Source organism: Thauera sp. 28 (assembly GCF_000310145.2).
Taxonomy (GTDB): Bacteria; Pseudomonadota; Gammaproteobacteria; order Burkholderiales; family Rhodocyclaceae; genus Thauera; species Thauera mechernichensis.
Map to the genome: position 1 here is coordinate 1 of NZ_AMXA01000030.1, position 47,007 is coordinate 47,007.

The window sequence follows — 47,007 nt, forward strand, 5'->3', positions numbered from 1 at the left end:
TTCAGCCCCTCGCGGCTGGCGCCGCTCCTACGACGGGAGCTGCCTCTGTAGGAGCGGCGCCAGCCGCGAGCCTTTCGTCGCCCCGTGTGCTTCAACGTGCATGCCGGCTCACGTTTGATTGCCCGGGGCTGTAACGCTTACACGAACTGCACGACCTGGGCTGCACCGCGGGCCTTGGCGGCCTGCGGGTTGTCGAAGTCGGCCAGCAGTTGCGCCTGCTTGGCCTTGGCCAGCGCGATGTGACGCTCCTTGACGTGGCCGTAGCCGCGGACCTCGTCGGGCATGCTGGCGAGCTTGACCGCGATGGCGAGGTTGTCGCGGTTGAGTTTGTCGCACAGCGTGTCGAGCAAGCGGTCGTAGTCCTCGATCGCCTGGCGCTCCATGCGACGCTCCTCGGTCTTGCCGAAGATGTCCCACTTGCCGCCGCGCAGGTGCTTGAGCCTGGCCAGGTGGCGGAAGGCCTTCAGCACCCACGGGCCGTACTTCTGCTTGACCGGCTCGCCCGTCTCCGGGTCACGCTTGGAGAGCAGCGGCGGGGCGAGGTTGTACTCGACCGTGTAGCCGTGCGGGAACTGCGCGTCGAGCTCGGCCAGGAAGGCCGGGTCGGAGTGCAGGCGGGCGACTTCGTACTCGTCCTTGTAGGCCATCAGCTTGTGGAAGTAGCGTGCGGCGGCCTCGGCGAGCGCCGAGGCTTCCGGCGCGACGCGCCGTTCGGCCTCCATCACGCGCTTCACCTTGGCCGCGTAGCGGCGGGCATAGGCGGCGTCCTGGTAGCCGATCAGGTCGGGCACGCGGATCTCGAGCAGGCGGCGCACTTCACCGCTGGCACCGACCGAATCCACGATCTGGCGCGCCTCGGCGGTCAGCTCGGGCAGCTTGGGCGCCTTGGCTTCGTACTTGTGGATCTCGGCGTGGACGTAGTCGAGGTCGACCACCGCCATGCGGCCCCACTTGAACGCCAGCAGGCTCATGTCCACCCCGACGCCGGCCTGGCGGATCGCAGTCTCGAAGGCGGCGGCGCTGATCGGCAGCGCACCGGCCTGGTAGGCCACGCCGACCATGAACATGTTGGTCGCCATGCTGTCGGCAAAGAGGCCCTCGGCCAGCGTCTGCGCGTCGAGATAGACGTTGTCGTTGCGGCGGCTGACGCGGTCGATGCCCTGGGTCAGGCGGTCGACGTTGGGGAACTGCACCGACTTGTCCGACACCATGTAGCCGGTCGGCGCCTGGCCGGTCGACACGATGGCGATCGTGCGCTCGGGGTGGCACTTGTCCAGGTTCTTGTTGTCGGTGGCGTTGAGGATGTCGAAACCCAGGTACAGGTCGGTGCTGCCGTCGGAGATCTTGTTCGCGCCGTCGAAGGGGGTGGCGGTGACCTTGATGTCCGAGATCACCGCGCCGCCCTTCTGCGCCAGGCCGGTCTGGTCCAGACCCACCGCCCACTTGCCGTCGATGCGCGCGGCGTTGGCGATGGTCGCCGCCACGGTCACCGAGCCGGTGCCGCCGATGCCCATGACGTGGGCGCCGAAGTTGTCCGGGTCGACCTTGAACACGGGGTCGGGCAGTTCGCGTTCGAGCGCGGGCAGGCGGCCCTTCTTCTTTTTCTTCGCCTCGCCGGCCTTGGGGTCAGCCTTGGGCGTGATGGTGAGGAAGGACGGGCAGAAGCCCTTCACGCAGGAGTAGTCCTTGTTGCACGAGGGCTGGTGGATGCGCGTCTTGCGGCCGAACTCGGTCTGCACCGGCTCGACCGACATGCAGTTGGACTTCTCGCCGCAGTCGCCGCAGCCTTCGCACACGCGCTCGTTGATCACCATGACCGCCTCCGGCTCCCAGGCCTTGCCGCGGCCACGCTGGCGGCGCAGCTCGGCGGCGCACTCCTGGTCGTGGATGAGTACGGTGGTGCCTTCGGTCTCGGCGAGCAGCTTCTGCGCTTCCATGATGCGGTCGCGGTGCCAGACCTCGGTGTTGCCGATGAGACTGACCGCGTTGTAGCGCGACAGGTCCTCGGTGGTGACGATGATGCGCTTGACGCCGTTGGCAACGAGCTCGGCCACCAGGTTGCGCACCGGCTCGGCGCCCATGATCTCCTGGCCGCCGGTCATCGAGGTGTGGCTGTTGACCAGGATCTTGAAGGTGATGTTGGTGTTGGTCGCCGCGCAGTAGCGCACCGCCAGGCTGCCCGAGTGGGCGTAGGTGCCGTCGCCCATGTTCTGGAAGATGTGCTGCGTGTCGGTGAAGGGCTGCATGCCGATCCACTGCGCGCCCTCGGCGCCCATGTGGGTGCCCATGACCACGCCGCGCTTCATCCACATCGCCATCGTGTGGCAGCCGATGCCGGCCGACACGATGCTGCCGTCGGGGGCCTTGGTGGAGGTGTTGTGCGGACAGCCCGAGCAGTACCAGGCCGAGCGCGTCAGCGTGGTCAGCGCGTTGCGGCTGTGGATCTCGTCCAGGCGCTTGATCCAGCCCTCGGCGGATTCCAGCTTGGTCTTGCGCGACAGGCGGGCGTGCAGCGCACGGGCGATGATGTCGGACTCGAACTCGCCGTGGAAGGGCAGCAGGTCGCGGCCTTCCTCGTCGCGCTTGCCGACGATGCGTGGCGCGTTGGCCGTGCCGTAGAGGATTTCCTTGGCGAACAGCTCGATGAAGGGGCGCTTTTCCTCGACGACGAGGATCTCCTCGAGCCCGCGCGCGAAGTCGCGGATGTCGTCCGGCTGCAGCGGGTTGAGCATGCCGATCTTGAGGATGCGCACGCCGGCGCGACGCAGCGCGTCGTCGTCCAGGCCCATCTCCATGAAGGCCTGGCGCAGGTCGTGGTAGGTCTTGCCGGCGGTGATGATGCCCAGCCAGGCGTCGGCGTTGGGGAGCGTGACCTTGTTGAGGCCGTTCTCGCGCGCATACAGGCGGGCGAGCTCCTGGCGCGCGTAGTACAGCGTGCGCTCCATGTCGAGCGCGTCCTTGCGCACGTTCATGCCGAGGTTGACCTCGGGCGTGTAGGGGCGGCCGTCGAGCTCGACCACCGGGGTGACGAACTTCAGGCGGTCGGGGTCGACGATGGCGCTGCCGCTGCCGTCGGCGACGTTGGTGACGATCTTGAGGCCCGCCCACAGGCCCGAGATGCGCGACAGGTAGTAGCCGTGCAGGCCGAAGTCGAGGATGTCCTGCACGTTGCCCGGGTAGAGCGAGGGGATGCCGACGTGGTAGAACATGGCCTCCGACTGACTCGGCAGCGAGGACGACTTGCAGCTCGGGTCGTCGCCGAAGATGGCGAGCACGCCACCATTGCGCAGGGTGCCGGTGTAGTTGGCGTGCTTGAGCGCGTCGCCCGAGCGGTCTACGCCCGGCGCCTTGCCGTACCAGGTGCCGACCACGCCGTCGAACTTCTGCTTGCCCACCGTGTGCATCATCTGGGTGCCCCAGACGGCGGTGGCGGCGAGGTCCTCGTTGAGGCCGTCGACGAACTGGATGTTGTGTTGCAGCAGCAGCTTTTGCTGCTTGATGAAGTTGGCGTCCAGCATGCCCACGGGCGAGCCGCGGTAGCCGGAGATGAACATGGCGTTGTTCAGACCGCGGCGGCGGTCGAAGCGGATCTGGTCCATCGTCAGGCGCACCAGCGCCTCGATGCCCCCGATGTGGATGATCCCCTCTTCTGCCGTGAATTGCCGCGTCAGGTCCTGTTTGGACGACATCGGTGTTGCCCCTCTTGAATGTGGTGTGCGCCCCGGATGTGCAACGGGCTGGCGCGCGCTCGAAATGGCGCGCTGCCAGCCCGTGTCAGCAGCGCTTGGATGCGATCAGGCGAAGCGGAACGAGACGTTGCCGAGGTCCTGGAAGCGGACGTTGACGTTGTCGCCCTTCTTGACCGGGATGGCTTCGGTGACGCCGCCGGTCATGATGAAGGTGCCGGCCGGGATCTCCTGGCCGCGCTTGCCGAGCTCGTTGGCCATCATCGCGATCGCCACCAGCGGGTTGCCGAGCACGGCCGCGCCGGCGGCCATGGAGACGATCTCGCCATTGATCTCGAGCACCACGCCCAGCGTCGGCAGGTCGAGTTCGTCGAGGTTGCGCATGTTGCCGCCGATCACGAAGCGGGCCGACGAGGTGTTGTCGGCGATCACGCTCTTGAGGTCGAACTTGAAGTCGCGATAGCGCGAGTCGATCACCTCGACCGCCGGCAGCACGAAGTCGATCGCCGCCATGACGTTGCCGATGTGGCAGCCGGGGCCGCGCAGCGGGGCCTTGGTGACGACGCAGATCTCGGCTTCGACCTTGGGGTGGATCAGCTCGTCGAACTTCACTTCGCCGCCGTCCGGCACCGACATGTAGTCGGCGATGAAGCCGAACACCGGGGTCTCGACGCCCATCTGCTTCATCTTGGCGCGCGAGGTCAGGCCCGCCTTGAGGCCGGCGATCCTGGTGCCACGCGCTTCCTTGCGGCGACGGATCTCGTCCTGGATGGCATAGGCGTCATCCCAGTCCATGTCGGGGTAGTCGTCGGTGATCTTGGTGACATCAAAAGCCTGCAGCTCGGCGTTTTCGAGGTGTTCTGCGAGCTTGGCGATGGTGGCCTGGTCGAGGGTGATTGCCATGGGTGCGGTTTCCTTGTCAGATGAAGCGGACCGACGTGCCACCGAGGCCGCCGACGTTGCAGATGAGGCTGTCGCCGGCGACGACCGGGACGAGCGGGGATTGCGAACCGGAGAGGATGATCTCGCCGGCCTTGAGGCCGATCCCCAGGCGCCCCAGGGTGTTGGCCAGCCAGGCGATGGCGTTGACCGGCGAGCCCTGCACGGCGGCGCCGGTGGAGGTGCTGATGATGTCGCCGTTCTTGGACAGCACCATGCCGGCGAGCGCGAGGTCGAGCTGGCGCGGGCTCTTGCGCACGCCGCCGAGCACCAGCACGCCGCAGGAGGCGTTGTCGGCCACGGTGTCCTGGATCTTGATCTTCCAGTCCTTGATGCGCGAATCGACGATCTCGAAGCAGGGCACCACGCAGTCGGTGGCGCGCAGCACGTCGGCCGCAGTCACGCCCGGGCCCATGAGGTCGTTCTTGAGGATGAAGGCCACCTCGGCCTCGGCCTTGGGGGCGATCATCGACGAGGCGACGATCGGCTCGCCCTCGTTGTAGACCATGTTCGACAGCAGCTGGCCGAAGTCGGGCTGGTTCACCTTCAGTATGTCCATGACGACCTTGCTGGTGACGCCGATCTTCTTGCCGACCACGCTGTGGCCGTCGTCGAGCTGGCGCTGGATCATGCGCAGCTGGATGTTGTAGGCGTCCTCGATGGTGATGTCGGGCTCGCGGTCGGTGAGCGGTGCGACCGGGGTGAGGGTCTTGAGTGCGGTGTACAGCTCGTCGCCGTAGTGATTGATCTTGCTCTGGTCCATGTCGTGTTCCCGGTGAGGTGTTTGGTTGATGAGCCGGTGATCAGTACTTGATCATCACGTTGCGCAGTTCGGTGTAGAACTCGAGCGAGTGCACCCCGCCCTCACGGCCGATGCCCGATTGCTTGGAGCCGCCGAAGGGGGTGCGCAGGTCGCGCAGGAACCAGCTGTTGATCCAGCACAGGCCGACCTCGATGGCGTTGGCCATGCGCATGGCGCGGCTGATGTCCTGGGTGTGCACCGAGGTGGCCAGGCCGTAGCGGTTGGCGTTGACCATGTTCAGCACTTCCTCTTCGGTGTCGAAGGGCTGGATGTGGCAGCACGGCCCGAAGATCTCCTCGGTGACCACGGTCGCGGTCTCGGGCAGGCCGGTCCAGATCGTGGGCTGTACCCAGCAGCCGTCCTTGAGGTCTTCCGGCATGTCGGGGATGCCGCCGCCGCAGACGATGTTGGCGCCTTCTTCCTTGGCCTTGGCGTACATGCCCAGCACCTTGGCCTGGTGCTTCTTGCTCACCAGCGGGCCGATCTTGGTGTCGGGGTCGAAGGGGCGACCCGGCTTCATGGTCTCGGCGGTGTGCTTCATCGCGGCGACCAGCTTGTCGAAGATCGGGCGCTCGACATACACGCGCTCGGTGCCGAGGCAGACCTGGCCAGCGTTCTCGAAGCAGGAGCGGGTGAGGGTGGCGATGGTGTTGTCGAAGTCGCAGTCGGCGAACACCACGGCGGCGTTCTTGCCGCCCAGTTCCAGCGACACCGGGCGGATACCGTCGGCCGCGGCCTTCATGATCGCGGTGCCGGTGCGGGTCTCGCCGGTGAAGGTGACGCCGTTGACGTCCGGGTGCGCGGTCAGGAAGGCGCCGGCCGAATCCACGCCGAAGCCGTTGACCACGTTGTACACGCCCTTGGGCAGGCCGACCTTGTTCATCACCTCGCCGAGCAGGGTAGCGGTGCTGGGGGTGTCTTCCGAGGGCTTGACGACCACGGTGTTGCCGCAGGCGAGCGCCGGGCCGGCCTTCCAGGTCATCAGCAGCAGCGGCAGGTTCCACGGGCAGATGATCGCGATCACGCCGCGCGGGGTGCGTACGCCGTAGCTGCGTGCGGTCTTGCCGTCCGGGGTGCGCATCTCGAAGGACTCGGTCGACACGTTCTTGATGGTGTCGGTGAAGATCTTGAAGTTGGCTGCACCGCGCGGGATGTCGATGTGCGAGGCGAGGTGGGCGGGCTTGCCGGTGTCGGCGATTTCGGCCTGCAGGAAGTCGTCGAAGCGGCGGTTGATCTCATTGACGACCTCGTCGAGCAGGTTGCAGCGCTCGACCACGGAGAGCTTGCCCCAGGGGCCTTTGAGTGCGGCCTTGGCGGCAGCGACGGCAGCATCGACCTCCGGCTTGCCGGCTTCGTACACCATGCCGATCAGCGCGTTGTCGACCGGGTTGCGGTTCTCGTAGGTCTTGCCGCTGGCGTTGGTGACGTACTCGCCGTTGATGAAGTTCTTGATCTCTTTCATGTTCGAAGGGTCCTCGAGTGATGTGTCGTTCGTTGTGGTCGCGGTGCGGGTGCCGTGGCCTTTTGCGCGACCCTTGAGCATGAGTCGCGAGATAAATTGTGAATCTCGAGATTTTATACGCGAGATTTTCCGTGGCTGCAAGCCCGACAGGAAAAATCAGCGTGTCGCGCTCGCCCGTGCCTCGCGTTCCCCGTGCGCACCTTCATGGTGCGGGCGGAGTCGTGTGCACCGCCGTGGTGCGCGCATGAGGTCGAAAGCCGTGCGGTGACGTCACGCCGGCCCTGCCTGGCCGTCGTTGCTCGATCGCGAGCCTTGTCCTTTCAATGGCTTGTGGCACTTCGTCGCAAGCTGGTCCGCAGCTTGCTAGGCAGCTGCCATGAATGCGCCCGCCCTCGCCTCGGCCCTTGCTATTGCACCCACGCCTGCTGGCGCAGGCTGGCAGGCCCGGCTGCGTCTTGGTTTCGAGCGCCGTGGGGCACGCACGGTGCTTGTCGCGCGTGAGCACTGCGGGCCGCTGGTGGTGCAACGGCCGCTGTATCCCGAGGGTGAGGCGGTGTGCCACACCATCCTGGTGCATCCGCCGGCCGGGATCGCCGGTGGTGACCGCCTGGCACTTACGCTGGCCCTGGGGGCCGGTGCGCATGTGCTGTTGACGACGCCGGGTGCGGGCAAGTGGTACCGCAGTGCGGGTCTGCATGGCGAGCTGGTGCAGCGCATCGAGATCGCAGAGGGGGGCGTGTGCGAGTTCCTGCCGCAGGAGAGCATCGTCTATGACGGTGCTCTCGGCGCCGTGACGACGGAAGTGGAACTGGGCGGATCGGCAGTGTTCATCGGTGCCGAGATGCTGTGCCTTGGGCGTACGGGTTCGGGCGAACGCTTCGGCCGGGGCGAGCTTGCGCTGCGCACGCGTATCCGCCGCGACGGCAGGCCGGTGTGGCTCGAGCGCGGCGTGCTCAAGGGCGGCGGTGCGCTGCTCGATAGTGCAGTGGGCCTGGGTGGCGAGCCGGTGAGCGCCTGCCTGCTGATTGCGGCACCCGCCTGCGATGCGGCCTTGCTGGAAGCCTGGCGGGCGGTGGAGCCCGTCGCCGGGCAGGGGGCGGTGACCCTGCTGCCCGGCCTGCTCGTCGCGCGCTGGTTGGGCCCGGCTTGCGAGCCCGGTCGGCAATGGCTGACGCGTCTGTGGAGCGTGGCGCGTCCGGCGGTGGCGGGGCGCGCAGCGCAGGTGCCGCGCATCTGGAGAACTTGAGACAAGCGTGCGCCGCCGGCCCAGGTGCCGGCCGGCGCCTGAGGAGGAAGGATGGAACTGACACCCCGCGAGAAGGACAAGCTGCTGATCTTTACCGCCGGCCTGCTGGCCGAGCGCCGGCGCGCGCGCGGCCTGAAGCTGAACTACCCCGAGGCGGTGGCACTGATCACCTGCGCCATCTTCGAAGGCGCGCGCGACGGGCGCACGGTGGCCGAGCTGATGAGCTACGGCGCAACCTTGCTCACCCGCGATGACGTGATGGAAGGCGTGGCCGAGATGATCCCCGATATCCAGGTCGAGGCCACCTTTCCCGACGGGACCAAGCTGGTGACCGTGCACAACCCCATCCTGTGAGGCCCTTGCGATGATTCCGGGTGAATACTTCGTCGCCGATGGCGACATCGAACTCAATGTCGGCCGCACCACCTTGACGCTGGTGGTGACCAACACGGGCGATCGCCCGATCCAGGTCGGTTCGCACTATCACTTTGCCGAAACCAATACCGCGCTCCACTTCGACCGTGCTGCGGCGCGCGGCTTCCGGCTGAACATTGCAGCGGGTACCGCGGTGCGTTTCGAGCCTGGTCAGTCGCGTACCGTGGAACTGGTGGCGCTCGATGGCGAGCGCGAGGTGTATGGATTCAACGGCCTGGTCATGGGAGCACTGTGATGGCGGAGATCTCGCGCCGCGCCTATGCGGAAATGTTTGGCCCGACCGTGGGTGATCGCCTGCGCCTCGCCGACACCGAACTGGTGATCGAAGTCGAGCACGACTTCACGATCTACGGCGAGGAGGTGAAGTTCGGTGGCGGCAAGGTGATCCGCGACGGCATGGGCCAGGGCCAGGGCGTCTCGGCCGACGTGGCGGACACGATCATCACCAACGCGCTCATCGTCGATGCGGTCGCTGGCATCGTGAAGGCCGACGTCGCCCTCAAGGACGGACGTATCTGGCGGATCGGCAAGGGCGGCAATCCGGACATCCAGCCCGGGGTGACGATCCCCATCGGTGCCGGTACCGAGGTCATCGCCGGCGAGGGCATGATCCTGACCGCCGGCGGCATCGACAGCCACATCCACTGGATCTGCCCGCAGCAGATCGAAGAGGCGCTGATGTCGGGCGTCACCACCATGCTCGGTGGTGGCACCGGACCCGCGACCGGCACCTACGCCACCACGTGCACGCCGGGGCCGTGGCATGTCCACCGCATGCTCGAGGCGGCCGAAGCCTTCCCGATGAACATGGGCTTCTTCGGCAAGGGCAACGCCAGCCTGCCGGCGCCGTTGAAGGAGCAGGTGGCAGCCGGTGTGATCGGGCTCAAGCTGCACGAGGACTGGGGTACGACGCCGGCGGCGATCGACAACTGCCTGACGGTGGCCGACGAGATGGACATCCAGGTTGCCATCCATTCCGACACGCTCAACGAGTCCGGTTTCGTCGAGGCGACACTGGCGGCATTCAAGGGCCGCACCATCCACACCTTCCATACCGAAGGTGCGGGCGGTGGTCATGCACCGGACATCATCAAGGCGATCAGCCGGCCCAATGTGCTGCCGTCGTCGACCAACCCGACACGGCCCTACACGGTCAACACCATCGATGAGCACCTCGACATGCTGATGGTGTGCCATCACCTCGATCCGTCGATTGCCGAGGACGTGGCGTTTGCCGAGTCGCGCATCCGCCGCGAGACCATTGCCGCCGAGGACATCCTGCACGACAGCGGCGCGTTCTCGATGATGTCGTCGGACTCCCAGGCCATGGGCCGGGTGGGCGAGGTGGTGATCCGCACCTGGCAGACCGCGCACAAGATGAAGCTGCAACGCGGCTGGCTGGCGCCCCGGCGCGGCCCCGCCGCAGCGGTGCCGGAGGCGGTCGCGGCCATCGAGGGCAGCGACCGCAACGACAATTTCCGCGTCAAGCGCTACATCGCCAAGTACACCATCAACCCGGCCATCACGCACGGCGTCGCCCACGAGGTGGGTTCGATCGAGCCCGGCAAGCTCGCCGATCTGGTGTTGTGGCGGCCAGCATTCTTCGGCGTCAAGCCCAGCCTGATCCTGAAGGGCGGCATGATTGCCGCCGCGGCGATGGGCGATCCCAACGCCTCGATCCCGACCCCGCAGCCGGTGCATTACCGACCGATGTTCGGCAGTTTCGGCAAGGCGCTGAAGACCTCGGTGACCTTCGTTTCGGCGGCCGCCCTGGCGAATCCCGAGATCGCCGCGCTCGGGCTGCACAAGCCGCTGGTGGCGGTGCGGGGCTGCCGCAAGGTGAGCAAGGCCGACATGGTGTTGAACGATGCTACGCCCTCCATCGAGGTCGACCCCGAAACCTACGTCGTGCGTGCCGACGGCGAGCACCTGAGCTGCGAGCCGGCTGCGGCCTTGCCTATGGCACAGCGCTACTTCCTGTTCTGAGACGACATCATGCAAGCAGATTCCACTACCGTCGCACCGGTCGCCACGGTGTCGGCGCCCCCCGCTTCTTCCGCGCTGTGCCTGATCGAGGCTCGCTACAGCGGCGATGCGCCGGTGAGCGACCATCTGGAGCTCGATTTCAACACCCGCAGCAAGAGCCGCCTGCGCGCACGCCTGGCCTCCGGCGCCGAGGTTGGCCTGTTCCTGCCGCGTGGCACCATCCTGCGCGGTGGCGACCGGCTGCTGGCGAACGATGGCCGGGTGGTCGCCGTGGTGTCCGCAGCCGAAGACCTGCTCGAGGTGCGCTGCGCCACCGCGACCGAACTCGCGCGCGCAGCCTTTCATCTTGGCAACCGCCATGTCGCGGTGGAGGTCGGGCGCGATGGCGGTGGCGACTGGTTGCGCCTGCAGGCCGACCATGTACTCGAGGACATGCTCGTCGGCCTGGGAGCATTGGTAAGCACGCTGCGGGCACCCTTCGAACCCGAGGCTGGCGCCTATGCGCCCGGCCACCAGCATCCGGGCGATGGCAGCGGTGCGCGCATCCATCTGATGGCAGGGCGGTGAGCATGCACGCGGCGACGCCCCTGCTGCCCCTGTTGCGCCTGCTGCAACTGGCCAGCCCTGCGCTGCCGGTGGGCGCCTATACCTACTCGCAAGGCCTGGAGTGGGCGGTGGAGAGTGGCGTGGTCGCCAGAGAGGCGGACGCCGCGGCGTGGATCGGCGATCTGCTCGAGTGGAGCGTGGCACGCTTCGAGGCGCCGTTGCTGGCGAGCCAGCTTGCTGCCTGGGCCTGTGGCGCGGACGGCGAGGTGGCGCGGCTCAACGACGACTTTCTCGCCAGCCGGGAGACGGCCGAGCTGCGTGCCGAGACGCTGCAGATGGGCTGGTCGCTGGTCAGGCTGCTCACCGAACTGGATGCCTTCGCCGCGCTGCCGGGCTGGCGTGCGCGCCTGCTGGCGCTCGATACGCCCTGCTTTCCGACCGCCTGGTCGGCCGCTGCCGCAGCCTGGCAGGTGCCGGCCGATCAGGCCCTGGCCGCCTACCTCTGGGCCTGGGCCGAGAACCAGGTGATGGCGGCGCTAAAGGCGGTGCCGCTCGGTCAGAGCGCAGGCCAGCGCCTGCTGGCCATGCTTGGCGAGCGTATTCCGGCGCTGGTCGGGCAGGCGCTGGAGCTGCCCGAAGCGCGCTGGAGCAACTACACCCCCGGCCTGGCCATTGCCAGCAGCCGGCATGAAACCCAATACACGAGGCTGTTCAGATCATGAGCATGAATCTCTCAGAAGGCTGCGGTCGCGATCGCGGGCATCATCGCGGTCCGCTCCGAGTCGGCATCGGAGGTCCCGTCGGCTCCGGCAAGACGGCGCTCACGCTTGCGCTGTGCCTGGCGCTGCGCGACAAGTACAACATCGCTGTGGTCACCAACGACATCTACACCGCCGAGGATGCCCAGTTCCTCGTGCGCAACGAAGCGCTCGCACCCGAGCGCATCATCGGCGTCGAGACCGGTGGCTGCCCACATACGGCGATTCGCGAGGACGCCTCGATCAACCTCGAGGCAGTCGATCGGCTCAACGCGCGCTTTCCGGGGCTGGACATCATCTTCGTCGAGTCCGGCGGTGACAACCTGGCGGCGACCTTCTCGCCCGAGCTGTCGGACCTGACGATCTATGTCATCGACGTGTCGGCCGGCGACAAGATCCCGCGCAAGGGGGGGCCGGGCATTACCCGCAGCGACCTGCTGGTGATCAACAAGATCGACCTTGCACCGCTGGTCGGCGCCTCGCTCGAGGTCATGGACCGCGATGCGCGCAAGATGCGTGGTACGCGCCCCTTCGTGTTCTCCAACCAGAAGACGGGCCAGGGACTCGCCGATATCATCGACTTCATCGAGCGTCAGGGCTTGCTGGTGGCGGCCTGAAAGGCGCCTGACGGCCTGGCTGCTTCGCAATCCCGGTAGCTTCATCTGATGTTCATTTCTTGAAAGTGCAGGAGTCTCCATCATGAACACCCATCCCGTTCGCGCGGCGCTCGTCGCCGTGGCGCTGGCCACCGTCTCCGGTGCCGCGCTCGCCCACCCCGGTCACGAAGGTGCGAGCTTCTTCAGCGGCTTCGCCCACCCGTTCGGCGGTGTCGACCATTTGCTTGCGATGCTGGCCGTCGGCCTGTACGCGGCGCGCCAGCCCGGCGCCACGCGCTGGATGCTGCCTGCAGGCTTCGTACTGGCGATGCTGGCGGGCGCGGGGTTGGGCGCCCTCGATTTCGCGCTGCCCGCGGTAGAGGCCGGCATTGCTGCCTCGGTGCTGGTGCTGGGGCTGTTGATCGCGCTTGCCGCGCGTCTGCCCGTGGCGGCGAGCTTGCCCCTCGTTGCCGCCTTCGCGCTCTTCCATGGCCATGCCCACCATGCCGAGATGGAGGGCGCCAGCCTGGCGACCTACGCCCTGGGCTTTGCGCTCGCGACCGCGCTGTTGCACGGCGCCGGCTATGCACTGACGCGGTGGACGCCGCAGACGCTGCTCGGCGACCGTGTCCACCGCGCGGCCGGCGCAGCCATCGCCGGCACCGGGGCTTTGCTGCTCGGCGCCTGAGCCTGACTCCGGGGCGGCTGCGCTGGGCGCGTACGCACCCGGCGCAGCCGCTGACGCGCTCGAGCTGTTGCAGGCGTAGCTGCCCGATTGGGACTAGCATGCAGGTATCAGCACGGAGGGCATCATGGACCTGGAACATTTCGTTTGCAGCCTGCCCAAGGCCGAGTTGCACGTACACATCGAAGGCACGCTGGAGCCGGAGATGATGTTCGAGCTTGCCCGCCGCAACGGTGTGGCCCTGCCGTGGAAGAGCGTGGAAGAGACTCGCGCGGCTTATGCCTTTACCGACCTGCAGAGCTTTCTCGATCTCTACTACGCCGGCGCGGCCGCGCTGATCCATGAGCGCGACTTCTTCGAACTCGCATTGGCCTACTTCGAGCGCGCCCATGCCGACGGCGTGGTGCATGCCGAACTGTTCTTCGACCCGCAGACCCATACCGCACGCGGTGTCGCCTTTGCCACCGTCGTGGATGGCCTGGAGCGTGCCTGCGCCGAGGCCCAGGTGCGCTGGGGGATCAGTTCGCGGCTCATCCTCTGCTTCCTGCGTCATCTGAGCGAGGACGAGGGCTTCGCAACCCTCGAGCAGGCCTTGCCGCAGCTCGCCCGCATCCACGGCGTCGGCCTCGATTCGTCAGAGCGCGGACACCCTCCGGCCAAGTTCGCGCGCCTGTTCGCACGCTGCCGTGAGTTGGGCCTGCACATCGTGGCGCACGCGGGTGAGGAGGGACCGCCGGCCTACATCGTGGACGCGCTCGACGTGCTGAAGGTCGAGCGCATCGACCATGGCGTGCGTTGTGCCGAAGACCCCGCACTGGTCGAACGCCTGGCGCGCGAGCAGGTTGCGCTGACGGTATGCCCGCTGTCGAACGTCAAGCTGTGCGTGTTTCCCGATCTCGCGCAGCACAACCTGAAGCGGCTTCTTGAGGCCGGCTTGAAGGTGACGATCAACTCCGACGACCCGGCCTATTTCGGCGGCTACATCGCGCGCAACTTCATCGACACCGCGCGTGCGCTGGGCCTGAGCCGCACGCAGCTCAAGCGCATCGCCCGCAACAGCCTGGAAGCGAGCTTCGTGCCGGAGTCCTTGCGTACGCCCTGGCTGCTGCGGCTGGACGCAATGCCGGCTTGAAAGCGTATCGGCTCTTCAGTTCCTGGGGTTTTTTGCTTTGTTAGATAATTATCAAAAACTGAAATAGGGGTGCGCGTTAGACTGATGGCTCGATGACCCGGATCACGGAGTGCTGACATGAGCGTCCGACCCAACCGAGCTGCCAGCCTGCTGGCGGGCTTCTGCTTGCTGCTGCTTGCCACGCTGGCCATCGCGTCCACCGGCACCGCCGATCACAGCAAGTTCAAGGAGTTGCAGGGGCCCTTCAAGTCGGGTGAGGAGGTCACCGCGGCCTGTCTCGCCTGTCACACCGAAGCCGCAAAGCAGGTCATGGCCACACGCCACTGGACCTGGGAGTACGTCAATCCCGACACCGGCCAGAAGCTGGGCAAGAAGACCATGCTCAACGGTTTCTGCATCGGCGACCGTTCGAACGAGGCCTTCTGCCAGTCCTGTCATATCGGCTATGGCTGGAAGGACGAGACCTTTGACTTCACGGCCGAGAACAAGGTCGATTGCCTGGCGTGTCACAACACCGGCGCCTACCGCAAGCTGGCCGGCTTCGCGGGTCATCCACCGTACGAGCGCATCGAGTTCCCGCCCAAGTCCGGCAAGTTCGTCGAGGCCACCGATCTTGCCAGCGTGGCACAGAGCATCGGTGCCACCTCGCGGCGCACCTGCGGCGCCTGCCATTACTTCGGCGGTGGTGGCGACGGCGTCAAGCATGGCGACCTTGACTCCTCGCTCAACAAGCCCGACAAGGCGCTCGACGTGCACATGGCGGCGGACGGGCTCAACTTCACCTGTGCGAGCTGTCACAAGACGGACAAGCATGCCGTCGCCGGCAGCCGCATCAGCATGACCGGCGCCGACCCGCACGGCGCGATCATGCGAGGCGAGAAGACCGACCGCAATCCCGCGACCTGCCAGGCCTGCCATGGCGACCGACCGCACAAGGGTAACTTCCAGCACTCGGAGCGCCTCAACGACCATACCCGCACGCTGGCCTGCCAGACCTGCCACATCCCCGAGTTTGCGCGCGGTGGCGTGCCCACCAAGATGGGCTGGGACTGGTCCACTGCCGGCAAGCTGACACCTGAGGGCAAGCCCTTCCAGCTCAAGGACGACAGGGGACACGTCATCTACGACAGCAAGAAGGGCGATTTCGTGCTCGGCGAGAACGTGCAGCCCGATTACCTGTGGTTCAACGGCCAGGTGAGCTACACCCAGCCCGATACCCGCATCGACCCTGCTACCCGGGTGGCGATCAACACCTTCCATGGCACCCCCGGGGCGTCCGATGCACGCATCTGGCCGGTCAAGACCTTCCACGGCAAGCAACCTTATGACACCGAGCACCTGACTCTGCTCGTGCCGCACACCGCGACGCCGGACGACACCGCCTTCTGGTACAACTTCGACTGGCCCAAGGCGCTTCAGGCCGGTGCGGACGCCACCGGCCAGCCCTACAGCGGCAAGTTCGACTTCGTGGAGACCTCCATGCTGTGGCCGATCACCCACATGGTCGCGCCCAAGGACAAGGCGCTCGACTGCGCCCAGTGCCACGCCGACGACGGGCGGCTCGCCGGGGTGCCCGGAGTGTGGATGCCGGGCCGCGACCGCAACGCGATGCTGGACACTTTCGGTTTCGGCCTTGCTGGCTTGATGCTGCTTGGTGCGATCGGCCACGGTGGACTGCGCTTCCTGACCCGCAACAAGCGCAAGGAGCACTGACATGAGCGAGCGCATCTACCTGTTCACGCGCTTCGAGCGCTTCTGGCACTGGATGCAGGCGGCGCTGATCATCACGCTGCTGGTCACCGGTTTCGCCATCCACGGCAGCCATGGGCTGCTCGATTTCCGCACTGCGGTGGAGGTGCATGAGGTTGCGGCCTGGTTGCTGATAGGGCTCTGGGTCCTGGCGATCTTCTGGCACTTCACCACCGGGCAGTGGAAGCACTACGTCCCCACGCTGAGCAATATCGACCGCATGGTGAAGTACTACGCCTACGGCATCTTCACCGGCGCGCCGCACCCCTACAAGGTGACGGTCGAGCGCAAGCACAACCCGCTGCAGCGCATCGCCTACCTCGGTGTGAAGCTGCTCATCAATCCGCTGGTGTGGGTCTCAGGGCTGGTCTACCTGTTCTGGGGGCGGCTGCAGCCGCTGATGCCCGATGGCCTCGGCCTGCAGCAGGTGGCGCAGCTGCACACCCTGGGGGCCTTCCTGATGCTGGCCTTCCTGATCATCCACGTGTATCTGGCCACCGCCGGACACACACCGCTCGCCCACATCAAGGCGATGATCACCGGCTGGGAGGACGTGCACGACGAGGGCGGCGCCACCGCCAAGCCGGCCGCACCCGCCCGCCACTGAGGCGGTGAAGGCGGTTTGAGCAGGCCAACTTTTGCCTTGGATGAGGTCTAATGGTCTCCCCAAGCCCAGAGGAGTGTCCGCTGATGAAGCCCCCCCGCATCGTCGTGATGGCCGGCAGCCGCCGTGCCGAGGCCCTGTCCCGTCGTGTCGCCTTCGCCTGCGTACAGGCCTTGCAGGCGGCCGGTGCCGAAGTCGAGCATGTCGAGCTCGCCGACTATCCGGCGCCGCTCTACGATGGCGACCTCGAGGCGGCACAAGGGCTGCCGGACTGTATCGTGCGTCTTCAGCACATCCTGCATGCGAGCGATGGCCTGCTGGTGGTGAATCCCGAGTACAACGGCTCGGTCACGCCGCTGCTGAAGAACACGCTCGACTGGTGCTCGCGCCCCAATCCTGCGGACCGCGCGCGCTCGGGCGGCGCGGTGTACGCAGGACGAGCGGCCGCGGTGGTGGGCAGCTCGCCGGGCGCGCTGGGCGGGATGCGCGTGCTCTTCCATGTGCGCGACATCCTCGGCTATCTCGGCATGCAGGTGATCCCGCAGCAGCTCGCGGTCGCCAAGGCGGGCGATGCGGTGGGCGAGGACGGACGGCTGAAGGATGGCGCGCAACAGGCGATGCTCGAGGCGCTGGCGGTTGCGCTGGCCGACTGCGCGCGCCGGCTACGCGCCTGAACGCATGTCCGCTTCCCGCAGCGCCTGCAGCAGCTGTCGAGCCTGCTGCAAAACGCGCTCGGCTTCGTCCGCATCGAAATCGCTGGCGTAACGTTTCTTGACACCCTGTTCATTGAGCAGCATGTGGCGAGCGGGTTGCACGCCACGCTGGGCCAGACTGCTGCGGGTGCATTCGAGTGCACAGCCGTCGATGGCGAGGATGGGGCGGCCGGACTGAGCGATCCGCACCAGGTGCGGTACGTTGCCGCCGACCCCGGCGATGCAGGACATCTCGGCCTCGCCTTCGCGGTCCAGGCGCAGCGCGACGTGGTTCGCCATCTGCGCGGCACTGGAGCAGCCGGAGCAGGAGTAGACGAGGGGCAGGTCCTTCTTGCGCCCGGCCATGGCGGAGCCTCGCAGGTGCTGGTGACGGAAGCTGCCAGTTTACCCCGCTTCGGCCCGATGGGCGCGGCGTCAGCGCCGAGCCACTGCGGGCGCTCTCCGCTCAGCCGTTAGAATGCGCCGTCCCGCAACGCATTGAGCCGAGTCCACACGTGTCCTGCAGACGCCGCTTCCACCATGGCACCAACCCCGCCCGCGCTCAGAGCATCGCCGAGTTGCGCGCAATGGCTGCACGCCGGCTGCCGAACTTCTGCCTCGAGTATCTCGAGGGCGGTGCCGATGACGAGATCACGCTGTCGCGCAACCGCAAGGCGTTGGATGAGGTGCTGTGGTTGCCGCGCACCCTGGTCGATGTGTCGCAGCGTGAGCTTGCCGTGCCCTTGTTCGGCCAGGACAGTGCGCTGCCGATGGTGATCGCGCCAACCGGTTTCAACGGTTTGCTTGCGGATGGTGGCGACCGGGTGCTGGCCGAGGTTGCGCATGCGGCCGGGATCCCCTTCTGTCAGAGCATGGTGTCGACCGTCGCCCTCGAGGACATCGTTGCCACCGGGGTGCGGCACTGGATGCAGATCTACCCGTTCAAGGACCGCGACAACGTTGCTGCGGTGGTGAAGCGCGCCGAACTTGCGGGCTCGGAGGCGATCGTGCTTACCACCGACGCTTCGGTGTTCGGCAACCGCGAGTGGGACCGGCGCAATTACCGCGCACCGATGAAGCTGAACCTGTGCAACCTCATCGATGTGGCCTGGCATCCGCGCTGGGTGTGGGACGTGCTGGTGCCGCGCGGCATGCCGCGCTTTCGCAACCTGGGCAACTTGCCTGCGGGCATGGACAGTGCGCGCAACGCGGCGACCTGGCTTGCGGCGCAGATGGATACCTCGCTGACCTGGGACGATGTGCGCTGGCTGCGTGCACTGTGGCCGCGCAAGCTGTTGGTGAAGGGCGTCCTGATGCCCGAGGACGCATTGCACGCGCGCGACGCCGGGGCGGATGGCGTGGTGGTGAGCAACCACGGCGGGCGCCAGCTCGATACCGTGCCGGCCCCGATCGAGATGCTGGCCGCGGTGCGCGAGGCGGTGGGGCCCGACATGACGGTGATCGTCGACAGCGGCTTTCGCCGCGGCAGCGATTTCGTCAAGGCACGCGCACTGGGTGCGGATGCCGCGATGTCGGGCAGGGCGACGCTCTACGGCCTGGCGGCGGCCGGCCATGGCGGCGCTGCACGGGCGGTGGAGATCCTGCGCAGCGAAATGGCGCGCACCCTCGGCCTGATCGGCTGCGCACGCATGTGTGAGGTGGACGGGCGCTACGTCGGACGCGGCTGAAGCCGCCAGCTTTTATGCCGATTGCCCCGACAGTCCGTGGTTTACACGCCCCACACCACCGGGGTGCCCTCGCGCTGCGATTCTTCCAGCATGTTGAGCAGGGGCCAGGCGCGTTGGGCAAGGCCGACCGGGGCGTTCATGCCGCTGCGGCCGGCTTCCTTGTCGGCTTCGTCATCGTCTTCGGTGCGTCGGCGCTCGAGTTCGGCCTGGCGCTGGCGGTCCTCTTCGATCGCGGCCTTGAGGCGCGCGATGGCTTCGGGGATCTGCTCGACGGTGACGATGCCCTTGCCGTCGTCGGGGTCCTTGCCGAGGAGGGTGATGAGCCGCTTGGCGATGTCGCCGAACATGATCACGTCGGCACTGGCATTGGACTTGAAGGTGACCAGCATGGAATCCGTTCTCCTGATGTTTTACAGACCCTTGACCGCGTAGATGCCGGGCGCGTTGCGCCAGTAACCCTTGTAGTCCATGCCGCAGCCGAACAGGAAGCGGTCGGCGATGTCGAGGCCGGTGAAGTCGGCGCGCATGCCGGGCGTAGCCTTGCGGTCGTGGAGCTTGTGCACCAGCACGGCGGAAAGCACCTCGGCGGCGCCTTCTTCCTGCAGGTGCTCGATGATGGCCTTGAGCGTGTGGCCTTCGTCGAGGATGTCGTCGAGTACCAGCACGGTGCGGCCACGCAGGTCCTGGGTGGGGCGTACGCGCCAGTCGAGCAGCGTGCCCTGCAGTGCGTGGCCGTAGCGGGTGGCGTGGAGGTAGGCGACTTCGAGCGGGAAGGGCAGGCGCGGCAGGATGCGACCGGCGAGAATCAGGCCGCCATTCATCACCGCGTAAACGAGTGGGTTGCGCTCCCCCAGGCGGGCGGTGATCTCCGCTGCCATGCGGTCGAGTGCAGCTTCGACGGTGGCGTCGTCGGCCAGGCAGTCGGCTTCTTCGCGGGCGCGCTTGATTTGTTCGAGGTCGAGAGACATGTTCGGGGTCCTGGTGGGCGGTGACCGATCGGCTGGCCGGTCGCGCATTTTAGCGCCGACCACGCGTGGACGCTTGTGCGCGCTCCTGCGCCGCGGTAAAAGGTGCGGGTCTCCGCCCTTGCCTGGAATGCTGCCATGCCCATCCACGAAATCCGCCATCCCCTCGTGCGCCACAAGATCGGCCTGATGCGCGAGGCGGACATCAGCACCAAGAAGTTTCGCGAACTGACTGCCGAGATCGCACGCTTGCTCGCCTACGAGGCGTGCAAGGACTTCCCGCTCGAGGACGTGGAGATTCAGGGCTGGGCCGGGCCGGTGAAGATCGAGCAGATCAAGGGCAAGAAGGTCACTGTGGTGCCCATCCTGCGCGCCGGCCTGGGCATGCTCGACGGCGTGCTCGACATGGTGCCGAGTGCCAAGGTGAGCGTGGTCGGCATCGCGCGCAACGAGGAGACGCTGCAGCCAGCGCCCTACTTCGAGAAGTTCGTCGGCCAGCTCGATGAGCGCATGGCGTTGATCATCGACCCGATGCTCGCCACCGGCGGCTCGATGGTGGCGACCGTCGACATGCTCAAGCGCAATGGCTGTGCCCATGTACGTGCGCTCGTGCTGGTGGCTGCGCCCGAGGGGATTGCGCTGATGAACGCGCAGCATCCGGATGTGGATATATACACCGCGAGCATCGACAGCCACCTCAACGAGCACGGCTACATCATCCCCGGGCTGGGCGATGCCGGTGACAAGATCTTCGGCACCCGGCACAACTGAACGCCCGGCGGCGCTCCGGTGCCGTCCGTCATCGCCGTTTCATCCATAACGACAACCATGCCGGCGGTGCGGCGCGTTTGCTGCGAACGTCCGGCGGAGAACCTCCATGCGTGAAATTCCCATCCAGTCGGCCGATCCGCTGTGGCGGCAGGCCATCTCAGGCGCCCAGATCCTGTTCGTCGCCTTCGGCGCGCTCGTGCTCGTGCCACTGCTCACCGGGCTCAACCCGGCGCTTGCGTTGCTAGGCGCCGGGGTCGGTACCCTGCTGTTCCAGCTCATCACCGGGCGCCAGGTGCCGATTTTCCTGGGTTCGAGCTTTGCCTTCATCGCGCCGATCATCTTCAGCATCCAGACCTGGGGGCTGCCGGCGACCATGGGTGCGCTCGCCTGCGTGTCGCTGATGTACTTCCTCTTCGCCGGGGTGGTGTGGAGGCACGGCGCCGAGATCGTGCACCGCTACATGCCGCCGGTGGTGGTGGGGCCGATCATCATGATCATCGGCCTGTCGCTGGCGGCGGTGGGCGTGAACATGGCAATGGGGCGTTCGGGCGACGGCAAGATCGAACTCGTACCCTACGCGACGGCAATGACGGTGGCGGCGATCGCCTTCGGGGTGACGGTCATCGCCGCCGTGTTCGCGCGCGGCTTCCTCAAGCTGGTGCCCATCCTGTGCGGCGTCGGCGCCGGCTATGTGGCGGCGATCCTGTTCGGGCTGGTGGATTTCGGCGTGGTGGCGGCAGCCCCCTGGTTTGCGATGCCGCAGTTCGTGGCGCCGAGCTTCGAGCTGGCGGCCATCCTCTTCATGCTGCCGGTTGCGCTGGCACCGGCGATCGAGCACGTTGGCGACGTGCTCGCGATCGGCGGCGTGACCGGCAAGGACTACACCGAGAAGCCCGGCCTGCATCGCACGCTGGCCGGTGACGGCGTCGGCGTGTTGTTCTCCGGCCTGATCGGCGGGCCGCCGATCACCACCTACTCCGAGGTGACCGGCGCGGTCACGCTGACCAAGAACTACAACCCGGCGATCATGACCTGGGCTGCGGTGCTGGCCATCATCCTGGCCTTCTTCGGCAAGTTCAATGCGCTGCTGGCCTCGATTCCGGTGCCGGTGATGGGCGGCATCATGATGCTGATGTTCGGCTCGGTGGCGAGCGTGGGCCTGAACACCCTGATCAAGGCGCGCACCGACCTCGACGAGCCGCGCAACCTGGTGATCGTCTCTGCGGTGCTGGTGATGGGGATCGGTGGCCTGGCGCTGAACTTCGACGGCCTCACGCTGCAGGGCGTCAGCCTGTGCGGCGTTGTCGCCGTGGTGTTGAACCTGATCCTGCCGAATCGCCAAGGGCGCGCTTGAGCGCACGAAGCGCCAGCCGAAGCGCCGGCGCAAGCACCGGTAGCAGCGCGGCCGGTGTGCCGCGCAGGCGCTTGTAGAGCAGCCAGCCCAGCCAGGCGCGCTTGGCAATGCGCAGGCTGAGGCGGGGGCGGGCGGCGAGCAGGGCGAGGGCGCCGAGCGACAGCAGCGGGGCCTGTTCCTTGGCCCATGCGAAGTGTTCGCGCACACCGTCGACGCGGTCGAGGGTGGCGTCGACACCTTCCAGCCGCCAGGACAGGTCTGCGCGCTGGCTGGCGGCGCGCAACTGCAGGCGTTGCTTGCGCAGTGCGAGTTCGAGCGTGCGTGGATCCGTCCTCATGACAAGATCAGGCGTCCTCGTCGCGCCGCTGGACTGCCTGGCGGTCGCGCTTGAGTTCAGCCAGGCTGGCGGCAAACAGCTGGCTGCCGCGGCGCAGTTCGCGTGCGGCGTTGGTGGCGGCGAGCAGGCCGCCGCCCAGGCATGCCGCAGTGGCCACGCCGAGCGCCAGCAGGCGGTGTTCCTCCCAGAACAGCACGGTGAGGAAGATGAGCAGGAAAACCAGGCCGAAGCCGAGCAACAGGCCGCATAGCACGATGTTGAGCGCCACTGCGCTCAGTCGCAGCTTTTCTTCCTGCAGCTCGACCGTCAGTAGTTCGAGCCGGGTCTGCACCGTCTGCAGCCCGGCATCGATTGCGCCGCGCAGGGTTTCGGCCAGGCGCGGTCGACGTGGCTCGGCCATGGCGCCGTGCCTTAGCGCCGGCTCGAAAGCAGGCCGAGCAGGAAGGCGACGCCTGCGGCAATGCCCACCGCCTGCCAGGGCTTCTCATGTACGTAGTCGTCAGTGGCACGCGCCGCCTTGCGCCCGGTGTCGACGATGGCGTCTTCGGCATCCTTGAGGCGCTCTTTGGCGAGCGTCAGTCGTGCGCCGAGGCGGCCATGGACATCGGCTGCCTTGCCCTTGGCGTCATCTGCGGTCAGTTCGAGGAGCTCTTCGGCGTCGTTGATGAGGGTTCTGAGGTCCTCGATCAGCTTGTCCTTGGATGTGTCTGTGGTCGTGCTCATGATGGCCTCCTGAAGTTGAGTGACTACGACAATGGCGGACGATCGAAGGTTTCGTCGTCAAGGCTAGACCGATTGCGGGGTAATGGCAATTTCCCTAGCCCGTGGCGCTATTGCCATGTCGAATGCAGCGGTGTTGCGTCGCAGCAATTCGTGTAGCATCAGGTCAGACGCCGGCTTGCGATTCAGGGCCGTCGCTGCAGTGGAGGGACTGGCGGACCCTTGCAGCGCCGAGCGCCCCTACCCGGCTGCCATCACAGACCAAGATCGATATGCCTCCTTCGTCCGACATTGCCACTCAGCCCGTCGAGGTGCTGCCCGACTATCTCAGCCGGACGTACTCCTGGGCTTATCTCGATCCGCGCACCGTGCCCTGGCTCGATCGCTCGCCGGTCGTGTCTGCGATCCTGTGGGGTAACGCGGCCCGCCTCATGCGGTGGGCGGTTGCGCAGTTTGTGCCCGGCGAAACGGTGCTACAGGCCGCGTGCGTGTATGGAGGCTTCTCGCCGATGCTGGCGCGTCGGGTGGGGGAGCAAGGCCGTCTCACGGTCCTCGATGTAGCGCCGATCCAGGTTGATAACGTGCGCCGCAAGCTGGTCGGCTTGCCGCAGGCCGAGGCACGCGTGGCCGATCTCACCCGGCGGCAGGATGCGTGCTTCGACGCGGCGTGCTGCTTCTTCCTGCTGCATGAGGTGCCGGCGCGCGAGCGCCGGCTGATCGTGGCCAATCTGTTGGCTGCGGTTAGGCCGGGCGGGCGGGTCGTATTCGTGGACTACCATCGCGCCAGTGCTTGGCACCCCCTGCGGCCGCTCATGGGCCTGGTGTTCCGCTGGCTCGAACCGTTTGCGCAGTCGCTGCTCGACACACCCATCGAATCCCTGGCTGAGACGGCATCCGACTTTGAATGGCGCAAGCAAACCTGCTTCGGCGGGCTGTATCAGCTCGTCGTCGCCACCCGGCGCCAGGTTTCTGCGTGACGGTCGCGGTCTCTACAGAGACCAGTCGTAGTCGATCGTCAGCGGGGCGTGGTCGGAGAAGCGCTGTGCTTTGTAGACCGAGGCGTTCAGCGCTGCGGCGGCCAACTCCGGAGTGGCGATCTGGTAGTCGAGGCGCCAGCCCACGTTCTTCGCCCACGCCTGGCCGCGATTCGACCACCAGGTGTAGCAGTCGTCGGTGGCCTCGGGGTACAGACGGCGATAGACGTCCACCCAACCCTGCTCGTCGAACAGGCGGCTGAGCCAGGCGCGTTCCTCGGGTAGAAAGCCGGAGTTCTTCTGGTTCGATTTCCAGTTCCTGAGGTCGGTCTCGCGGTGGGCGATGTTCCAGTCCCCGCACACCACCACCTCCTGGCCGCTGGCGAACAGCGTCGCCATATGGGGAAGGAAGCGTTCCATGAAGGCGAACTTGATCTGCAGGCGTTCCTCCGAACTCGAGCCTGATGGCAGGTAGAGCGACACCACGGAGAGTTTGCCGAAGTCCAGCTGCAGGAAGCGACCCTCGGCGTCGATGTCGGCGATGCCCAGGCCTTCGATGACACGGTCTGGTGCGTGGCGGCTGTAGATGCCGACGCCGCTGTAGCCCTTCTTTTCGGCGTGGTGGAACCAGCCCTTGAGCCCCGCCGGCGCCCGCATTGCGTCGCTCAGGTCGCCCGCCTGAGCCTTGAGCTCCTGCAGGCAGACGAGGTCCGCCTGCTGGTCCGGGAGCCAGTCGAAGAGCCCCTTGGTCGCTGCCGAGCGGATGCCGTTGAGGTTGAGTGAGATGATGCGTAACATGGGCGGTTCTATGAATGACGCTGCGTGGCAGCCAGAAGAACGTGGATTTTAGCCGGGATTTCATCGAACTCGCCTGCCGCAAGGGGGTGTTGCGCTTCGGCGCCTTCGTCACCAAGGCGGGGCGCAACTCTCCTTACTTCTTCAACGCCGGCCTGTTCGACGACGGTGTGTCCTTTCGCGAGCTGTGCGGATTCTATGCGCGTACGATTCGCGCCTCGGGCGTCGCCTGCGACATGCTGTTCGGCCCTGCCTACAAGGGCATCCCGCTCGTGGCCGGCACGGCGATCCGGCTCGCCGAGGAGGGTGTCGACCTGCCGTTCGCGTTCAACCGCAAGGAGGCGAAGGATCACGGCGAGGGCGGAACGCTCATCGGCGCGCCGCTCAAGGGCCGCGTGCTGATCCTCGATGACGTCATTTCTGCGGGGACGTCGGTGCGTGAGTCGGTGGAGCTGATCCGTGCTGCTGGTGCGACGCCGGCTGGCGTCGTCATTGCGCTCGACCGCATGGAGCGTGGCAAGACTGCGCTGTCCGCCGTCGAGGAAGTGCGCGAAACCTTCGGCATTCCTGTCATTGCGGTGGCGACACTCGAGGACCTGATCGGCTACCTTGCCGGCAGCCCCGAACTGGCCGCGAACCTGGATGCGGTCAAGGCCTATCGGGATTTGTATGGAATCGCGTCGCGCTGAGACAGGTCTCGTCTTGCTCGCTTGCGCGCTCGTCCTCGCCGGAGTGCCGGGAGAGTCCGTAGCGCAGGCGGGCGGGCGTACGATCTACTGCTGCGACGTCGGTGGCCAACCGGTGTGCGGCGATATCCTGCCTGCAGCCTGCTATGGCCGGGCGTATCGCGAGATGAGCCCTTCGGGCGTGGTACGGCGCGTGGTAGCCGCGCCCTTGACGCCGGAGGAGATCGCCCGCCGTGCCGAGGTCGAGCGCCAGCACCGTGCTGCAGAGGCCGATCGCCAGCGCCAGTTGCGCCTGGATCAGGCGCTGCTCGAAACCTATCGCAGTCTGGACGACCTCGATAGCCGGCGCGACCGCGAACTGCGCGATCTCGACCGCAGCATCCGGGAACTGCGCGAGCGCGAGTCGGAACTCGTCAAGCGCCAGAGCGCACTGATCTCGGATGCGACCCAGACCGACGACAGCGCGGTTGCCGCCAGCCTCGAGGAAGACATCCGCACGCTGGATAGCGAGATCATTACGCAGTCGCGCGTGATCGCCGCGAAGTTGCGCGAGCGCAGCGCCGTGCTCGACCGCTTCGAGGAGCATCGGCAGCGCTACGTTGAGTTGATGGGGGCGCCCTCTGCCAATGGTGTGTCCCGCAATGGCAGGGGCGTGGTGCCAGGCTCGAACGACTGAGGGTTGGCGCGGCCTGTTGTCGCAAAACGAGGTCCAGCATGCTTCCTGGTGGTGCCACCGAAACACGCGTGCGTGCGGCTTGCCCGCATGACTGTCCCGATACCTGTGCGATGGAGGTCACCGTGTCGGGGGCTCGCGCCATCAAGGTGCGTGGTGCTGCCGACATGCCGTTCACCGATGGTGTGCTATGCACGAAGGTGGCGCACTACCTCGAGCGTGTGTACTCCGATCAACGCTTGCTGCATCCGATGAAGCGGGTCGGGCGCAAGGGGGAGGGGCGTTTCGAGCGCATCTCCTGGGATGAGGCGCTCGACACCATCGCCGCACGCTTTCGCGCCATCGCTGCGGACGATCCACGCTCGATCCTGCCTTACAGCTATGCCGGCACCATGGGCCTGGTGCAGGGGGAAAGCCTCGATCGCCGCTTCTTCCATCGCCTTGGCGCGTCGCTGCTCGACCGTACGATCTGCGCCTCCGCGGGGGCATTGGGCTGGAAGGCGACGGTGGGGGCCTCGATCGGGACGGACCCGGAAGCGGTCGCCGACGCAAGGCTGATCCTGATCTGGGGCGGCAATCCGGTGGTGTCCAACCTGCATGGCTGGCGCCATATCCAGGAGGCGCGGCGGCGTGGCGCCAAACTGGTGTGCATCGATCCACGGCGCTCGGAGACTGCCGCCAAGTGCGATGTCCATCTCGCACCCTGGCCCGGCACCGATGGTGCGCTCGCGCTGGCGATGATGCAGGTGCTGATCGCGGAGGACCGGCTCGATCACGACTACATCGCCCGTCATACCCTGGGCTTCGATGCGCTTGCCGAGCGCGTGCGTGCATTCACACCTGAATGGGCGGCGCCGCTGACCGGGCTGGACGCCAGCGTGATCCGCGACCTCGCACGCGAGTATGGTTCGACCACACCGACCCTGATCCGGCTGAACTACGGCCTGAACCGCTGCGCCGGCGGCGGCATGGCGGTGCGCAATATCGCCTGCCTGCCTGCGCTCACAGGGGCCTGGCGTCATGCAGCGGGTGGTGCCCTGCTGTCGACCTCGGGCAACTATCCCGTCGATGGCCATGCGTTGGCGCGCCCCGACCTTTATCCCCATGCCGCTGGGCGGCCGCCGCGCACCGTCAATATGGCCTTCATCGGCGAGGCGCTGCTCGAGGCCACCGATCCACCGATCCGGGCGCTGTATGTCTACAACGCCAACCCGGTGGCAGTGGCGCCCGACAGTAACCGGGTGAAGGCCGGCTTCGCGCGCGAGGACCTGTTCTGCGTCGTTCACGAGCTGTTCCAGACTGATACTGCCGACTATGCCGATATCCTGCTGCCGGCGACGAGCCAGCTGGAGCATCGCGATGTCCATACCAGCTACGGCCATCTCAACGTGGTGGCGAACATGCCGGCGATTGCACCTCTGGGCGAGGCTAAGCCCAACACCGAGGTCTTCCGCCTGTTGGCGGCGCGCCTCGGGCTTGCCCATCCCGCCCTGTTCGAGTCCGACGACAGCATCGCCGCCAGGGCTTTCCGGCAAGACGATGAGCGTGCCCGCGGCCTCGCACCCGAACAGCTCGCCGAACACGGCTGGGCGAGACTGAACCTTGCGAGCCCCTTCGTGCCGTTCGCCAATGGCGGCTTTCGTACGCCGTCGGGGCGCTGCGAGTTCCATTCCGGCTTGCTTGCCGGCCTCGGGCTCGACCCCTTGCCGGCCTGGCATCCGCCTGCCGAATCAGTGGTCAGCAATCCCGCGCTGGCGGCGCGCTACCCGCTGGCCCTGATCACGCCACCGGCACGCAACTTTCTCAACAGCAGCTTCGCCAACCTGCCGCGCTTCCGCGACGAGCAGGGCGGTCCCGTCCTCCAGATCCACCCCGATGATGCTGCTGGGCGCGGAATCGGCGACGGTCAGCGCGTACGCATCCATAATGACCGCGGCGAATTCCATGCGCGCGCCGTGGTGACGACCGGGGTCAGGCCGGGGGTCGTGGTCAGTCCCTCGGTGTGGTGGCACAAGCTGTCCGGCGACGGCAACAACGCCAACGCGGTGACGGCGTCCACGGCCACCGACATGGGCGGCGGGCCGATCTTCTACGATTGCCTGGTGGAGGTGTCTTGCGCATGAGCTCACATGAGGACGCGCTCGATGCCGTCGCCGGCTGCCTTGCCGAAGCGCAGCGCGTGCTCTTCATCACCGGTGCCGGGATCTCGGCAGATTCGGGGCTGCCGACCTATCGCGGCATCGGCGGTCTCTACCACGAGCGCCTTACCGAGGATGGCCTGAGCATCGAGCAGGCGCTGTCGGGCCAGATGATGGCTGCCCGACCGGCGCTGACCTGGAAATACCTGGCCGAGATCGAGGCCAGTTGCCGTGGCGCGCGGCCCAACGTCGCCCATGACATCATTGCCGCGCTCGAGCGCGAGCGTGGCGGGGTATGGGTGCTGACCCAGAACGTCGATGGCTTTCATCGCCTGGCGGGTTCGCGCAACCTGATCGAGATCCACGGCAACCTGCACCGCCTGCGCTGCACCGAGTGCCCGCACGCGCGCAGCCTGCCTGATTTCGAGGGCATGCAGATTCCACCCGCCTGCCCGGTTTGTGGCGGCGTGATGCGGCCCGATGTCGTGCTCTTCGGCGAGGCGCTGCCGACAGGCGCGGTGCAGCGGCTGGAGGCCCTGGTGATGCATGGGCTCGATCTGGTGGTGTCGATCGGTACGACCAGCGTCTTCCCCTACATCGCGGGGCCGGTGGTGCACGCCTGGCGCATGGGTGTGCCTACGGTGGAGATCAATCCGGGCGACACCGAGGTCAGCGCCATCGTTACCCATCGCCTGCGCATGCGGGCCGCGGAAGCCCTGCCGGAACTGTGGCGGCGCATGCGCCCGTGCGAGCCCGCCGAGGGCTGAGCCAGGACGCGAAACGGGCCGGGAGGCTCGCGCCCACCCGGCCCGCCCCTTCCTTTCCTGGTTTGTCCTAGAGCAGCACGCGCTCGATCCCGCCGTTGTTGGCCTTGGCGACGTAGTCGGGCAACCAGTTCTCGCCCAGCAAGTGTTTGGCCAACTCCACCACGATGTAGTCGGGTTCGATGCCGCCCGCATCGTTGGCGTAGCGGTGCATGCCCTGCAGGCAGCTCGGGCAGGAGGTCAGCATCTTCACCTTGGCGTTCGGGTCGTCACCACGCAGCTTGGCGGCGCCCTTCTCGATCTCCTCCTGCTTGCGGAAGCGCACCTGGGTCGAAATGTCCGGCCGTGCCACCGCCAGGGTGCCGGATTCACCGCAGCAGCGGTCGGACAGGTCGACACGCGTGCCCATCAGTTCGTTGGCGACCTTGATGCCGGAATGCACCTTCATCGGCGTGTGGCAGGGCTCGTGGTACATGTACTTCACGCCACTCACGCCTTCGAGCCTGACGCCCTTTTCCATCAGGTACTCGTGGATGTCGAGCAGGCGGCAGCCGGGGAAGATCTTCTCGAATTCGTATTTCTGCAGCTGGTCCATGCAGGTGCCGCAGGACACGATCACGGTCTTGATGTCGAGGTAGTTCAGCGTGTTGGCGACGCGGTGGAAGAGCACGCGGTTGTCGGTGGTGATCTTCTGGCCCTTGTCCTCTTCGCCGGCCGCGGTCTGCGGATACCCGCAGCACAGGTAGCCCGGCGGCAGCACGGTGTGCGCGCCGACGTGGTAGAGCATGGCCTGGGTCGCGAGACCCACCTGGCTGAACAGGCGCTCCGAGCCACAGCCCGGGAAGTAGAACACGGCCTCGGAGTCGCCATTGGCCTTCTGCGGGTCGCGGATCACCGGGATGACCTTGTCGTCCTCGATGTCGAGCAGCGCGCGGCTGGTCTTCTTGGGCAGGTTGCCGGGCATCGGCTTGTTGATGAAATGGATCACCTGGGCCTTGATCGGCGCCTTGCCGAGCGTGGCCGGCGGCGTCTTCACCTGCGGCTGGATGAGGCCGAACTTCTTGCCCATCTCATGCGCCCAGCGCTGCGCCTTGTAGCCCCAGTCCATCATGCCGACGCGCATCGCCTTGATGGTCGCCGGATCCTTGATGGTGAGGAAGGCCATCGCCGCGGCCTTGCCCGGGTTGAAGGACTTCTTGCCCTGCTTGCGCAGCAGGTTGCGCATCTTGATCGACACGTCGCCGAAGTCGATGTCCACCGGACAGGGTTTCTCGCACTTGTGGCAGATCGTGCAATGGTCGGCCACGTCCTCGAACTCGGCCCAGTGCGCGAGCGATACGCCACGGCGGGTCTGTTCCTCGTAAAGGAAGGCTTCGATCAGCAGCGAGGTGGACAGGATCTTGTTGCGCGGGGAGTAAAGCAGGTTGGCCCGCGGCACGTGGGTCGAGCACACCGGCTTGCACTTGCCGCAGCGCAGACAGTCCTTGATGTCGTGGGCGATGTCGCCAACGTCGGTCTGCTCCATGATGATGGACTCATGGCCCATCAGGTTGAAGCTGGGGGTGTAGGCGTTGTCGAGGTTGCCCTTGATCGGGCCCTTGCGCATGAGCTTGCCGCGGTTGAATCGACCGTCCGGGTCGACCTTGGCCTTGTAGTCCCAGAAGCTCGCCATCTCCTCGTCGGTGAGGTAGTCGAGCTTGGTGATGCCGATGCCGTGCTCGCCGGAGATCACGCCGTCCAGGCTGCGTGCCAGCGCCATGATGCGGTCGACCGCGCGGTTGGCGGTCTGCAGCATCTCGTAGTGGTCGGAGTTGACCGGCAGGTTGGTATGCACGTTGCCGTCGCCGGCATGCATGTGCAGGGCGACGAAGACGCGACCGCGCAGGATTTCGCGGTGGATCTCGGTGATGCGCGCGAGGATACGGGCGAACAGGGCGCCGTCGAAGATCTGCTCGAGCAGCGGGCGCAGTTCGGTCTTCCACGACACGCGAATCGAGTAGTCCTGGAGGCGGTGGAACAGCACAGGGTTGGCGGCGCGATTCGATAGCTCGGCGGCTTCGATGCCATAGGCCTCGAAGTGGCGCTCGGCCTCGGCCAGCGGCATGTCGAGGTTGTCGAGCAGCCACTGCCAGCGTTGGCGCACCTTGGCGACCTGTTCCAGCGCCTGGGCGCGGTGGTCGGCGATCAGGGTGTCGCTGTCGACCTCCGCGTCCTTCACGTCAAGCGGCAGTTCGCCGCCGAGGAACTCGGTGAGAGCGTCGCAGAGCTGGATCTTGTTCTGCGTCGACAGTTCGATGTTGATGCGCTCGATGCCGTCGCAGTACTCGCCCATGCGCGGCAGCGGGATCACCACGTCTTCGTTGATCTTGAACGCGTTGGTGTGGCGCGAGATGGCCGCGGTACGGCTGCGTTCCAGCCAGAAACGCTTGCGCTGCTCGGGGCTGACGGCGATGAAGCCTTCGGCGCCGCGGCTGTTGGTCATGCGCACGACCTCGGAGGCGGCGCTCATCACCGCGTTCTCGTCGAAGCCGACGATGTCGCCGATCAGCACCATCTTCGGACGGCCATGGCGCTTGGCCTTGGTGGCGTAACCGACGGCCTTGACGTAGCGTTCGTCGAGGTGCTCGAGGCCGGCCAGCAGCACGCCGGCAGCGTTGCCGGCGCCGCCCGGCTTGAAGTAGTCGGTGATTTCGACGATGGCCGGCACCGCCTCGCGCACCTGGCCGAAGAACTCCAGGCACACGGTGCGGGTGACAGGTGGCATCTTGTGCAGTACCCAGCGGGCGGCGACGATCAGACCGTCCGTGCCTTCCTTCTGCACCCCGGGAATGCCGCCCAGGAACTTGTCGGTGACGTCCTTGCCCAGGCCGTCCTTGCGGCAGTGCGCGCCTGGCATCGAAAGCAGCTCTTCGCCCAGCGGCCTGTAGCTGAGACCGTCGAAGCGGCGCAGGCGAAAGCGCGCGGTGTGCTGCTCGTGGATCTTGCCGAAATTGTGATCGAGGCGTTCGACTTCAAGCCAGTTGCCGTCGGGCGTGACCATCTTCCACCACGCCAGGTTGTCGAGCGCAGTGCCCCACAGCACGGCCTTCTTGCCGCCGGCGTTCATGGCGATGTTGCCGCCCACACAGGACGCGCTGGCCGAGGTCGGGTCGACCGCGAACACGCGGCCCGCCAGCCCCGCGGCTTCGGAGACGCGCTCGGTGACCACGCCGGCGCCGGTACGGATGGTGGCGTAGGGCGTGGCCATCGGCTGACCGTCGGCATCGGGAAGGGTCAGCTCCTCGACCGTGCCGATGGAGATCAGCTTCTCGGTGTTGATGACCACCGAGTTGGCGTCGAGCGGCACTGCGCCGCCGGTGTAGCCGGTGCCGCCCCCGCGCGGGATGATGGTCAGGCCCTGGGCGATGCATTCGCGCACTAGCGGCGCCATTTCCTCTTCGGTGTCGGGGTAGAGCACCACAAAGGGGTACTCGACGCGCCAGTCGGTGGCATCGGTGACATGCGAGACACGGGCGTGGCCGTCGAAGCAGATGTTGTCGCGCCGGGTGTGCCTGGACAGCGCCTTGAGCACGGCCTTGCGCCGGCGTGCGGTGTCGTCGAACCAGCGCTCGAAGTCGGCCACGGCTTCACGGCCGCGCGCGATCAGCATCGCCACGCGGTCGTTGCCCTGGCGGCGCTTGTCGACCTCGGTCAGGCGATGGTTGAGCGCGCCGATGAGTGCCTCGCGCCGCTCCCGGCTGGTGAGCAGGTCGTCTTCGAGATAGGGGTTGCGACGAACGACCCAGATGTCACCCAGGACCTCGTAGAGCATTCGCGCCGAGCGGCCCGTGACGCGCTCGGCGCGCAGTTCGTCGAGCACGGCCCAGGCATCGGTGCCGAGCAGCCGGATGATGATCTCGCGGTCGGAGAACGAGGTGTAGTTATAGGGGATTTCGCGCAGGCGTTGGGTCATGGGGCTACCGGAGGGGCTGCTGCAGGGGACCTTAGATTCTAGCGAACCGCAGTGCACCATGCAGCAAAAAACAAGACCTTATCGCCGAAGTGGCTTAGCGGCACGCGGGTGGACAAGCCCGTCGCGCCCCGCGGCTCGGGATCGTGGTGGCTGTTTCAAGGCTTGCGCGCAGCACTGAGTGCGATCTCGATGCGCCAGCCCGGATCGACCAGGCCCGCGACCCTGACGCATGCGCGCGAGGGTGCTGAGCCCGCTGGAAGCCAGGCCTCCCACACCGCGTTCATGCCTGCTACGTCCGCAAGGTCGGTGATGTAGATCGTTGCCGTCAGGATGCGCGAGCGGTCGCTGCCATGCGCGCTGAGCTGGCGCTCCAGACTGTCGAGGATCTCCCGGGTCTGCTGTTCGATCGGCCCGGTACTGCTCGGGACCTCGACGAGGTGGATCACGTCGCCGTAGATGACGGCGTCGGCATAGCGGGCGGTGACGCCGTGGCGTTCGATGTCGGACATGGGGCTCCCGGCTGAGTTGGCCAAACTCAAAGTATATGCGAGCCCGGGTGAGGGTGCTCGCTGAGCGCCGATATTGACATGGGCATATGACAAACGCAGAATCGTGGAACGCATTTCGCGTACAACTATGGAGCGTTGTCCATGAAGACTCTTCTCTCTGCCGGCCTGGTTGCCCTGGCCCTGACGTCCCTGAGTGTCGGTGAGGCAATGGCCAATCCGCAGCACGAACGCATGAAACGGTGCAATGCCGAGGCCAAGGAGCAGGCGCTCAAGGGTGATGAGCGCAAGGCGTTCATGAGCACTTGCCTGAAGGGTCGGCACGGTCCGGCCGCTGAGGATGCCGAGTCCGCCGCGGCGCCGGCTGCCAAGCCGGCGCTTGGTGATGAGGCGGCCGTGGAGCGCTCGGGCGCGCCCCTGGCTGCAACGGGTGAGGCGGTGGATGAAAAAGCGCGCACCCAGGCCTGCAATCAGGCCGCAACCGAGCAATCGCTCAAGGGGGCCAAGCGCAAGGCCTTCGTCAGCGAGTGCATGAAGGGGTGAGCGCGGGGCGCCGGCCTTGCGCCGGCGCAGTGCCGCCAGGGCGACGCTTCAGACGATGTCGAAGAAGACGAGGTCACGTTCGACCTCGTTGGCGGAGAAACCGCAGCCGATGCGGCCCTGTCCGTTGAGGACGATGCGGTCCTGCTTGATGCAGCGCTCGGCTTCGTTGTCGAGGGTGATGAAGGTGCCATTCGTGCTCTGGTCGAACAGCACGAACCCCTCTCTTCTGCGCTCGATGCGCGCATGCTGCCTGGAGGCGCGCGGGTCCATTATGGTGATGTCGTTACCGAGTTCGCGCCCGAGCAGCAGCACCGGGCGATGCTCCTCGACGAACAGCACGTCCTGCTGGTGACGCAGGCGCAGGCGCTGGGAGACGCGTGCGGCCGCCGGAATGGAGGTGATCAGCGGGCTGCGCAGGCCGATGCTGAAAACCTGGACGCCGAGCCGTGCAAAGGCGGGCCCGCCAAGTGCGCGCGTGCCGAGCAGCGCACGCGCGGCGCCGCCGAGCAGCATTGTGACGGCGGCAGAGGCGAGGGCTTGCTCGGGTTCGCACAGGTTGCCGATCTGGGTGGCGAGCGTAATGCCTTCACCTGCCGTGCGCCCGCCGTCAAGGTCCACCACGCCGTAGTGCAGGCCGATCCGCACCGGTTGTCGCGCGCCGCGCAGTGGCGGCAGCCCATGTATGCGCTGCAAGGCGTCGCTGGCTGCCAGTACCGCCGAATCGCAGCGTTCGAAGACCGCGACCGTGGTGTCGGTCTCGGCGACCAGGATCTGCGCACTGTGAGCCGCGAGTGCGCGCTCGATGCGGTTCGCACAGCGTTCGGCCGCGTGCAAGGCCTCCTGCTCGCCCAGTTGGGCTGCCAGTTGCCCATCGCTCGGATGAAGGGCAACGAAGACGCAGAGGTTCTTGCGCTCCGACATCAGTCGTCGGCCCCGGGCATCATCAGGCGGATCGTGGCGCTTGCTGGCTGGGGCAGTTCAAGGGGGTCGAATGCGGTGTCGCCTTCCTCGACCACGGTCTGGCGGGTGAGACCGACGAAGTCGAACAGCCTCGAGTCGGCCAGGTGCGAGGGCACGACGTTCTTGAGTGCGGTCGCCAGCGATTCGATACGGCCTGGATGCTCGCGTGCCCAGCCCTGCAGCATGGTCTTGATCTGCTTGCGCTGCGCGTTCTCCTGCGAGCCGCACAGGTTGCAGGGGATGATGGGGAAGTCCATTGTGCGCGCGAAGCGGGCGATGTCGGCCTCGGTGCAGTAGGCAAGCGGGCGGATCACGACATGGTTGCCGTCGTCGCTGACCAGCTTGGGTGGCATGGCCTTGATCTTGCCGCCGAAGAACATGTTGAGGAACAGGGTCTCGAGCATGTCATCGCGGTGGTGGCCAAGTGCGATGCGGGTCGCGCCGATCTCTTTCGCCGTGCGGTAGATGATGCCGCGGCGCAGGCGCGAACACAGCGAACAGGTGGTCTTGCCTTCGGGGATCTTGTCCTTGACGATCGAATAGGTGTCCTCGGTGACGATGCGGTACTCGACGCCGATCGACTCGAAGTACTGCGGCAGGACGTGGTCCGGGAAGCCGGGCTGCTTCTGGTCGAGGTTCATCGCCACGATGCGGAAATCCACCGGGGCGCGCTCGCGCAGCGCGAGCAGGCATGACAGCAGGGTGTAGGAGTCCTTGCCGCCGGAAACGCACACCATCACGGTGTCACCGTTGCCGATCATGTTGTAGTCGCCAATGGCCTCGCCCACACCGCGCTCGAGCTTCTTCTTGAGACGCAGGAAGGTATTGGAGTAGCGGGTGTCTGTCTCGCCGGTGCTGGCAGGGCGGGACTCGACGGGGGCAAGGGCAGCGGTCACGGCAGAAGCTCGATCAAGGTTCAGGGTCGCGAAATTATACCCTTGTCAAGAAGTTCTGCCTCAAAGATGTGCACTCCGCCCGCCGTCAACGGCGATGATCTGTCCGGTGATGTAGGGCGCATCGAAAAGCAGAAAGCGCACCGTGCGGGCGATGTCCGCGGCGCTGCCCACGCGCTTGAGCAGGGTGTGATCGATGATCTGCTGGCGTTCCGCAGGCGAGAACTGTTCGTCCTCCGGCCAGTCGATGGGCCCCGGCGAGACGCCGTTGACGCGCACCTGCGGTGCGAGCTCGATCGCCAGCGCGCGCGTCAGCGCGGCCAGCCCGGCCTTGGCCGCGCAGTACAGCGGGTAACGCTGCAATGGACGCTCTGCATGGATGTCCACGATGTTGACGATCGCGCCCGATGTCGCTCGCAACGCTGGAGCGAGCGCCTGGGACAGAAATAGCGGGCCCATCAGGTTCGAACCCATCAGTTCGTCCCATGCCGCGCGGTCGATGCTGCCAAGCGGTGTTGGGAAAAAGCTCGAAGCGTTGTTGACCAGGCCGTCCACCCTCGTGCCGCGTGCAAGCACTTGCGCGGCGATGTCCTCGGCGGCGCCGAAACGGGCAAGATCGCCGGCGACAGTGAATGCGGAGTCGGGGCGCGCAGCGTTGAGCGCTGCCGCGAGGGTTTCTGCGGCGTCGGCGCTGTGGCGGTAGTGCAGCGCCACGTTCGCGCCTGCAGCGTGCAACTCGCGGGCGATCTCGGCGCCGACGCGGCGTGCAGCGCCAGTGACGAGGATGAGGGGTGTCTCTGCGGCGTGGTGGGGGGCGTGTTGTGGTGGGGTCATCGCTCGGTCAACTGGGTTGTGCGGGCAGCGCTTACAATCGCGAACTTTAGTCGCACCGGATCAAGCCTGTCATGTCATCCCTGCCCGAACCGTCCGCCGAGGCGCGCGCCCAGAGTGCGCGCCTGCTCGAACTGATTGCCGCCGAGATCGGCCGCAGCGGGGGCTGGGTGCCCTTTTCGCGCTACATGGAACTGGCCTTGTATGCGCCGGGCCTGGGTTATTACAGCGGCGGCGCGAGAAAGTTCGGGCCCGGGGGCGATTTCATCACCGCTCCCGAGCTGACCCCGCTGTTTGGCCAGGCGCTCGCGACCCAGGTCGAGCAGGGCATGCGTGCGAGCGCGATGGCGCTGATCGAGGTCGGAGCGGGCACAGGCTTGCTCGCCGCGGACATGCTGCTCGAGCTCGAGCGCCGCGCTTGCCTGCCCGACACCTACGAGATCCTCGAGCTGTCGGGTGAGCTGCGTGAACGCCAGTTCGATACCCTGGCCACGCGGGTGCCCCACCTGGCCAGCCGCGTGCGCTGGCTGGACGCGCTGCCCGACCGCTTTGCCGGCGTGGTCGTGGCCAACGAGGTGCTCGATGTGATGCCGGTGCATCTGGTCGTCTCGCGCGCGCAAGGCCTGTTCGAGCGTGGCGTGGCGCTCGCCGCCGACGTCCCGGGCGCGAGCAGGCTGTGCTGGGCGGACCGCCCTGCCAGTGGCGCCGTGCTCGCAGGTGCGCAGGCGCTGGACCTGCCGGTGCCGGAGCAGGGCGAGTACGTGACCGAACTCAACCTGGCCGGCAACGCATGGGTGGCGGCCTGGGCCGAGCGCATCGAGCGTGGCCTGATGCTGCTGATCGATTACGGCTATCCGCGCGCCGAGTACTATCTGCCCTCGCGCTCGGGCGGCACGCTGCTGTGCTATTACCGCCACCACGCCCACGGCGACCCCTTCCTGTGGCCCGGGCTCAATGACATCACCGCCTTCGTCGACTTCACCGCAGTCGCCGAGGCAGCGTATGGGGCCGGCCTGGATGTGCTCGGCTATGCCAATCAGGCGCAGTTCCTGTTCAACTGCGGTGTGCTCGATTGCCTCGAGCGACGCGGTGCGCGCGAGAGCGCGGACTACATCCGCGCCGCACGTGCCGCGCAGCGGCTGACGGCGCCGCATGAGATGGGCGAGCTGTTCAAGGTGCTCGCGCTCGGGCGCGGCGTCGAGCCGCCACTGCAAGGGTTTGTCCGCGGCGATCGCCTGCACACGCTGTGAGTGTGCGCAGGCGTTAAAGGCTGCGCTCGATCAACCAGGCTTCGACGCGGCGCGCGACCTGCTCCCAATCCTGCTCCAGCATCATGCCGTGGCCCATGTCCGGGAAGATCTCTGCCTGGCGGCCGTAGGTGGATGCCGTCATGTGCACCTGGTCGGGTGGGATGAGCGCATCGTGGCGGGCGCCGAGGATGAGCATCGGCGGCTGGTGCATGCGCGCGGGTTGGGGCAGGTTGAACAGCGACATGTCCCAGATCGCGCGGTGGGACTCTGGCTGGCTGAGCGTGTAGTAGCGGCGCAGGTCGGCCGCATCCACCGGCTGGTGGAAGAGGGCTTCGCGCAGGCTGTCGATGTTGACGTCGTTGCCGGTCATGATGGCGTTGAGGTCGGAGAGCAGCGTCGGACGCTTCAGCATGAGGCCGAAGGCCGAGCCCATCAGGCCCTGGGGCGGAACAGAGGCCATCAGCACGGTCGCGGGCGCGTCGTATTGCTCCAGGTACTTCTGCACCACCATGCCGCCCATCGAGTGGCCGATCAGCACGGGTGCAGCGGGCAGGCGGGCGACGACCTCGGCGACGTCGCGCACGTAGTCGTCGATCGAGTACGAGTCGAGCAGCGCGCGCTTGCGGCTTGCCCCGTGTCCGGACAGCGACAGCGCATAGGCGGCCCAGCCGCGTTCTGCGAACCAGGGCAGGAAGTGCTCTTCCCAGCACCAGGCCGATATGTAGGCGCCGTGAATGAAGAGCAGCGGCGTGTCATGCGTGGGGCGCGCGGGTGCGTGGCACAGCACCTCGAGTTCGCCGAAGCGGGTGGCGTTCATGCGGAATCCTTGCTGTCGAGGGCCTTCACGGCCGCCACGCGGGCGGCGTGCAGGGCTTGCGGGATCGATGCCTTGTCCCGGCAGTTGCGGGCGATTGTACCCGCGTCGATGCTGCGGACCGCGTGAAGCACTGCCTCCCAGCGCAACAAGGGCGGCCAGTCGGCAGGGGCTGTGATGGTGCCGGCGCCGGCGCCGCGTCCGCTATGGTCGCAGGCTGCGCCCTGGAGCATGAGCAGGAAGCGTTCCGGCCTGCGCAGCGCGTCGCAGCGCTCGATCAGCTTGACCATGGTGTCTGCGCGCAGCACTGCGGCCTGGCCAAGGATGCCGTGCTCGCGGGCGAGCATCTCGGCAAGGTCGCGGCAGTCCGCCGGTGCCTTCAGGCGTTCCGAGACTTCGCGCGCACGGCGGGTGCTCGCTGCCTCGTGGCCGTAGTGATGCGGCAGGACGTGCGCGGGTGTGTCGCCCTTGCCCAGGTCATGAAGCAGACAGGCCCAGCGCACGGCGAGTGGCTGGCCGCTGGTGGCGGCCTGGTCGATCACCATCAGCACGTGCTCCCCGGTGTCGATCTCGGGGTGGTACTTCGCTGGCTGCGGAATGCCGAACAAACGGTCGAGTTCGGGGAGGAGGCGGGCGAGCGCACCGCTCTCGCGCAGGACGCGGATCATGCGCGAGGGGCGCTGCTCCATCAGACCGCGGGCAAGTTCCTGCCACACGCGCTCGCTCACGAGGTGGTCGACTTCACCTGCTGCCACCATTTGCCGCATCAGTGCCAGCGTCTCGGGAGCGACGCTGAAGTCGGTGAAGCGGGCCGCAAAGCGTGCGACGCGCAGGATGCGCACGGGGTCTTCGGCGAAGGCCGGAGAGACATGGCGGAAGACGCGGGCCTCGAGGTCGGCGACGCCGCCGCAGGGGTCGATCAGCCGACCGTCGTGGTCGCGCGCGATGGCGTTGATGGTGAGGTCGCGACGCAGCAGGTCCTGTTCGAGGGTGACATCGGGTGCGGCGTGGCAGACGAAGCCGGCATAGCCGTGGCCTGACTTGCGTTCGGTGCGCGCGAGCGCGTATTCCTCCTGGGTCTGCGGGTGCAGGAAAACCGGGAAGTCGCGTCCCACAGGCCTGAAGCCCTCGGCCAGCATCGCCTCTGGCGTGCTGCCTACAACGACCCAGTCGCGATCCTTGACCGGCAGCCCGAGCAGGGCGTCACGTACCGCCCCGCCAACGACATAGGCCTGCATCAACCGTACAGATCCTCTTCGGGAATGGACTCGGTCTCTGCACGTGCGGCGGCGGCCCAGTCCTGCATGTGGGGATTGGCGAGCAGGGTGGCGAGGTAGTCGCCGGCATCGCCTTCAGGCTTGACGCCGTAGGTCTGGAAGCGGAAGGCGACGGGGGCGTAGGCGGCGTCGGCGAGGCTGAAGCGGCCAAACAGATAGGGACCGTCATGGCCGAAGCGGCTGCGGCAATCGTTCCAGATGGCGACGATGCGGGCGATGTCGGCATCGACCTCGGGGCTGTGGCCGAAGCCGGTGTAATCCTTGCGGACGTTCATTGGCATGCGGCTGCGCAGGTTCTGAAAGCCGGCGTGCATCTCGGCCGTCACTGCACGGGCGATCGCGCGTGCGGTGGGGTCGGTGGGAAGCAGGGCTGGCTGCTTCTCGGCGAGGTACTCGCCGATTGCCAGCGAGTCCCACACCGCGAAGCCATGGTCGTTCAGGCAGGGCACCTTACCCGAGGGCGAATGCGACAGGATGCGCTCGCGGCTGCCGGGGATGAACAGCGGGATGCGGATTTCCTCGAAGGTGAAGCCGCCCTCGCGCGCCGCCAGCCAGGCGCGCAGGGACCAGGACGAATAGTTCTTGTTGCCGATGATGAGCTTCATCGCGGACTCCGGGTCACGGTGGTGGAAAATGGCAGCAGCGGCGCCTGTGCCCGGCGCCGCAACCGTTCAGCGCCGCGCCAGGCGGCGGAACGGGTAGTAGTGCGCGCGCGTGCCCTGCTGGCCAAGCCAGGCGGGGGCGACCGACTCGAGTGCGGTCGGGGGGAGCCCGAAAGGAAGGGGCTCGCCGCTGGCGACGTTGTCCACCTTCATCGAGCGCACGTTGTCGCGGCTCATCAGCGGCTGCGGCGCAAGCTCCATCAAGCGGGCCTGGACCATGGCGAGGCCGTCGGGAAGCGCAATGACCGGGCGCGGCTTGTCGACAAGCGCAGAAACGTACTCGACGAGCTGGCGCAGGGTATAGACCGTCGGTCCGGCGAGTTCGTAGGTCTGCCCTTCGGCTTCGGGGCGGGCAAGGCTCTGGCACACCGCCTCTGCGACATCCTCGACATACACTGGCTGAAAGCGCGTGCCTGCGCCGGCAAGCGGCAGCACCGGGAACACTGCGGCCAACCCGGCGAAGAGATTGAGGAAGCTGTCGCCGCGGCCGAACACGACCGAGGGGCGCAGGATGGTCCATGCTACGTCCGGGCCGGCAGCACGGATTGCCGTCTCTCCGGCGGCCTTGGAGCGCTGGTACTCGGAGGGGCCGTCGGCAGCGGCGCCCAGTGCGCTGATATGGATCAGGCGGCGCACGCCGGCGTTGCGACAGGCGGTGACGATCTTTTGTGGCAATTCGACGTGGTTGCGCGCGAAGTCGGGGCCGAAGGGCGTGCCCGGCCGCGAGTGCAGTACACCGACCAGGTTGACCACGGCGTCAGCGCCGGCAAGGAGGGCGTCGAGTGCTGCGGGGTCATGGACGTCGACCTCGACGACCTCCACGTTGGGCAGCAGCAGGACATGGCCGGCACGGCTGCGGCGTCGGGTCGGGATGATGACCTTGGCGTCTGCCGCGGACAGGCGGTTGGCAAGGGCGCTGCCGATGAAGCCGGCGCCGCCGATGAGGACGATGCGTCTTTGATTCATGGTTCCACTCGTCTGTGCTTGGACTGTTTATTCAGGCGCATGTCGGCAAGCTTACTCGTTGATCGTGCCGGGCGCGATCGTGCCGAGGCGCGCCTTGAGCGATTGTGGCCGTTTCTCAAGCATCGCGGAGTATATGACTGCGTTCGCGAGCACCTTCTTGACATAGTCCCGGGTCTCGTCGAAGGGAATCGTCTCGGTATAGATCGCGCCCTCGATCGGCATGCTGTCGCGCCAGCGCCGTGCCCGACCGGGCCCGGCGTTGTAGCCTGCGCTCGCCAGCACGGGATGATCGTCGAGGCCTTCCATGATCAGGCGCATGTAACTGGTGCCGAGCAATACGTTGGTGTTCGGGTCGGTGAGCAGCCGTGGATGGTAGTTCGCCATGCCGATGCGGTTCGCCACCCACTTGCCGGTGTCCGGCATGACCTGCATCAGCCCCTGGGCGCCTGCACTCGAGCGTGCCGGGATGACGAAGCGGCTCTCCTGGCGCATGATGCCGTAGACCCAGCCGAGGTCCAGGCCCTGGGCGCGCACCTGGGGTTCGATGAGATCGCGGTACGGGGTCAGGAAGCGCAGCTCGAAGTTGCTGTTCGGGTTGGCCAGTTCTGCGGTGTTGATGGTGCGGTCGTACAGTTCGTGGCGCAGTGCGAGATGCGCGGCGGCGACGCGGAAGGCTTCGTCGCGATTGCGCACGCCCCAAACCCACTCGCGCAACGCCTCGGTGCGCATGTCGAGCTGGTAGAGGGCGAGCGCACGCCTCAGGCTGGGGTCGCGCTCGACCTCCTCAAGCTTGGCACGCGCCAGCGCTGCGGTCGCGGGGGGTGGCATGAAGGGCTGGCCGAATTCTTCGGCGGCGAGCATGCCATAGAAATGTGCCTCGCCAGCGATGCGCATGTAGAGCGATTCGGCCTGGTCACGGTTGCCTGCGGCGGCGTGTGCCCTGCCCAGCCAGTAGATCCACTCCGGGGCTTCGCTTTCGGCTGCGGGCAGGGCCTCGATCGCACTGCGCACTGCGCGCCAGTCCTGGGCGCGCAGTGCGGCGCGCACCCGCCATGCGCGCTGCATCGGCGTGGTCTCGATGCTGCCGGCCGCGGCGTAGAGTGCAAGCGCGTCCGGGCGCCGCCCGATCGCCGCATGCATCGCCATCACCAGATGGACGTAGTTGCGCTCCTCCGCGCCCAGGCGGTCCTGGATGCGGAGCAGACGGACCTGGGCCGCTGCTGCATCCTCGCGCACGAGGCGTACCAGCGCGGCCAGGGCAAGTTCGCGCCCGGCGCGGGTGACGGCGAAGTTGGCAGGCAGGCGGTCCAGCCATTGCGAGGGCGAGCGGATGGCCTGGTCAAGGTCCGCGCGCGCAGGCGCCACGCCCGCGGGCAGCAGCGCAAGGCTGGCGAGGGCGTCGTTCGGGCTGCGCGTATCGATCTGGCGGCGGATGCGCCACCAGACGCGATCTTCGCTGACGACGCCGCGCTCGACGGCGGCACGCATCGGCAGTTCGCAGGCCGCGGGCGCAGACTGCAGGGTGTCCCATTGCGCAGCAAGCTCGTGCAGGCCGCTGTCGTCGCCGCTGAAGAGGCGCGCGCTCCAGCCCGTGCAGCGCAGTTCGGCGTCCGGGTTCTGCAGCGCTGCATGCAGGCGTAGCGCGCCCGCCCAGTCGCCGTCGCGTGCCAGCCGGCGCAGCCAGTCGGCGCGCAGGCGCTCGGCGAGGTGGCTGCCGTCATGCTCGGCGATGAACGCGTTCAGCGCATCGGACGGCGGCGGCTCGCTGCGGGCGAGGCGGTTCACCAGCAGCCAGTAGCGCGGGTAGGGGTCGAGCACGTGCGTGTCGCGTATCGCAGCGAGGCGCTCGAGTCGTGCCTGATCCCCCTTGCGCAGCGCCTCGCGCGCGGCGACGATACGGTCCGCTCCGGTCTCGCCCGGTGACTGTGCGGACACGCTTCCGGGCAGCAGGAATGCTGCGCTGAACAATGTTGCCCAGAATGCTTTTTTCATGCTGTTGCCTGCTCCCATTTCAAGGCTGAACATACCACAGTGACGGATCATCCCTTGGCCCCCGCAAGCGCGCTCGACGTCGACGCTGCTGCACAGCGCAAACGCCTGCGCGAGGCGGCATTGCGTGCCCGGCAGGCAATGCCGGAGGCGCAGCGCGCCTGTCTGACATTGCGCCTGGCGGCGCATCTCGATGGATTGATGGCGCTGCTCCAGCCCCGACGGCTTGGCTTTTGCTGGCCCTATCGCGCCGAGCCCGATCTGCGTCAGTGGGTGTGCGGCTGGCGCGTTGCCGCGCCCGGGCGGGTGGCCGCCTTGCCCGTGGTCTTGGAGCGCGATGCCGCGATGGTGTTCCGCGCATGGGAGCCGGACCAGCCGATGGTGCTGGACCGCCACGGCATCCCGCACCCGGCCGCGGGCGACAGCCTGATACCCGACGTCGTCCTCGTTCCGCTCAACGCCTTCGATGCCTGCGGCTACAGGCTGGGCTACGGCGGCGGCTACTTCGACCGCACCCTGGCTGGCATGGACACTGTTGCAGTCGGTGTCGGCTTCGAACTCGGGCGCGTACCGAGTACGCTGCCACAGCCCCATGACAAGCCTATGGAGTGGATCGTCACCGAGGCGGGGGCGGCCAGGGCGCTGCCCTGAGCCTTCCGCCGTGAGGGGTCAGCCGGTGCTGGCCGACAGGAACATGCGATAAGCGGGATTGTCGCTCTCGGCGGCGTATTCGTAGCCGAGGCGCTGCAGGAAGTCGTCGAAGGCGGCCTTATCCTGCGGAGGGACCTGCATGCCGACCAGGACGCGGCCGAAGTCCGAGCCATGGTTGCGGTAGTGAAACAGGGAGATGTTCCAGTCCGAGCGCAGGTTGGAGAGGAAGTTCATCAGTGCGCCGGGGCGTTCGGGGAAGATGAAGCGGTAAACCACTTCGTTCTCGGCCTGCGGCGAGCGGCCGCCGACCATGTAGCGCACATGGGTCTTGGCGAGTTCGTCGTCGGTGAGATCGATGGCCGGCAGTTCGTGGCGTTCCAGCATCTCGACCAGGCGCGCAACCTCGTTGCGGTTGTGTACGGTGACGCCGACGAAGATGTGTGCCTGCTGCGGGTGGGCGTAACGGTAGTTGAACTCGGTGATGTTGCGGTTGCCGAGGACACTGATGAACTTCTTGAACGAGCCCGGCTTCTCCGGAATCGTCACGGCGAGCACGGCTTCGCGCTGTTCGCCGAGTTCCGCGCGTTCAGCCACGAAACGCAGACGATCGAAGTTCATGTTGGCGCCTGAGGCTACGGCGACCAGGCTCTTGTCGCGCAGCTTGTGGCGGCGGGCGTATTCCTTTGCGCCTGCGACCGCGAGTGCGCCGGCCGGCTCGAGGATCGAGCGGGTGTCTTCGAACACGTCCTTGATCGCGGCACAGATGGCGTCGTTATCGACCACGATCATCTCGTCCACATATTGCTGGCACAGGCGGAAGTTTTCGGCGCCGACCTCCTTCACTGCGGCGCCGTCGGCGAAGATGCCGACCTGTTCCAGGGTGACGCGCTTGCCCGCCGCCAGCGACTGGGTCATCGCGTCGGCGCCTACCGCCTCGACGCCGATGATCTTCGTCTCCGGGCGCAGGCGCTTGATGTAGGCCGCCACGCCGGCGATCAGGCCGCCGCCGCCGACACAGCAGAATACCGCGTGGATCGGCTTTGAATGCGCGCGCAGGATCTCCAGGCCCACGGTGCCCTGGCCGGCGATTACGTCGGGGTCGTCAAAGGGGTGGACGAAGGTGAGCTTTTCGCTCTTCTCGAGTTCGAGCGCATGCGCATAGGCGTCGGAATAGGACTCGCCGGCGAGCACCACTTCGCCGCCACGCGCCTTGACCGCATCGATCTTGATCGCCGGCGTGGTGCTCGGCATCACGATCACGGCACGCACGCCAAGCTTTGCCGCCGAAAGCGCCACGCCCTGCGCATGGTTGCCGGCGGAGGCACAGATCACGCCGCGCTTGAGGGCCTGGGGCGAGAGCTTGGCCATCTTGTTGTAGGCGCCGCGGATCTTGAAGCTGAACACGGGCTGCATGTCCTCGCGCTTGAGGAAGATGCGGTTATGGGTGCGTGCCGACAGGTTTGCAGCAAGGTCAAGCGGGGTCTCGACGGCGACGTCGTACACCTGCGCGTTGAGGATGCGTTCCAGGTAATCCGAGGGGGTGGTCATGGGCGGCCGAAATTCTGCTGCAAAGCGGACGAGGGTATCAGCCGCGGCGGCAAGGTCGCAAGGGGCGGCAGCGTTCAGCGCAGCAGGTCGCGAAGGCCGCGGCGTAGTGTGTCCTGCACGCCCTCGGGTACGCGCTCGCGGATACGCTCATCGATGCGCTCGGCCGCGCGTTCGCGCAAGCTGTCCGCCACCAGCGATTCGATGTCGAGTGCGAACCTGGGCTCGGCAAACGGGCCGCTGATGCGGATGGGGATGGTGAGTCCGCGCAGGTTGGCGAGTTCGTCACCGCCTTGTCCGGCCAGGGTTGCGACGGCGCTGGCGCGCAGCCGGTAGTCGATCGTCTCGTTGATCAGGCTGGCGCTGCCGGCGCCGGTGAGTCTGAGCAGGGGCGCGCGCAGCGCGAGGTCGTCATTGCGGACCTGGCCGTTGGCGATGCGAAGTGTCGCGCTCAGATCCGTGAAGTCGGTCTCGTTTCGCCCGCTCGGAGAGGGCGCTGCCGTTCCACGTATGCGGGCGGACGCCTCGCGCATCATCTGGGCGATGTTGATGCCCTTCAGCGCGCCATCGACGATGCGCAGGTCCACCTGGCCGGTGATGCTGCGGCGCAGGCTGTCGGTGCTGTCGGCGTTGCCCTGCAGGCGGGCATGCACCGTGGCGCGGCCTGCGATGCGTGCTTCCGTGCCGCTGAAGTCGCGCAGGAAGGGGGCGAGCTGAATGTCCTCGAGACGCTCATCGAGCGTGAGCCGAAGCGGGCTGCGGCGCGCATCGATGCCGACCTTGCCGCTGTAGCGTCCGCCGTAGAGCGAGGCCGACAGTGGGGCGAGCCTGAGCTGTCCGTCCTCGGCCTTCAGGACGAGGTCGACCTCGCTTAGCTGCAGGCCGTGCGCGCGCAGGCGGCCGACACGCAGGCGGCCGTCGGCAGCGAGCGTGACGAGCGCGCTGGGGTTGCGCGCTGCCGCGGTTGCGGCGCCGGCCGGGGCGG

Annotated in this window: 46 protein-coding genes; 23 read left to right on the forward strand and 23 right to left on the reverse strand. The window is 66.9% G+C overall.

Annotation, left to right across the window (positions count from 1 at the left end; genetic code table 11):
- Positions 1–137 precede the first annotated feature (137 nt).
- The 4 genes from C662_RS16160 to C662_RS16175 form a co-directional block, all read right to left on the reverse strand.
- A complete protein-coding gene (locus tag C662_RS16160; protein ID WP_002931479.1) occupies positions 138–3,689 on the reverse strand; it encodes an indolepyruvate ferredoxin oxidoreductase family protein in 3,552 nt (1,183 codons plus the stop codon).
- Positions 3,690–3,794: 105 nt separating this feature from the next.
- Positions 3,795–4,589 (reverse strand): 2-oxo-3-hexenedioate decarboxylase, encoded by a 795-nt coding sequence (gene dmpH, locus C662_RS16165; protein WP_002931480.1) that lies wholly within the window; start codon positions 4,587–4,589, stop codon positions 3,795–3,797.
- A 16-nt stretch (positions 4,590–4,605) separates the two neighbouring features.
- Positions 4,606–5,388, reverse strand: a complete 783-nt coding sequence (gene dmpE, locus C662_RS16170) for a 2-oxopent-4-enoate hydratase (protein WP_002931481.1) — start codon at positions 5,386–5,388, stop codon at positions 4,606–4,608.
- Positions 5,389–5,428: 40 nt separating this feature from the next.
- Positions 5,429–6,889 (reverse strand): 2-hydroxymuconic semialdehyde dehydrogenase, encoded by a 1,461-nt coding sequence (locus tag C662_RS16175; RefSeq protein WP_002931482.1) that lies wholly within the window; start codon positions 6,887–6,889, stop codon positions 5,429–5,431.
- 376 nt (positions 6,890–7,265) lie between these two features.
- On the opposite strand from C662_RS16175, the gene C662_RS16180 reads away from it, so the two are divergent.
- From C662_RS16180 to C662_RS16235, 12 genes are all read left to right on the forward strand, one after another.
- The gene (locus tag C662_RS16180; protein ID WP_002931483.1) at positions 7,266–8,135 is read left to right on the forward strand and encodes an urease accessory protein UreD; all 870 of its coding nucleotides are present in this window, start codon (positions 7,266–7,268) and stop codon (positions 8,133–8,135) included.
- 51 nt (positions 8,136–8,186) lie between these two features.
- Complete coding sequence (gene ureA, locus C662_RS16185; protein ID WP_002931484.1) at positions 8,187–8,489, forward strand: urease subunit gamma; 303 nt, start codon at positions 8,187–8,189, stop codon at positions 8,487–8,489.
- Between the two features lie 10 nt (positions 8,490–8,499).
- Positions 8,500–8,805, forward strand: coding sequence for an urease subunit beta (locus C662_RS16190; protein ID WP_002931486.1), 306 nt, complete (start codon positions 8,500–8,502; stop codon positions 8,803–8,805).
- Complete coding sequence (gene ureC / locus C662_RS16195; RefSeq protein WP_002931487.1) at positions 8,805–10,556, forward strand: urease subunit alpha; 1,752 nt, start codon at positions 8,805–8,807, stop codon at positions 10,554–10,556. The genes C662_RS16190 and ureC overlap by 1 nt, the downstream gene beginning before the upstream one ends.
- A 9-nt stretch (positions 10,557–10,565) precedes the next feature.
- Positions 10,566–11,123 (forward strand): urease accessory protein UreE, encoded by a 558-nt coding sequence (ureE, locus tag C662_RS16200; RefSeq protein WP_002931488.1) that lies wholly within the window; start codon positions 10,566–10,568, stop codon positions 11,121–11,123.
- A gap of 2 nt (positions 11,124–11,125) precedes the next feature.
- Entirely contained in the window at positions 11,126–11,824 is a 699-nt protein-coding gene (locus C662_RS16205; protein WP_002931489.1) for an urease accessory protein UreF, read from the forward strand.
- A gap of 2 nt (positions 11,825–11,826) precedes the next feature.
- Positions 11,827–12,477, forward strand: a complete 651-nt coding sequence (gene ureG, locus C662_RS16210; protein WP_002931490.1) for an urease accessory protein UreG — start codon at positions 11,827–11,829, stop codon at positions 12,475–12,477.
- 82 nt (positions 12,478–12,559) lie between these two features.
- Positions 12,560–13,144: a HupE/UreJ family protein gene (locus C662_RS16215; protein ID WP_002931491.1), complete on the forward strand. Its 585-nt coding sequence runs from the start codon at positions 12,560–12,562 to the stop codon at positions 13,142–13,144.
- A gap of 124 nt (positions 13,145–13,268) precedes the next feature.
- Complete coding sequence (locus tag C662_RS16220; RefSeq protein ID WP_002931493.1) at positions 13,269–14,273, forward strand: adenosine deaminase; 1,005 nt, start codon at positions 13,269–13,271, stop codon at positions 14,271–14,273.
- A 117-nt stretch (positions 14,274–14,390) separates the two neighbouring features.
- A complete protein-coding gene (locus C662_RS16225) occupies positions 14,391–15,986 on the forward strand; it encodes a tetrathionate reductase family octaheme c-type cytochrome (protein ID WP_002931494.1) in 1,596 nt (531 codons plus the stop codon).
- 1 nt (position 15,987) lies between these two features.
- The gene (locus C662_RS16230) at positions 15,988–16,629 is read left to right on the forward strand and encodes a cytochrome b/b6 domain-containing protein (protein ID WP_002931495.1); all 642 of its coding nucleotides are present in this window, start codon (positions 15,988–15,990) and stop codon (positions 16,627–16,629) included.
- 83 nt (positions 16,630–16,712) lie between these two features.
- Positions 16,713–17,300, forward strand: a complete 588-nt coding sequence (locus C662_RS16235) for an NADPH-dependent FMN reductase (protein WP_002931496.1) — start codon at positions 16,713–16,715, stop codon at positions 17,298–17,300.
- On the opposite strand, the gene C662_RS16240 is transcribed toward C662_RS16235, so the two are convergent.
- Positions 17,289–17,684, reverse strand: coding sequence for a putative zinc-binding protein (locus tag C662_RS16240; RefSeq protein ID WP_002931499.1), 396 nt, complete (start codon positions 17,682–17,684; stop codon positions 17,289–17,291). The two genes, C662_RS16235 and C662_RS16240, sit on opposite strands and share 12 nt — an antisense overlap.
- Before the next feature lie 149 nt (positions 17,685–17,833).
- Here C662_RS16240 and C662_RS16245 point away from each other — a divergent pair, with 149 nt between their 5' ends.
- Positions 17,834–19,006, forward strand: coding sequence for an alpha-hydroxy acid oxidase (locus C662_RS16245; protein WP_198291909.1), 1,173 nt, complete (start codon positions 17,834–17,836; stop codon positions 19,004–19,006).
- 41 nt (positions 19,007–19,047) lie between these two features.
- On the opposite strand, the gene C662_RS16250 is transcribed toward C662_RS16245, so the two are convergent.
- Together C662_RS16250 and C662_RS16255 are read right to left on the reverse strand one after the other, a co-directional pair.
- Positions 19,048–19,395 (reverse strand): DUF1840 domain-containing protein, encoded by a 348-nt coding sequence (locus C662_RS16250; protein ID WP_002931501.1) that lies wholly within the window; start codon positions 19,393–19,395, stop codon positions 19,048–19,050.
- Positions 19,396–19,416: 21 nt separating this feature from the next.
- Entirely contained in the window at positions 19,417–19,974 is a 558-nt protein-coding gene (locus C662_RS16255) for a hypoxanthine-guanine phosphoribosyltransferase (protein WP_002931502.1), read from the reverse strand.
- Positions 19,975–20,109: 135 nt separating this feature from the next.
- Here C662_RS16255 and upp point away from each other — a divergent pair, with 135 nt between their 5' ends.
- Together upp and C662_RS16265 are read left to right on the forward strand one after the other, a co-directional pair.
- Positions 20,110–20,742, forward strand: coding sequence for a uracil phosphoribosyltransferase (gene upp / locus C662_RS16260; RefSeq protein WP_002931503.1), 633 nt, complete (start codon positions 20,110–20,112; stop codon positions 20,740–20,742).
- Between the two features lie 106 nt (positions 20,743–20,848).
- Positions 20,849–22,096, forward strand: coding sequence for a uracil-xanthine permease family protein (locus C662_RS16265; protein WP_002931504.1), 1,248 nt, complete (start codon positions 20,849–20,851; stop codon positions 22,094–22,096).
- On the opposite strand, the gene C662_RS16270 is transcribed toward C662_RS16265, so the two are convergent.
- Genes C662_RS16270 through C662_RS16280 form a run of 3 tightly spaced genes read right to left on the reverse strand, consistent with a single transcriptional unit; the run spans position 22,029 to position 23,156 of the window.
- A complete protein-coding gene (locus C662_RS16270; RefSeq protein ID WP_002931505.1) occupies positions 22,029–22,433 on the reverse strand; it encodes a YqjK family protein in 405 nt (134 codons plus the stop codon). The two genes, C662_RS16265 and C662_RS16270, sit on opposite strands and share 68 nt — an antisense overlap.
- Before the next feature lie 7 nt (positions 22,434–22,440).
- Complete coding sequence (locus C662_RS16275) at positions 22,441–22,833, reverse strand: phage holin family protein (RefSeq protein ID WP_002931506.1); 393 nt, start codon at positions 22,831–22,833, stop codon at positions 22,441–22,443.
- A gap of 11 nt (positions 22,834–22,844) precedes the next feature.
- Positions 22,845–23,156: a DUF883 family protein gene (locus C662_RS16280; RefSeq protein ID WP_002931507.1), complete on the reverse strand. Its 312-nt coding sequence runs from the start codon at positions 23,154–23,156 to the stop codon at positions 22,845–22,847.
- Positions 23,157–23,425: 269 nt separating this feature from the next.
- On the opposite strand from C662_RS16280, the gene rquA reads away from it, so the two are divergent.
- Complete coding sequence (gene rquA / locus C662_RS16285; RefSeq protein ID WP_002931509.1) at positions 23,426–24,130, forward strand: rhodoquinone biosynthesis methyltransferase RquA; 705 nt, start codon at positions 23,426–23,428, stop codon at positions 24,128–24,130.
- Positions 24,131–24,142: 12 nt separating this feature from the next.
- On the opposite strand, the gene C662_RS16290 is transcribed toward rquA, so the two are convergent.
- Entirely contained in the window at positions 24,143–24,925 is a 783-nt protein-coding gene (locus C662_RS16290) for an exodeoxyribonuclease III (RefSeq protein WP_002931510.1), read from the reverse strand.
- 41 nt (positions 24,926–24,966) lie between these two features.
- Between C662_RS16290 and pyrE the strand changes: the two genes are divergently transcribed.
- From pyrE to C662_RS16310, 4 genes are read left to right on the forward strand one after another with little or no spacing between them, the layout of a single operon-like run.
- Entirely contained in the window at positions 24,967–25,611 is a 645-nt protein-coding gene (gene pyrE / locus C662_RS16295; RefSeq protein WP_002931511.1) for an orotate phosphoribosyltransferase, read from the forward strand.
- A complete protein-coding gene (locus C662_RS16300) occupies positions 25,592–26,284 on the forward strand; it encodes a hypothetical protein (protein ID WP_002931512.1) in 693 nt (230 codons plus the stop codon). The genes pyrE and C662_RS16300 overlap by 20 nt, the downstream gene beginning before the upstream one ends.
- A 38-nt stretch (positions 26,285–26,322) precedes the next feature.
- Positions 26,323–28,404, forward strand: coding sequence for a molybdopterin-containing oxidoreductase family protein (locus C662_RS16305; RefSeq protein WP_083485775.1), 2,082 nt, complete (start codon positions 26,323–26,325; stop codon positions 28,402–28,404).
- Complete coding sequence (locus C662_RS16310) at positions 28,401–29,186, forward strand: NAD-dependent deacylase (protein ID WP_002931514.1); 786 nt, start codon at positions 28,401–28,403, stop codon at positions 29,184–29,186. Before C662_RS16305 ends, C662_RS16310 begins: the two co-directional genes overlap by 4 nt.
- 67 nt (positions 29,187–29,253) lie before the next feature.
- Here C662_RS16310 and C662_RS16315 read toward each other — a convergent pair whose 3' ends face one another.
- Together C662_RS16315 and C662_RS16320 are read right to left on the reverse strand one after the other, a co-directional pair.
- Positions 29,254–33,135: a DUF3683 domain-containing protein gene (locus C662_RS16315; protein WP_002931515.1), complete on the reverse strand. Its 3,882-nt coding sequence runs from the start codon at positions 33,133–33,135 to the stop codon at positions 29,254–29,256.
- 155 nt (positions 33,136–33,290) lie between these two features.
- Positions 33,291–33,644: a RidA family protein gene (locus tag C662_RS16320; protein ID WP_002931516.1), complete on the reverse strand. Its 354-nt coding sequence runs from the start codon at positions 33,642–33,644 to the stop codon at positions 33,291–33,293.
- A 141-nt stretch (positions 33,645–33,785) separates the two neighbouring features.
- On the opposite strand from C662_RS16320, the gene C662_RS16325 reads away from it, so the two are divergent.
- Positions 33,786–34,184, forward strand: coding sequence for a PsiF family protein (locus tag C662_RS16325; protein ID WP_002931518.1), 399 nt, complete (start codon positions 33,786–33,788; stop codon positions 34,182–34,184).
- Between the two features lie 48 nt (positions 34,185–34,232).
- On the opposite strand, the gene C662_RS16330 is transcribed toward C662_RS16325, so the two are convergent.
- Genes C662_RS16330 through C662_RS16340 form a run of 3 tightly spaced genes read right to left on the reverse strand, consistent with a single transcriptional unit; the run spans position 34,233 to position 36,871 of the window.
- Entirely contained in the window at positions 34,233–35,105 is an 873-nt protein-coding gene (locus C662_RS16330) for an FHA domain-containing protein (RefSeq protein ID WP_002931519.1), read from the reverse strand.
- Positions 35,105–36,040 carry a tRNA 2-thiocytidine(32) synthetase TtcA gene (ttcA, locus tag C662_RS16335; RefSeq protein ID WP_002931520.1) on the reverse strand — a complete coding sequence of 312 codons (936 nt, stop codon included), beginning with the start codon at positions 36,038–36,040 and terminating at the stop codon, positions 35,105–35,107. The genes C662_RS16330 and ttcA overlap by 1 nt, the downstream gene beginning before the upstream one ends.
- Positions 36,041–36,100: 60 nt before the next feature.
- Positions 36,101–36,871, reverse strand: a complete 771-nt coding sequence (locus C662_RS16340) for a pteridine reductase (protein ID WP_002931521.1) — start codon at positions 36,869–36,871, stop codon at positions 36,101–36,103.
- Positions 36,872–36,942: 71 nt separating this feature from the next.
- Here C662_RS16340 and C662_RS16345 point away from each other — a divergent pair, with 71 nt between their 5' ends.
- Positions 36,943–38,118 (forward strand): class I SAM-dependent methyltransferase, encoded by a 1,176-nt coding sequence (locus C662_RS16345; protein ID WP_002931522.1) that lies wholly within the window; start codon positions 36,943–36,945, stop codon positions 38,116–38,118.
- Positions 38,119–38,131: 13 nt separating this feature from the next.
- Here C662_RS16345 and C662_RS16350 read toward each other — a convergent pair whose 3' ends face one another.
- The 5 genes from C662_RS16350 to C662_RS16370 form a co-directional block, all read right to left on the reverse strand.
- Complete coding sequence (locus tag C662_RS16350; RefSeq protein WP_002931523.1) at positions 38,132–38,935, reverse strand: alpha/beta hydrolase; 804 nt, start codon at positions 38,933–38,935, stop codon at positions 38,132–38,134.
- Entirely contained in the window at positions 38,932–40,170 is a 1,239-nt protein-coding gene (locus tag C662_RS16355) for a multifunctional CCA addition/repair protein (RefSeq protein ID WP_002931524.1), read from the reverse strand. Before C662_RS16355 ends, C662_RS16350 begins: the two co-directional genes overlap by 4 nt.
- Positions 40,170–40,814, reverse strand: a complete 645-nt coding sequence (locus C662_RS16360) for a glutathione S-transferase family protein (RefSeq protein ID WP_002931525.1) — start codon at positions 40,812–40,814, stop codon at positions 40,170–40,172. Before C662_RS16360 ends, C662_RS16355 begins: the two co-directional genes overlap by 1 nt.
- 66 nt (positions 40,815–40,880) lie before the next feature.
- Positions 40,881–41,837: a complex I NDUFA9 subunit family protein gene (locus C662_RS16365; RefSeq protein WP_002931527.1), complete on the reverse strand. Its 957-nt coding sequence runs from the start codon at positions 41,835–41,837 to the stop codon at positions 40,881–40,883.
- A gap of 51 nt (positions 41,838–41,888) precedes the next feature.
- Positions 41,889–43,829: a lytic transglycosylase domain-containing protein gene (locus C662_RS16370; RefSeq protein ID WP_002931528.1), complete on the reverse strand. Its 1,941-nt coding sequence runs from the start codon at positions 43,827–43,829 to the stop codon at positions 41,889–41,891.
- 54 nt (positions 43,830–43,883) lie between these two features.
- Here C662_RS16370 and C662_RS16375 point away from each other — a divergent pair, with 54 nt between their 5' ends.
- Positions 43,884–44,477: a 5-formyltetrahydrofolate cyclo-ligase gene (locus C662_RS16375; protein WP_002931529.1), complete on the forward strand. Its 594-nt coding sequence runs from the start codon at positions 43,884–43,886 to the stop codon at positions 44,475–44,477.
- Between the two features lie 18 nt (positions 44,478–44,495).
- On the opposite strand, the gene ilvA is transcribed toward C662_RS16375, so the two are convergent.
- On the reverse strand, positions 44,496–46,025 hold the full coding sequence (gene ilvA / locus C662_RS16380; protein ID WP_002931530.1) for a threonine ammonia-lyase, biosynthetic: 1,530 nt from the start codon (positions 46,023–46,025) through the stop codon (positions 44,496–44,498).
- A 74-nt stretch (positions 46,026–46,099) separates the two neighbouring features.
- Positions 46,100–47,007: AsmA family protein (locus tag C662_RS16385; protein ID WP_002931531.1), on the reverse strand; the 908-nt coding region annotated here is incomplete at its 5' end.

Excerpts from the sequence above, each read along its gene's own strand:
- C662_RS16160 (WP_002931479.1), bottom strand. The coding sequence starts at position 3,689 with ATGTCGTCCAAACAGGACCTGACGCGGCAATTCACGGCAGAAGAGGGG.
- dmpH (WP_002931480.1), bottom strand. The coding sequence starts at position 4,589 with ATGGCAATCACCCTCGACCAGGCCACCATCGCCAAGCTCGCAGAACAC.
- dmpE (WP_002931481.1), bottom strand. The coding sequence starts at position 5,388 with ATGGACCAGAGCAAGATCAATCACTACGGCGACGAGCTGTACACCGCA.
- C662_RS16175 (WP_002931482.1), bottom strand. The coding sequence starts at position 6,889 with ATGAAAGAGATCAAGAACTTCATCAACGGCGAGTACGTCACCAACGCC.
- C662_RS16180 (WP_002931483.1), top strand. The coding sequence starts at position 7,266 with ATGAATGCGCCCGCCCTCGCCTCGGCCCTTGCTATTGCACCCACGCCT.
- ureA (WP_002931484.1), top strand. The coding sequence starts at position 8,187 with ATGGAACTGACACCCCGCGAGAAGGACAAGCTGCTGATCTTTACCGCC.
- C662_RS16190 (WP_002931486.1), top strand. The coding sequence starts at position 8,500 with ATGATTCCGGGTGAATACTTCGTCGCCGATGGCGACATCGAACTCAAT.
- ureC (WP_002931487.1), top strand. The coding sequence starts at position 8,805 with ATGGCGGAGATCTCGCGCCGCGCCTATGCGGAAATGTTTGGCCCGACC.
- ureE (WP_002931488.1), top strand. The coding sequence starts at position 10,566 with ATGCAAGCAGATTCCACTACCGTCGCACCGGTCGCCACGGTGTCGGCG.
- C662_RS16205 (WP_002931489.1), top strand. The coding sequence starts at position 11,126 with ATGCACGCGGCGACGCCCCTGCTGCCCCTGTTGCGCCTGCTGCAACTG.
- ureG (WP_002931490.1), top strand. The coding sequence starts at position 11,827 with ATGAATCTCTCAGAAGGCTGCGGTCGCGATCGCGGGCATCATCGCGGT.
- C662_RS16215 (WP_002931491.1), top strand. The coding sequence starts at position 12,560 with ATGAACACCCATCCCGTTCGCGCGGCGCTCGTCGCCGTGGCGCTGGCC.
- C662_RS16220 (WP_002931493.1), top strand. The coding sequence starts at position 13,269 with ATGGACCTGGAACATTTCGTTTGCAGCCTGCCCAAGGCCGAGTTGCAC.
- C662_RS16225 (WP_002931494.1), top strand. The coding sequence starts at position 14,391 with ATGAGCGTCCGACCCAACCGAGCTGCCAGCCTGCTGGCGGGCTTCTGC.
- C662_RS16230 (WP_002931495.1), top strand. The coding sequence starts at position 15,988 with ATGAGCGAGCGCATCTACCTGTTCACGCGCTTCGAGCGCTTCTGGCAC.
- C662_RS16235 (WP_002931496.1), top strand. The coding sequence starts at position 16,713 with ATGAAGCCCCCCCGCATCGTCGTGATGGCCGGCAGCCGCCGTGCCGAG.
- C662_RS16240 (WP_002931499.1), bottom strand. The coding sequence starts at position 17,684 with ATGGCCGGGCGCAAGAAGGACCTGCCCCTCGTCTACTCCTGCTCCGGC.
- C662_RS16250 (WP_002931501.1), bottom strand. The coding sequence starts at position 19,395 with ATGCTGGTCACCTTCAAGTCCAATGCCAGTGCCGACGTGATCATGTTC.
- C662_RS16255 (WP_002931502.1), bottom strand. The coding sequence starts at position 19,974 with ATGTCTCTCGACCTCGAACAAATCAAGCGCGCCCGCGAAGAAGCCGAC.
- upp (WP_002931503.1), top strand. The coding sequence starts at position 20,110 with ATGCCCATCCACGAAATCCGCCATCCCCTCGTGCGCCACAAGATCGGC.
- C662_RS16265 (WP_002931504.1), top strand. The coding sequence starts at position 20,849 with ATGCGTGAAATTCCCATCCAGTCGGCCGATCCGCTGTGGCGGCAGGCC.
- C662_RS16270 (WP_002931505.1), bottom strand. The coding sequence starts at position 22,433 with ATGAGGACGGATCCACGCACGCTCGAACTCGCACTGCGCAAGCAACGC.
- C662_RS16275 (WP_002931506.1), bottom strand. The coding sequence starts at position 22,833 with ATGGCCGAGCCACGTCGACCGCGCCTGGCCGAAACCCTGCGCGGCGCA.
- C662_RS16280 (WP_002931507.1), bottom strand. The coding sequence starts at position 23,156 with ATGAGCACGACCACAGACACATCCAAGGACAAGCTGATCGAGGACCTC.
- rquA (WP_002931509.1), top strand. The coding sequence starts at position 23,426 with ATGCCTCCTTCGTCCGACATTGCCACTCAGCCCGTCGAGGTGCTGCCC.
- C662_RS16290 (WP_002931510.1), bottom strand. The coding sequence starts at position 24,925 with ATGTTACGCATCATCTCACTCAACCTCAACGGCATCCGCTCGGCAGCG.
- C662_RS16300 (WP_002931512.1), top strand. The coding sequence starts at position 25,592 with ATGGAATCGCGTCGCGCTGAGACAGGTCTCGTCTTGCTCGCTTGCGCG.
- C662_RS16305 (WP_083485775.1), top strand. The coding sequence starts at position 26,323 with ATGCTTCCTGGTGGTGCCACCGAAACACGCGTGCGTGCGGCTTGCCCG.
- C662_RS16310 (WP_002931514.1), top strand. The coding sequence starts at position 28,401 with ATGAGCTCACATGAGGACGCGCTCGATGCCGTCGCCGGCTGCCTTGCC.
- C662_RS16315 (WP_002931515.1), bottom strand. The coding sequence starts at position 33,135 with ATGACCCAACGCCTGCGCGAAATCCCCTATAACTACACCTCGTTCTCC.
- C662_RS16320 (WP_002931516.1), bottom strand. The coding sequence starts at position 33,644 with ATGTCCGACATCGAACGCCACGGCGTCACCGCCCGCTATGCCGACGCC.
- C662_RS16325 (WP_002931518.1), top strand. The coding sequence starts at position 33,786 with ATGAAGACTCTTCTCTCTGCCGGCCTGGTTGCCCTGGCCCTGACGTCC.
- C662_RS16330 (WP_002931519.1), bottom strand. The coding sequence starts at position 35,105 with ATGTCGGAGCGCAAGAACCTCTGCGTCTTCGTTGCCCTTCATCCGAGC.
- C662_RS16340 (WP_002931521.1), bottom strand. The coding sequence starts at position 36,871 with ATGACCCCACCACAACACGCCCCCCACCACGCCGCAGAGACACCCCTC.
- C662_RS16345 (WP_002931522.1), top strand. The coding sequence starts at position 36,943 with ATGTCATCCCTGCCCGAACCGTCCGCCGAGGCGCGCGCCCAGAGTGCG.
- C662_RS16350 (WP_002931523.1), bottom strand. The coding sequence starts at position 38,935 with ATGAACGCCACCCGCTTCGGCGAACTCGAGGTGCTGTGCCACGCACCC.
- C662_RS16355 (WP_002931524.1), bottom strand. The coding sequence starts at position 40,170 with ATGCAGGCCTATGTCGTTGGCGGGGCGGTACGTGACGCCCTGCTCGGG.
- C662_RS16360 (WP_002931525.1), bottom strand. The coding sequence starts at position 40,814 with ATGAAGCTCATCATCGGCAACAAGAACTATTCGTCCTGGTCCCTGCGC.
- C662_RS16365 (WP_002931527.1), bottom strand. The coding sequence starts at position 41,837 with ATGAATCAAAGACGCATCGTCCTCATCGGCGGCGCCGGCTTCATCGGC.
- C662_RS16370 (WP_002931528.1), bottom strand. The coding sequence starts at position 43,829 with ATGAAAAAAGCATTCTGGGCAACATTGTTCAGCGCAGCATTCCTGCTG.
- ilvA (WP_002931530.1), bottom strand. The coding sequence starts at position 46,025 with ATGACCACCCCCTCGGATTACCTGGAACGCATCCTCAACGCGCAGGTG.